At 29.1% G+C, this 57671-nt stretch carries 57 protein-coding genes, 1 riboswitch and 1 other annotated feature (2 of these 59 cut by a window edge); of the genes, 15 read left to right on the top strand and 42 right to left on the bottom strand.

Annotation, left to right across the window (positions count from 1 at the left end):
* Both H2684_RS02700 and H2684_RS02705 read left to right on the top strand, forming a co-directional pair.
* Positions 1 to 691 carry the 3' portion of a methyl-accepting chemotaxis protein gene (locus H2684_RS02700; protein ID WP_182087821.1) on the top strand. Its footprint begins 143 nt before the window's first position, so 691 of the gene's 834 nt are visible here — the last part of the coding sequence; its start codon lies beyond the left edge, outside the window; its stop codon occupies positions 689 to 691.
* A gap of 48 nt (positions 692 to 739) precedes the next feature.
* On the top strand, positions 740 to 1603 hold the full coding sequence (locus H2684_RS02705; protein WP_182087822.1) for an MBL fold metallo-hydrolase: 864 nt from the start codon (positions 740 to 742) through the stop codon (positions 1601 to 1603).
* A 65-nt stretch (positions 1604 to 1668) separates the two neighbouring features.
* Here H2684_RS02705 and H2684_RS02710 read toward each other — a convergent pair whose 3' ends face one another.
* From H2684_RS02710 to H2684_RS02730, 5 genes are all read right to left on the bottom strand, one after another.
* Positions 1669 to 2973, bottom strand: a complete 1305-nt coding sequence (locus H2684_RS02710) for an FtsX-like permease family protein (RefSeq protein WP_182087823.1) — start codon at positions 2971 to 2973, stop codon at positions 1669 to 1671.
* A 15-nt stretch (positions 2974 to 2988) separates the two neighbouring features.
* Positions 2989 to 4272, bottom strand: a complete 1284-nt coding sequence (locus H2684_RS02715) for an ABC transporter permease (RefSeq protein ID WP_182087824.1) — start codon at positions 4270 to 4272, stop codon at positions 2989 to 2991.
* A 2-nt stretch (positions 4273 to 4274) separates the two neighbouring features.
* Positions 4275 to 4940 (bottom strand): ABC transporter ATP-binding protein, encoded by a 666-nt coding sequence (locus tag H2684_RS02720; protein WP_182087825.1) that lies wholly within the window; start codon positions 4938 to 4940, stop codon positions 4275 to 4277.
* Between the two features lie 187 nt (positions 4941 to 5127).
* Positions 5128 to 7605, bottom strand: coding sequence for a glucan 1,4-alpha-glucosidase (locus tag H2684_RS12310; RefSeq protein ID WP_182087826.1), 2478 nt, complete (start codon positions 7603 to 7605; stop codon positions 5128 to 5130).
* A gap of 284 nt (positions 7606 to 7889) precedes the next feature.
* Positions 7890 to 8504, bottom strand: coding sequence for a nitroreductase family protein (locus tag H2684_RS02730; protein WP_182087827.1), 615 nt, complete (start codon positions 8502 to 8504; stop codon positions 7890 to 7892).
* Between the two features lie 236 nt (positions 8505 to 8740).
* Between H2684_RS02730 and H2684_RS02735 the strand changes: the two genes are divergently transcribed.
* Positions 8741 to 9148, top strand: coding sequence for a hypothetical protein (locus H2684_RS02735; protein ID WP_243159264.1), 408 nt, complete (start codon positions 8741 to 8743; stop codon positions 9146 to 9148).
* 35 nt (positions 9149 to 9183) lie between these two features.
* On the opposite strand, the gene dhaM is transcribed toward H2684_RS02735, so the two are convergent.
* The 8 genes from dhaM to H2684_RS02775 form a co-directional block, all read right to left on the bottom strand.
* Complete coding sequence (gene dhaM, locus H2684_RS02740; RefSeq protein WP_182087829.1) at positions 9184 to 9570, bottom strand: dihydroxyacetone kinase phosphoryl donor subunit DhaM; 387 nt, start codon at positions 9568 to 9570, stop codon at positions 9184 to 9186.
* Between the two features lie 26 nt (positions 9571 to 9596).
* The gene (gene dhaL, locus H2684_RS02745; RefSeq protein ID WP_182087830.1) at positions 9597 to 10223 is read right to left on the bottom strand and encodes a dihydroxyacetone kinase subunit DhaL; all 627 of its coding nucleotides are present in this window, start codon (positions 10221 to 10223) and stop codon (positions 9597 to 9599) included.
* Positions 10224 to 10254: 31 nt separating this feature from the next.
* Complete coding sequence (dhaK, locus tag H2684_RS02750; RefSeq protein ID WP_182087831.1) at positions 10255 to 11253, bottom strand: dihydroxyacetone kinase subunit DhaK; 999 nt, start codon at positions 11251 to 11253, stop codon at positions 10255 to 10257.
* 284 nt (positions 11254 to 11537) lie between these two features.
* On the bottom strand, positions 11538 to 12485 hold the full coding sequence (locus H2684_RS02755; protein WP_182087832.1) for an AEC family transporter: 948 nt from the start codon (positions 12483 to 12485) through the stop codon (positions 11538 to 11540).
* A 96-nt stretch (positions 12486 to 12581) separates the two neighbouring features.
* Positions 12582 to 13100, bottom strand: coding sequence for a peptidylprolyl isomerase (locus H2684_RS02760; protein WP_182087833.1), 519 nt, complete (start codon positions 13098 to 13100; stop codon positions 12582 to 12584).
* A gap of 68 nt (positions 13101 to 13168) precedes the next feature.
* On the bottom strand, positions 13169 to 14506 hold the full coding sequence (locus H2684_RS02765) for a nucleobase:cation symporter-2 family protein (RefSeq protein WP_182087834.1): 1338 nt from the start codon (positions 14504 to 14506) through the stop codon (positions 13169 to 13171).
* A gap of 84 nt (positions 14507 to 14590) precedes the next feature.
* Positions 14591 to 14692: riboswitch (purine riboswitch) on the bottom strand.
* A 161-nt stretch (positions 14693 to 14853) separates the two neighbouring features.
* The gene (locus tag H2684_RS02770) at positions 14854 to 15354 is read right to left on the bottom strand and encodes a TspO/MBR family protein (protein WP_182087835.1); all 501 of its coding nucleotides are present in this window, start codon (positions 15352 to 15354) and stop codon (positions 14854 to 14856) included.
* 77 nt (positions 15355 to 15431) lie between these two features.
* On the bottom strand, positions 15432 to 16028 hold the full coding sequence (locus H2684_RS02775; RefSeq protein ID WP_243159268.1) for a cupin domain-containing protein: 597 nt from the start codon (positions 16026 to 16028) through the stop codon (positions 15432 to 15434).
* Positions 16029 to 16268: 240 nt separating this feature from the next.
* Between H2684_RS02775 and H2684_RS02780 the strand changes: the two genes are divergently transcribed.
* Positions 16269 to 17183, top strand: a complete 915-nt coding sequence (locus H2684_RS02780; protein ID WP_182088047.1) for a tetratricopeptide repeat protein — start codon at positions 16269 to 16271, stop codon at positions 17181 to 17183.
* A 22-nt stretch (positions 17184 to 17205) separates the two neighbouring features.
* Here H2684_RS02780 and H2684_RS02785 read toward each other — a convergent pair whose 3' ends face one another.
* Together H2684_RS02785 and H2684_RS02790 are read right to left on the bottom strand one after the other, a co-directional pair.
* Positions 17206 to 18147, bottom strand: a complete 942-nt coding sequence (locus H2684_RS02785; protein ID WP_182087837.1) for a 3-hydroxyacyl-CoA dehydrogenase family protein — start codon at positions 18145 to 18147, stop codon at positions 17206 to 17208.
* 139 nt (positions 18148 to 18286) lie between these two features.
* Positions 18287 to 19621: an MATE family efflux transporter gene (locus H2684_RS02790; RefSeq protein ID WP_182087838.1), complete on the bottom strand. Its 1335-nt coding sequence runs from the start codon at positions 19619 to 19621 to the stop codon at positions 18287 to 18289.
* A 261-nt stretch (positions 19622 to 19882) separates the two neighbouring features.
* Here H2684_RS02790 and H2684_RS02795 point away from each other — a divergent pair, with 261 nt between their 5' ends.
* The 5 genes from H2684_RS02795 to H2684_RS02815 are packed head-to-tail and all read left to right on the top strand — an operon-like array spanning position 19883 to position 25878.
* The gene (locus tag H2684_RS02795) at positions 19883 to 21907 is read left to right on the top strand and encodes a BglG family transcription antiterminator (RefSeq protein WP_182087839.1); all 2025 of its coding nucleotides are present in this window, start codon (positions 19883 to 19885) and stop codon (positions 21905 to 21907) included.
* Between the two features lie 20 nt (positions 21908 to 21927).
* Positions 21928 to 22356: a PTS sugar transporter subunit IIA gene (locus tag H2684_RS02800; RefSeq protein WP_182087840.1), complete on the top strand. Its 429-nt coding sequence runs from the start codon at positions 21928 to 21930 to the stop codon at positions 22354 to 22356.
* On the top strand, positions 22350 to 23105 hold the full coding sequence (locus H2684_RS02805) for a nucleoside/nucleotide kinase family protein (RefSeq protein WP_182087841.1): 756 nt from the start codon (positions 22350 to 22352) through the stop codon (positions 23103 to 23105). The genes H2684_RS02800 and H2684_RS02805 overlap by 7 nt, the downstream gene beginning before the upstream one ends.
* Positions 23106 to 23117: 12 nt before the next feature.
* Positions 23118 to 24608, top strand: a complete 1491-nt coding sequence (locus H2684_RS02810; protein WP_182087842.1) for a PTS mannitol transporter subunit IICB — start codon at positions 23118 to 23120, stop codon at positions 24606 to 24608.
* A gap of 13 nt (positions 24609 to 24621) precedes the next feature.
* Positions 24622 to 25878 (top strand): zinc-binding dehydrogenase, encoded by a 1257-nt coding sequence (locus H2684_RS02815; RefSeq protein WP_182087843.1) that lies wholly within the window; start codon positions 24622 to 24624, stop codon positions 25876 to 25878.
* 51 nt (positions 25879 to 25929) lie between these two features.
* Here the strand turns inward: H2684_RS02815 and H2684_RS02820 are convergent, their stop codons facing one another.
* The 9 genes from H2684_RS02820 to H2684_RS02860 all read right to left on the bottom strand — a co-directional run bounded on the left by H2684_RS02820 (position 25930) and on the right by H2684_RS02860 (position 31404).
* The gene (locus H2684_RS02820) at positions 25930 to 26778 is read right to left on the bottom strand and encodes a DUF1129 family protein (protein WP_182087844.1); all 849 of its coding nucleotides are present in this window, start codon (positions 26776 to 26778) and stop codon (positions 25930 to 25932) included.
* Positions 26771 to 27109, bottom strand: a complete 339-nt coding sequence (locus tag H2684_RS02825) for a PadR family transcriptional regulator (protein ID WP_182087845.1) — start codon at positions 27107 to 27109, stop codon at positions 26771 to 26773. The genes H2684_RS02820 and H2684_RS02825 overlap by 8 nt, the downstream gene beginning before the upstream one ends.
* A gap of 116 nt (positions 27110 to 27225) precedes the next feature.
* The gene (locus H2684_RS02830; protein WP_182087846.1) at positions 27226 to 28053 is read right to left on the bottom strand and encodes an HAD family hydrolase; all 828 of its coding nucleotides are present in this window, start codon (positions 28051 to 28053) and stop codon (positions 27226 to 27228) included.
* A gap of 44 nt (positions 28054 to 28097) precedes the next feature.
* Positions 28098 to 28961, bottom strand: a complete 864-nt coding sequence (locus tag H2684_RS02835) for a GNAT family N-acetyltransferase (protein WP_182087847.1) — start codon at positions 28959 to 28961, stop codon at positions 28098 to 28100.
* Positions 28962 to 28989: 28 nt separating this feature from the next.
* On the bottom strand, positions 28990 to 29760 hold the full coding sequence (locus tag H2684_RS02840; protein ID WP_182087848.1) for a DUF2087 domain-containing protein: 771 nt from the start codon (positions 29758 to 29760) through the stop codon (positions 28990 to 28992).
* A gap of 60 nt (positions 29761 to 29820) precedes the next feature.
* On the bottom strand, positions 29821 to 30126 hold the full coding sequence (locus H2684_RS02845) for a DUF5668 domain-containing protein (protein ID WP_182087849.1): 306 nt from the start codon (positions 30124 to 30126) through the stop codon (positions 29821 to 29823).
* The gene (locus H2684_RS02850) at positions 30119 to 30580 is read right to left on the bottom strand and encodes a hypothetical protein (protein WP_243159269.1); all 462 of its coding nucleotides are present in this window, start codon (positions 30578 to 30580) and stop codon (positions 30119 to 30121) included. Before H2684_RS02850 ends, H2684_RS02845 begins: the two co-directional genes overlap by 8 nt.
* A 43-nt stretch (positions 30581 to 30623) precedes the next feature.
* Positions 30624 to 30938 carry a sigma-70 family RNA polymerase sigma factor gene (locus H2684_RS02855; RefSeq protein WP_207719363.1) on the bottom strand — a complete coding sequence of 105 codons (315 nt, stop codon included), beginning with the start codon at positions 30936 to 30938 and terminating at the stop codon, positions 30624 to 30626.
* Between the two features lie 151 nt (positions 30939 to 31089).
* On the bottom strand, positions 31090 to 31404 hold the full coding sequence (locus H2684_RS02860) for a hypothetical protein (protein ID WP_182087852.1): 315 nt from the start codon (positions 31402 to 31404) through the stop codon (positions 31090 to 31092).
* Between the two features lie 481 nt (positions 31405 to 31885).
* Between H2684_RS02860 and pdxS the strand changes: the two genes are divergently transcribed.
* From pdxS to H2684_RS02875, 3 genes are all read left to right on the top strand, one after another.
* Positions 31886 to 32767: a pyridoxal 5'-phosphate synthase lyase subunit PdxS gene (gene pdxS, locus H2684_RS02865; protein ID WP_347707514.1), complete on the top strand. Its 882-nt coding sequence runs from the start codon at positions 31886 to 31888 to the stop codon at positions 32765 to 32767.
* A gap of 1 nt (position 32768) precedes the next feature.
* The gene (gene pdxT, locus H2684_RS02870; protein WP_182087854.1) at positions 32769 to 33335 is read left to right on the top strand and encodes a pyridoxal 5'-phosphate synthase glutaminase subunit PdxT; all 567 of its coding nucleotides are present in this window, start codon (positions 32769 to 32771) and stop codon (positions 33333 to 33335) included.
* A gap of 1058 nt (positions 33336 to 34393) precedes the next feature.
* Entirely contained in the window at positions 34394 to 34855 is a 462-nt protein-coding gene (locus H2684_RS02875) for a type II toxin-antitoxin system PemK/MazF family toxin (protein ID WP_182087855.1), read from the top strand.
* A gap of 586 nt (positions 34856 to 35441) precedes the next feature.
* Here the strand turns inward: H2684_RS02875 and H2684_RS02880 are convergent.
* The 4 genes from H2684_RS02880 to H2684_RS02895 form a co-directional block, all read right to left on the bottom strand.
* A complete protein-coding gene (locus tag H2684_RS02880) occupies positions 35442 to 35864 on the bottom strand; it encodes a 23S rRNA (pseudouridine(1915)-N(3))-methyltransferase RlmH (RefSeq protein ID WP_243159265.1) in 423 nt (140 codons plus the stop codon).
* Positions 35865 to 36018: 154 nt separating this feature from the next.
* Positions 36019 to 36168: a hypothetical protein gene (locus tag H2684_RS02885; protein WP_182087856.1), complete on the bottom strand. Its 150-nt coding sequence runs from the start codon at positions 36166 to 36168 to the stop codon at positions 36019 to 36021.
* A 251-nt stretch (positions 36169 to 36419) separates the two neighbouring features.
* A complete protein-coding gene (locus H2684_RS02890; RefSeq protein ID WP_182087857.1) occupies positions 36420 to 37337 on the bottom strand; it encodes an RNase H family protein in 918 nt (305 codons plus the stop codon).
* 26 nt (positions 37338 to 37363) lie between these two features.
* On the bottom strand, positions 37364 to 37999 hold the full coding sequence (locus H2684_RS02895; RefSeq protein ID WP_182087858.1) for a hypothetical protein: 636 nt from the start codon (positions 37997 to 37999) through the stop codon (positions 37364 to 37366).
* A gap of 543 nt (positions 38000 to 38542) precedes the next feature.
* On the opposite strand from H2684_RS02895, the gene H2684_RS02900 reads away from it, so the two are divergent.
* Complete coding sequence (locus H2684_RS02900) at positions 38543 to 39652, top strand: hypothetical protein (protein ID WP_182087859.1); 1110 nt, start codon at positions 38543 to 38545, stop codon at positions 39650 to 39652.
* A gap of 191 nt (positions 39653 to 39843) precedes the next feature.
* Here H2684_RS02900 and H2684_RS02905 read toward each other — a convergent pair whose 3' ends face one another.
* The 9 genes from H2684_RS02905 to H2684_RS02945 form a co-directional block, all read right to left on the bottom strand.
* A complete protein-coding gene (locus H2684_RS02905) occupies positions 39844 to 40431 on the bottom strand; it encodes a tyrosine-type recombinase/integrase (protein ID WP_182087860.1) in 588 nt (195 codons plus the stop codon).
* 277 nt (positions 40432 to 40708) lie between these two features.
* Positions 40709 to 41992: a restriction endonuclease subunit S gene (locus tag H2684_RS02910; RefSeq protein WP_207719364.1), complete on the bottom strand. Its 1284-nt coding sequence runs from the start codon at positions 41990 to 41992 to the stop codon at positions 40709 to 40711.
* Entirely contained in the window at positions 41985 to 43415 is a 1431-nt protein-coding gene (locus H2684_RS02915) for a class I SAM-dependent DNA methyltransferase (protein ID WP_182087861.1), read from the bottom strand. The genes H2684_RS02910 and H2684_RS02915 overlap by 8 nt, the downstream gene beginning before the upstream one ends.
* Before the next feature lie 20 nt (positions 43416 to 43435).
* Positions 43436 to 45811, bottom strand: a complete 2376-nt coding sequence (locus tag H2684_RS02920; RefSeq protein WP_182087862.1) for a DEAD/DEAH box helicase family protein — start codon at positions 45809 to 45811, stop codon at positions 43436 to 43438.
* A gap of 535 nt (positions 45812 to 46346) precedes the next feature.
* On the bottom strand, positions 46347 to 48467 hold the full coding sequence (locus H2684_RS02925) for a recombinase family protein (RefSeq protein ID WP_182087863.1): 2121 nt from the start codon (positions 48465 to 48467) through the stop codon (positions 46347 to 46349).
* Between the two features lie 88 nt (positions 48468 to 48555).
* Positions 48556 to 49026, bottom strand: a complete 471-nt coding sequence (gene rlmH / locus H2684_RS02930) for a 23S rRNA (pseudouridine(1915)-N(3))-methyltransferase RlmH (protein WP_182087864.1) — start codon at positions 49024 to 49026, stop codon at positions 48556 to 48558.
* Between the two features lie 15 nt (positions 49027 to 49041).
* A complete protein-coding gene (locus H2684_RS02935; protein WP_182087865.1) occupies positions 49042 to 50223 on the bottom strand; it encodes a cation:proton antiporter in 1182 nt (393 codons plus the stop codon).
* 48 nt (positions 50224 to 50271) lie between these two features.
* Positions 50272 to 50327: a sequence feature (sodium ion sensor (DUF1646 type); this cis-regulatory element may regulate processes involved in with the transportation of sodium ions), on the bottom strand.
* A gap of 147 nt (positions 50328 to 50474) precedes the next feature.
* Positions 50475 to 50789, bottom strand: a complete 315-nt coding sequence (locus H2684_RS02940) for a hypothetical protein (RefSeq protein WP_182087866.1) — start codon at positions 50787 to 50789, stop codon at positions 50475 to 50477.
* Positions 50790 to 50906: 117 nt separating this feature from the next.
* A complete protein-coding gene (locus H2684_RS02945; RefSeq protein WP_182087867.1) occupies positions 50907 to 52157 on the bottom strand; it encodes a YibE/F family protein in 1251 nt (416 codons plus the stop codon).
* Between the two features lie 323 nt (positions 52158 to 52480).
* Here H2684_RS02945 and H2684_RS02950 point away from each other — a divergent pair, with 323 nt between their 5' ends.
* On the top strand, positions 52481 to 53218 hold the full coding sequence (locus tag H2684_RS02950; protein WP_182087868.1) for a TerC family protein: 738 nt from the start codon (positions 52481 to 52483) through the stop codon (positions 53216 to 53218).
* A 40-nt stretch (positions 53219 to 53258) separates the two neighbouring features.
* Here the strand turns inward: H2684_RS02950 and H2684_RS02955 are convergent, their stop codons facing one another.
* The 5 genes from H2684_RS02955 to H2684_RS02975 form a co-directional block, all read right to left on the bottom strand.
* Positions 53259 to 53717 (bottom strand): PadR family transcriptional regulator, encoded by a 459-nt coding sequence (locus tag H2684_RS02955; RefSeq protein WP_182087869.1) that lies wholly within the window; start codon positions 53715 to 53717, stop codon positions 53259 to 53261.
* 6 nt (positions 53718 to 53723) lie between these two features.
* Complete coding sequence (locus tag H2684_RS02960; protein WP_182087870.1) at positions 53724 to 54575, bottom strand: DegV family protein; 852 nt, start codon at positions 54573 to 54575, stop codon at positions 53724 to 53726.
* 185 nt (positions 54576 to 54760) lie between these two features.
* Positions 54761 to 55540 carry a hypothetical protein gene (locus H2684_RS02965; protein WP_182087871.1) on the bottom strand — a complete coding sequence of 260 codons (780 nt, stop codon included), beginning with the start codon at positions 55538 to 55540 and terminating at the stop codon, positions 54761 to 54763.
* On the bottom strand, positions 55540 to 56238 hold the full coding sequence (locus H2684_RS02970) for an ABC transporter ATP-binding protein (protein ID WP_182087872.1): 699 nt from the start codon (positions 56236 to 56238) through the stop codon (positions 55540 to 55542). Before H2684_RS02970 ends, H2684_RS02965 begins: the two co-directional genes overlap by 1 nt.
* Complete coding sequence (locus H2684_RS02975) at positions 56239 to 56625, bottom strand: GntR family transcriptional regulator (protein WP_182087873.1); 387 nt, start codon at positions 56623 to 56625, stop codon at positions 56239 to 56241.
* A gap of 229 nt (positions 56626 to 56854) precedes the next feature.
* On the opposite strand from H2684_RS02975, the gene H2684_RS02980 reads away from it, so the two are divergent.
* Positions 56855 to 57671 carry the 5' portion of an AI-2E family transporter gene (locus tag H2684_RS02980; protein ID WP_182087874.1) on the top strand. Its footprint extends 203 nt past the window's final position, so only the first 817 of its 1020 coding nucleotides appear in the window; its start codon is at positions 56855 to 56857; its stop codon lies off the right edge, out of view.

Below are 57671 nucleotides of genomic sequence, written 5' to 3' on the forward strand. Positions count from 1 at the left end.
AAAGATGTCTGCTAAAACTGGCGATAAAATTCCAAATGGCTGTGCAGCAGATGTATGTCTAAGAAAAAAGGAACCAATTTCTATAGAAGTACCTAAAGAAGTTTTCGGAGTACCATTAAAAACAATTGGAATTCCTATATTTGAAAACAATGAAATAGCAGGAACAATTGTAATTGGAATGAGTATAAAAAAGAAGAAACAAATATCTAAAATATCAGTAACTCTATCAAATTCAATTGAACAAATAAGTAAAAGCTTAACAAGCATATCTTCAAATTTTCAAGAACTATATAAAACAAATTCTGATATACAGCAATTCGTTGAAAAAACTAATGAAAATTCTAAGAAGACCGATGAAGTATTAAAATTTATTGAGAATGTAGCTAGTCAAACAAATTTACTTGGACTTAATGCTGCTATAGAATCAGCTAGGGCTGGTGAACAAGGAAGAGGATTTGGAGTTGTTGCAAATGAAATAAGAAAGTTATCTCAATCTAGTAGTGATTCTGTAAAAGAAATAAACAAAATGTTAAGCAATATACAAAATTCAGTTGAAGAAATAAGTAATAGATTCAGTGCTTCAAATAAAATATTTGACACTCAAACTGCTGAAGTTGAGGAAATTACTGCAACTATTCAAGAACTTAACTCAACAGCCTCAATGTTAAATGAGTACGTTTCAAAAATGTAATTAAAATTAATTTTGTGCCCTGAGCACATAGAAAGGAATGATAGTTATATGAAAATAACTACTTTAATTGAAAATATGCAGGATACTCAAAAACATTTAAAATTTGAACACGGCTTATCTATGTTTCTTGAAACTAAAGATTGCAACATTTTATTTGACACAGGTAAATCAGGCGATTTTATTAACAATGCAAAAAAATTGAATATCGATTTGAAAAGCATTGATATTTTAGTTTTAAGCCATGCACATTATGACCACTGTGGAGGTGTAAAGAGATTACTTGAGAATTATAATATAAAACCTAAGTTTATTGTAAGTGAACACTTCTTTGAAAATAGCAACAAATATCATTATTCAAATGGAACACTAAAATCTGATTTCTCAGATGGCTGTGGTTACAAGTACATAGGTATTGATTTTGATGAAGATTATATAAAAAGCAAGGGAATTGATATCCATTATGTTAAAACTAATATGTTTAAAATAAGTGATGAAGTTTTTGTATTTTCAAACTTTAATAAGACCTATGATTTTGAAAAAGTTAACAAGAACATGAAAATTAAAATAGGCAATGAATATATAGTAGATGAATTTAAAGATGAAATAGCTCTTGGAGTTAAAACTTCTAAAGGACTAGTTGTACTTCTGGGATGTAGCCATCCAGGATTTTTGAACATAATTAGTACTATTAGAAAACTGACAGGGGAAAAAATTTATGCTGTAATAGGAGGAACGCATCTTATTGAAGCAGATGAATCAAGAATAGAAAAATCTATTAAATGCTTAAACAAACTTAATATAGACATGCTAGGACTATCACATTGCACTGGAGAAAATGCCATTAATGCAATTAGTAACAATTGTAATGGATTTTTCTATAATAGAACTGGAACAAAAAAAGAAATACTATAACAAAATTATAATAATTTGGAGAGATTTATTTTTCACATAAATCTCTCCAAATTCCAAATATGATTCTATTCACATCTAAGTGAATCAACTGGATCAAGTTTCGCCGCTTTTCTAGCTGGTATTAAAGCTGCTATCATTGATACAAGAATAGTAAACAACATTGTAAGCAGTATGACTGAAACTTTAAAATCCACTATTTTCATTCCACTTTCTATTCCACCTATATTATACATTACAACTACATTATTTATAACAACTCCAAGTATTAGTGCAATTACAGCTCCAAATATTCCACCTATAAGTCCAATACTTCCAGATTGTACTGTAAACATCCTTCTTATATCTTTTCTAGATGCTCCTTGTGCCTTCATTATTCCTATAGATTTCTTCTTTTCATACACTGCCATTGTCATTGTATTTATAACACCTATAGATGCAACTAAAAGAACTATTACTCCTGATGCTATGAGTAATGCTTGAAGTATAGAAAGAAGATCATCTATTTTCTCTGCATATTCTATGGAAGAAACATCAGAATATCCCATCTTCTTAATTGCATCATCAACTTTTTTAACGTCAGAAATTGAATTAGCCTCCACTTGAACCATGTCATATCCCTTATTATTTAGATAGTTATTTTCATTCATATAGTATTTTTGTATATCTGCAGCAATTTTATCTGATGTAACAATTGTATTTCTTCCATTTTCATATACCTTATTGACTACTCCAACTATCTTTACATTTCTTACAAAAGACTGCTTTTGCTCAATTCCATATACGTTTGGAAGTGAAACCTTTATCTCCATATTTTTTCCAACAACACTCTTATAGTCTTTTATTCCCATTTTATCCAACATCATCTGCCCTACAAGTACTGAAGAATTTTCATCTTTATTCAAAGTACGTCCCTGTATAATTGTGTTATACCCATACTTTTCAACTTTTTCTTTATCTGATTTTACATCATTTTGCTCTGCACTTGTAAATATAGGATAGTTTAAGTTATTTCCTCGTACACTTACTTTCTGTGCAGTTTTATCACCTATTTTAACTTGAGATATAATAGTGTTCACAGATGCAGTAACTGTAGAAACACCTTTAATTTTACTCAGCTTAGCCAATACATTCTCATCTATTTTTTTAAACTCTGGTTTTTTAGTATTTGTCTGTGGATTTACTGTAATTACTTTCATAGTATCAATTTCTTTTAGTTTATCAGAACTTATCTGTTGAATTCCCTGCCCAAGACCTGCCATAATTATTATAAGCATTGCTCCTACTGATATACCAAGTGCAGTAAGTGCAGTACGGAGTTTCCTCTTTTTAAGATCTGAAAAAGACATTTTCACACAATCTGAAATCTTCATTTAAATCATCCTTTCCTATGAATTTAGAGCCTTTATTGGATCCATTTTAGAAGCTCGTCTAGAAGGGTATATTCCTGCAATTATTGATATTCCAATTGAAAAAGCCAATGTAGCAAAAGCAAGTGATATTGGCATGTCAAAGCTCATAGTTTCATTTATCTTTTTACTTTCAAGATACATTTTAAGACCAAATTGTACTATCTTTAAATTTAATGCGCTAAATGCAATTCCCATTATTCCACCAATAAGACCTATTAAAGCCGATTGGATAATAAATATGCTGTGTATATCAGACCTGTTTGCTCCTACAGCTTTCATTATTCCTATAGATTTTGTCCTCTCGTATATTATCATAACCATTGTATTTACAATTCCTACACTTGCAACTAAAAGAACTATAATTCCGAGAACTGAAAGTATAACCTCCAATATTTTAAATGAACTCTTTATTTTAGCAACCATATCTTGATAGCTCATATAGCTATATCCCATTTTCTTTATTTTATCAGTTATACTTTTTACATCATCTATATCTTTTGCATATATAGTTACAGAATCATATCCATGATTATTTATATAATCGTTTTGAAGATAATAATAACTTTTCACTTTAGATACAACATCAATAGATGCATATATACTATTATCATTTTCAAATTTTCTATTAAGCACTCCAACTACTTTTGCATCTATTTTAATAGGCTCCAATTTTATATTTTCATTTTCAGTCTTATTTTCAGTTATTATAATATTTTTTCCAATTACACTTTTGTAATCTTTTATCCCCATAGAATCAAGATACTTCTCTCCCAAAACTACTGAGCTTTCATCGGATTTTTTTAAATCTCTACCAAAAGCTATAGGGTTTCCTTCCTCTCTACTATAAATATTTCTATTATCATTTGAAGCATTTATAACAGTTCTATTGTTATTTTTCTTCCCATTTATTTCAATACTATTAACACTTTGACTAGAAATTGCTGTCAAAGTATCCACACCCTTTATACTGTTTAGCTCTTTTACTGTACTATCATCAATTTTTTTAAACATATCATTTACATCTATATCTATTGAATCTTCACTATATATATCAAAATACTTGTAGTTGTATACATTCACTGTACTTAACTTGGCATTGTCAATTTCCTTTAATACAAGATTTTCGCCTGATGTTCCAATACTTACCATTGTCACTACAAGCATTGTACCTACTGCAACTGCAAGAGATGTAAGTAAGGTTCTCCCTTTTCTCCTCTTTAGGCCTTGTGAAGCTAATCTAAATCCATCTTTAAACTTCATATTTATACCTCCATTACTCTACCATCTTTTATTTTTATCATTCTTTTAGCTTTCTTGGCTTCTTCCATATTATGTGTAACCATAATTATAGTATATCCTTTCTTGTTAAGGTCAATAAGAAGCTTCATTATCATATCTCCATTTTTTGAATCTAGATTTCCAGTTGGTTCATCTGCAAAAATTATCTTAGGATTATTTACAAGTGCTCTTGCAACACTAACTCTCTGTCTCTGCCCACCAGACATTTCATTTGGTTTATGTTGTATCTTGTCACCAAGTCCAACCATTTCAAGTGCTTTAATTGCTTTCATCTTCCTTTCTTTTCTAGAAACCTCTCCAAATATCAACGGCATCATAACATTCTCTAGTGCAGTCTGTGTATTTTCAAGATTAAAAGATTGAAACACAAATCCTATAGTTTCATTTCTATATTTGGACATTTCTTTATCTTTAAACTTGCTTATATCCTTTTTATCTATATAAATACTTCCGGATGTAGGTGTATCAAGTCCTCCTACGAGATGCATAAGAGTTGATTTACCAGATCCTGAAGGCCCAACTATAGCTAAAAATTCGCCATCATCTATATTTAAACTTACATTATCAAGTGCAACAACTTTTTCTTTTCCCATTGTATAGATCTTAGAAACATTTTTTACTTTTATCATATCATTACATCCATATAATTCTAGTGTACTATATATATAGTACACTAGAGTTATATTATTGTCAACTTGAATTATATAGTTAAATTTCCTATAAATATAATTTTAAAACTAAATAAATGGATAAAAGCTGTATATTTTAAAAATACTTAACTTTTACCCATTTAAATTGAAATATTTTATCTTTGATTTAGTTATTCACTACAAGATGCCAATCATTTTGATTGTTATTATCCCAATTTGACCCATTAGTAAATACAAAGTCAAACTGTGAAGCATTAGAAGGAAGCATTATGGAAGCCTCCCAAAAACCATCTGAACGTTTTTCCATGTTTACATCGTTTATATTTGTCCATCCGTTAAAACCATAATGTACTTTTAATTGTGAACTATTAGGAGCTAAATATCCTTTATAATATAATGTTATAGCATGGCCTTTTTTAAGTTTACTTTTATCATAATCTACTTCCTTACTACTGTCAGGCTTATAAGCATTTTTCACATAACGATTATAAACAATTGAAGGCATATCAGCTATTGAACCTTTGTTAGAAGAAGCAATCAAGGTCATATAGTCTCCCATTGCCCAATTAAGTGGACTCATTGATCCAGTGGCAGTTCCTGGAGTACAACCACTAGGTGCACTGTTATCCCAAACTTGTTCAGGTATCATGTATGATGAAGATGAAACACTTCTAAGAGTATTTAAATAAGAAGCAGCACTTTCACCTTTTTCTACTGCATATTCTCCTCTTTCAGCTGTAAATATAGGCCACAATCTTCCTTTACCTGTTCCATCATAGTTACTTCCATCCTCATGTTCTCCATAACCATCATGATTATATCTATACCATAAATCACCTTTTCCTTTTATGTTCTCTTTAATAGTAGAATCAATTTCTGGAAGTGAATCTTCTATATAAGGATCATCTGCTGATTTAACTCCAAGACGTACTAACTCAAGAAAACTTGGATCAACAATTGACCTTTCATCATAGGTTCCACCACCATTTCCAATTGTAATATTATGACCATCATTAGGATTTTCATCATCATCAATTCTCTCATAGTAATGACCATTTCCAAGTGAGCCAGTTGACGTAAAAGTCCACTCTTCTACCATCTGTTGCCAGTCATCCGCTGTAGCAAAATATCTTTGTGCATTTAAGTTATCATTATTTTTATTTGCAATAGTTCCTGCAGCAACTAATCCTGCAATTTCACTTGCAATTGTTGCTGGAGAATATCCTCCATTTTCTTCCCATCTCTCCTGACCTGTTTTAGGTCCATTAGATACTATATAATCAGCTGCTGGTTTTATATGATTTTCATATGTGTTAATATCAGTTCTCCCAAGTTTCCATGCAAGTAAAATAGGATCTGCAGTTTCATCCATCTGAATTCCTGGCCAATAAGGTTTCCCATTTGTCCAACAATTTTGTGGAAAATGTCCATCTGGTTGTTGAGCTTTATTAAGTAGAAAATCTAATGCTTTATTGGCAGAATCAGTATCTCCAGCTGTAATCATGGCACTAGTAAATTTATAGAGATCACGAGGCCATGTAACATGATACCCATTAGGATTACTATCTCCATTTGAATTACCCCAAGGTGTCCCAAGTCCTGCTACAATAGCTCCACTTGTTTTATCTTGTGAAGTTTTAAGAGTCATAGCTGAAACATAATACTGTTCATCAGCTTTACCATCTTGGTTGTCTAGTGAATTGCAATAATTATTCCATTCACTTATATAACTATTTTGCATATTATCTATATTATCTGTAAGTGTTGCATTTGTAGTTGACTCTGCTTCATTTGCATTTTTACCAAATCCCAATACTTCATGAAAACTTATACTATTTGACTTTGCCGCACTACTCAAATCAATCATACCCATTTGTGCAATATTGCCATTTGAAGCCGAATCATAAGTCCAGTTCATTATGTGATCAGGATTTGATTCTCCCAAAAGATCTGTCCATCCATCTGTTTTGCCAACATATCCAGTAGATACCATTCCGGAAACATATGGTATAGAACATGAAACAGCACTTGCACATCCATTACCTGTTGATACAAGCATACTCCTACCATTATATGTTGAAGTATATCCACTATTATTATCGCCTGCATTTCCTACAGCAGGATTATATAAAACGTACAAATTGTAATCATCAATATTTCCATCTAATACAGTAAAAGTTACACGTTGAACAAGTGAATTCCTATTAGGATCTGTAAAAATAATTTTTGTAAGTTTCCATTTGCCATTATCTCCTGTTGTTACAACTTTCCAAGCAAGTGAATGTTTATCAACTAAAGTTATAGTTTTATTTTTTTGCTTTTTCTCTTCAGCTACCCAAGTATGATTCTTGTCACCTACTAAAAATTGCATATCTGTAACATTATTTTTATCTGTACTTGGATAAAATACATCAGTTATAATTCCATCTGCTCCTGTAAACCATACATCTGATTTATCACTGTTAGCAGTACCCAGAAAATCCTTTGATCCTTTTGCCCAAGTTGATGAAATTCCAGGTGATCCATAAGCCTCTCCACTTGTAATAGCTCCAGCATAAACAGTAGCACTGCCTACAATAAGTGATACAGACACTATAGTAGACATTATAAGCATTGCTATAAACGATTTTTTCCTCCTTAACATATAGAAAATTCCCCCTATATTTTTATTTATAAACTTATGGATTATATCCAAAAATTTATATGCCACTGTTATAAATCGATTTCAATCAACATAGAATCACTATTTTTTCTTAATGCAATTACTTTTTACTTACATAAACACACTATAAAAATTACAACTGTGTTACCTAAATTATATAACGGAATTAACTTACAATTCAACAAAAACATGCTAAAATAGTGTCATAATAAATATGACACAAATTAAACAATTATAAATAGATAAGAAAATTATGTTTTACATGATCAATTATAAAACTTAGCAACTTCTTGAATAGTTTTTTTCCTTATACATGGAAGTTCATAACTAGGATCTCCCTTACCAACCACTAAAATCATTACTGGAGATTCACCTTCTGGTCTATTAAATATTTTTTTTAGAAACATCATTGGTGCTGGTGTATATGTTAAACTCTCATATCCTGAATTTCGAATAGCATTAATTAGAAGACCAATGGCAATGCCAACACTTTCATTAACATAATAATTCTTTTCTTTTTTTCCTTCACTATTTACTTTATAATTTTCTTTAAATATTACAATCAAGCAAGATGCCTCTGTTAAAAAAGGCTTACTCCAATTAGTCTTTAAAGGCTTTAAATCCTCTCGCCACTCATCACTAATTTTTTCTTTATAAAAAGACTCCTCAATTTTCTCAGCTTGTTCACGAATAATTCTCTTTATCTTATCATCAGTTACGACACAAAAATACCATGGTTGCTTATTTGCTCCACTTGGTGCAGTAGAAGCTGTCATTATCCAATCTTCAATAGTTGATTTATCAATGCTACATTTTAAAAATTTACGATAGCTTCTCCTTGCTTCACTTTCTTTTCTCAATTTTATTGATTCTTCTGACATGTTTTTCCTCCATACTAGTTTACTTTTTATTATGTAATTAACACTTATTTTTTTAAACTCAATAATATTATGATAGGTTAAAATGTAATTAAACTCAATATAAAAAAATAAAGTATCCAATACAGTCTAAATACTGATAACCTATTTTTATTGATTTTTTAGATTAAATATATTATTATGGACATATTGAAATATTATAAACCAATGATGGAGTGATTATTTTGTACTATATATCAATGTTACTTACCATTATCGCTAATATTTTTTATCATGTTTTTCAAAAAAGTATACCTGAAAATGCAAATCCAATTTCCTCCTTAATTCTAACATATAGTGCAGCATTAATAGGCTCAATAGTAATTTTTATTTTTTACAATAAAAATACCACTATTATTGATGCTTTCAAAGGTTTAAACTGGACAAGTTGTGCTTTAGGATTATCTCTGATTTTGTTAGAATTAGGTTTTTTACTTGTATACAGATCAGGATGGGATATAAGTTTTGGTGCTATAGTTTCAAATGTTTCAGTCACATTATTATTAGTGCCTATTGGATTATTATTTTTTAAAGAAACTATATCAATGAAAAATTTAATAGGAATTCCTGTTTGTATTATAGGATTGATATTAATTAATTGTAAATAATTCATATTGAAGCACCCAATACTGGGTGCTTCAATTTATGGCATTTTATCAAGTTTTAATTTTTCTATAGACATTTTTATGTCTTCTATATTTTTCTCCAAACTACTTTCAACTGCTGCAGTTATAGCTCCTTCTACAAATGCACAGTCAACTATTTGAACCTTATCGCCTCCACTTTCCATAAGCTCCACAGCCATTTCTGCATTCATATAGGCACTTCCAAGATCAAATAATACTATAACCCCATCTTCAGAATAAACATCCTTTATTGCAGCTGAAATTTTGTTTACATCACTACCAAGTCTACCATCTTCCGTTCCACCTGCTGCAGCTATTTTTGCATCTCCTGCCATTTGAAGTGAAAGTTCTTTTACTCCTTCTGCTACTTTTTCACTATGTGATACTAGAACTATTCCTACCATAAAAATATATACCTCCTATTACTTCCCTACTTTATGGAATCATAAACTGCTTTTAGTATAATTGAAGTTGAAGCAGCTCCTGGATCTCTGTGTCCTATGCTCCTTTCTCCAAGATAACTTGCTCTACCTTTTGTTGCAATAATTTCTTCAGTTTTCTTTGCACCTTCTTCGGCAGCTTCTGCAGCATTTTTCAATACTTCTTTATATTCTTCTCCATTTCCCAAAGATTTTTTTGAAGCTTCATAAGCTGGTATAAGTGCATCTAACATTGTCTTCTCACCTTGTTTAGCCTTACCTCTCATTACTACACCATCTATAGATGCTTTTAAAATATTTACAAAATCATTAGCATCTATACTTTCTTTTCCATTTACAGTCATTGCAGATTTCATAAATGCAGTACCATAGAGAGGTCCAGATGCGCCTCCAACATGAGATACAAGTGCCATACCTGTTTTTTTGAAAATTTCTCCTATATTCTTGCTTTCTCCCTTTTGAAGTGCTTCTTTAACATATGTAAATCCTTTACTCATGTTAATTCCATGATCTCCGTCTCCTATACTTGCATCCAGTTCTGTTAAGTATTCTTTATTTTTTTCAATTGCATCTGCAATATTATATATTATTTCAGTAACCTTTTCAGTAGATATCATAATAACCTCTCCTTAAAATTCTTTAAATGTCTTATTTTATAACTTTTAATGCAGGAGTATCTGCTTTATCATCTAACAGCCCTTTCATCTCTTCATCTAATTTTAAAATACTTATTGAAAATCCTGCCATTTCAAGTGATGTCATGTACTCTCCTACAAATGTCCTGTATATTTTAATTCCTGCGTCTTTCAATATTTCATTTACTCTCTTATTTGCAATATACAATTCCATAAGTGGAGTAGCGCCAAGTCCATTTACCATAACTGCAACTTCATCTCCAGATTTAATTTCTATGTCGTTAAGTATTTTATCTAAAAGATCATTTACTATTTCATCTGCAGTTTTTATTTTTTCCCTATGTGTTCCAGGTTCACCGTGTATTCCAATTCCAATTTCAATTTCATCTTCGGCAAGTGTAAAATTTGGTTTTCCTGCTGCTGGTACAATACAAGGACTAAGAGCCATTCCCATACTTCTAACGTTTTCAACTACCTTCTCTGCTACTCTTTTTACCTCATCTAATTCAAATCCTCTCTCTGCTGCAGCTCCGGCAATTTTATGAACAAAAACAGTACCTGCAATACCTCTTCTTCCTGTAGTAAAAGTACTATCTTCAACTGCCACATCATCATTTACTATTACAGACTCAACTTTTATGCCTTCCATTTCAGCCATATCTTTAGCCATATCAAAATTCATAACGTCGCCGCTATAATTTTTTACTACAAGCAGAACTCCTTTACCTCTGTCAACAGCTTTTATAGCTTCATATACCTGGTCAGGTGTAGGAGATGTAAAAACCTCACCTGCGACTGCTGCATCTAACATTCCACAACCTACATATCCTCCATGAGCAGGTTCATGCCCACTTCCTCCACCACTTACAAGTGCAACTTTTTCCTTACTCAAATCTTTTCTTGCAAGTACATTTACTCCATCAAGTTTTTTCAAATATTCAGGATAGGCATCTACAATTCCTATAAGCATTTCTTCCAATACATCATCAGAATTATTAATTATCTTTTTCATTTTTATTCCTCCCTAAATTAAAATATAAATCATCTTGTCATTATTACATTACAATTTATTTATGTAAAGGTTTAGATATCTTGTATTAAAAATGAGCTATTCTAAAAATATATTTTCCTATTTATATTTTCAAAGTAAATCATTACAATCTTATTTAAACAAACTTGTTTAAATTCTTCCTGTTCCCATAAAGCTTTATTTAATATAATTATATCCTATTTATTTTTGTTAATCCAGAATATTTTCAACAAATTCTATCTTATTCAATTTCTATCTTATTCAATTTATATAATAAGTCCAATATTTTTTAACAGAAAAATCCAAAATGTTAATGTAAATGCTGATAGCACTGTAGTTGCTACAACTATACTTGAACTTAAAACACCATCATTATTCATACTTTTTGCCATTATATATGAGCTTACAGTGGTAGGTGAGCCAAGCATAATAATTAATGCAACTAATTTTTGATCTTTAAATCCAAAATATACTGCCAAAGGCAAAAATATAGCAGCTTGTAAAATTAATTTAATGAAAGACGCAACTAAAGTTGGTTTTATTTTTGCAAGAGCCTTTCTTCCCTCAAAACCGGCTCCAATAGTTACAAGTGCTAAAGGAGATGCAATAACTGCAAAATTTTTAAGTGTCTTATCTATCATTTTTGGAAAATGAATATTTAATAGAGATACTATCATTCCAAGTATTATACCAATTATAATGGGATTTTTTATAATATTTACGCAAGCATGTTTTATACTACTTTTTCCTCCTATACCGTTTTTTCCTTCAAATGTAAGCACAATAACAGAATATATATTATAAAAAGGAACAGCACCTATAATCATCATAGGCGCCATACCTGTACTACCATATATATTTTGAATAAATGCAATTCCAAGTATAGCTGCACTTCCTCTAAAAGATGCTTGTACAAAAGCTCCTCTCATAAATGGATCTTTCATAAATTTTCTAGTAAAAAACCAAATTGACCAGAAGCAAATTGATGTAACTACTGCACAAAATAATATGTACTTTCCATCAAAATTCTTAACTATATTAGTTGAACCTATATCAACGCATAACAATATTGGTAAAGTGACTTTAAAGTTAAATTTATTGGATACTTCTATAAAGTTATTATTTAACATTCCTATATGTTTTAACACATATCCTACTACCATAACAAAAAATACTGGCATTGTGGCATTTAAACTGTATATTAAATTTTCCATTTTGTAATTCTCACCCTTCTAAATAATCAACATTACATGTAATTAAAAATAGCAGTATATTTAAACATTACTATACTGCTATTTCATATAATAAATTTATGCTTTTATAGGTTCATCATATTCTTTTCCAAAAGTTTCCACAGTGACAGTTTCCATTTTCTGATCTTCATAAGGCTTATCATTATAATCTGTTTTTTGTGATACTATTTCATCTACTACTTCAATTCCCTCTATAACTTTTCCAAAAGCTGCATATTGTCCATCAAGATGAGGAGCTGCATCAGTCATTATAAAAAATTGAGATCCTGCTGAGTTTGGATCCATAGTTCTTGCCATAGAAATTACTCCTCTTTCATGTTTTAGATCGTTTTTAAAATTATTAGATGAAAATTCACCTTTAATTGAATAACCTGGTCCTCCAACTCCTGTACCTTGTGGATCTCCACCTTGAATCATAAATCCAGGTATAACTCTGTGAAAAATTGTACCATTATAAAATCCACTTTTTACTAATGATATAAAATTATTAACTGTATTAGGTGCGATTTCAGGATACAATTCTATTTTTATTACCTCTTTATTTTCCATTTCAATTGTAACTATTGGATTTTTCATCTATATTCCTTCTTTCTTTCTACAAAATATCATTGACTATAATATGTGAAACATCATATTTTATTATTTTAAATCATATCCTCTTCAACTTCAACTGATTCTTCTTTTAAAATAATATTTAAAATAAGTGCTACAATAGTTCCTGTAGAAATTCCTGATGAAAAAATCATTTTTAGACTTTGTGGAAGATTCGACAATATTTCAGGTCTAAATGTAACTCCAAGTCCTAATCCTATAGAAGTTGCTATTATTAAAATATTTCTATTAGTTAATTTAACTTTACTCAAAGTTTGAATTCCAGCTGCAGCAACTGTACCAAACATTACAATCCCAACACCTCCAAGTACAACTTGTGGCATAGCATTTATAATTGCAGCAAATTTAGGGAAAAATCCTAATATAATAAGCATTATACCAGCCATCATTGTAACAAATCTACTTGCAACTTTAGTAAGAGGAATAAGTCCTACATTTTGTCCAAAAGATGTATTTGGCATAGCTCCAAACACACCGGCAATAAAGCTTCCAACTCCGTCAGAAAGTACTCCATGTGAAATTCTAACATCATCATTTTCAATACCTGATATTTCATTTATCGCTTTTAAATTTCCCACTGTACCTATTACAGAAACAAGATATGCAGGAATAAATGGCAATAAAACATTTAAATTAAATGTAACTCCCCTATTTAAAACTTTTGGGAATGTAATAACATCTGCACTTGAAATTATAGAAAAATCAACCATGCCAAATGAAATGCATATTATATAACCTACAGCCATTCCTATTAAAATTGATGCACTACTAAGTATCCCCTTTCCATAGTGATTTAAAAGCAATGTAACTAAAGTTACAGTAAGAGCAATTCCAAGGTTTCTCAAACTTCCATAATCTTGAGCTCCTGAACCTCCTGCCGCCCAGTCTATAGATACAGGCAATAATGTAAGTCCTATTAAGCATACTACTATTCCTGTAACAATTTCAGGGAATAATTTCATTATGTATTTTATAAAAAAGCTTAGTATAATTACAAGAATTGCTCCTAACATAGTTGCTCCAAATATACCAGGAAGCCCAAATTCTTTTCCAACTACTATAGCAGGAGCAACAAATGTTATATCTGTTCCCATGATGCAGGCTACTCTTGCTCCAATTGATCCTATTCCTCGTGATTGTATAAATGTAGCTATTCCAGCAACTAAAATAGCTGCACTTATTAGTGCGGTAGTTGTGGAAGAATCAAAATTTAAAGCTGATGCTATAATTATAGGTACTACTATAATTCCACCAAATGCAGCAAAAATGTGTTGAAACCCTAGCAAAATTCTAAGTGCTAAATTGGGCTTATCATTGACTCCATAATTCAATCCTATCTGAGATACTTTTTCCTCTGTGTTATTTTCCATAATATACTCCTTTTAAAATTATATAATAATTATTTCATAAAAAAATATACCTCATAAAAATGAGGTATATGTTGAAAACATGTACAAATTCAAACATTACCTCGTAGTCTGCATATTTAAGGTTAGCAGGTAGAAACTTTCGGACCATATTACCGAATATATACGAGTTTTATAAACTTAAATTTATCAATAAGATTATAACACATTTCCTTTATATTTTTTCAATATTTTTTTATTAAATATAATTTTTTATTTCATAAATTCATTTATATAATTTATTACTTTCAATATTTAGAAAATACTTAAAAGATTGTGTAAATTAATATTGCCAATAATTGAAAATTAAATTACATATTAAGTATCCATATTGCATAGTTTAATATTCCTGCAAACACCACCCAAGCAATATATGGTATCATCAAATAACCTGCAATCTGATCTACTTTTTTAAACTCAAAAGTTGTCATAACAATAAACACGAGTAAAATTAACAATTCAAAAAAAGCTAATCCATACAATTTAAGCCTAAAAAATATAATTGGCCAAATAAAATTTAATGCTAATTGAATTGCATATAAAACAAGTGATTTTTTTACATCTTCTCCTTGACTTCCTTTAACCCAGACTCTATATGCAGCTATACCCATAAGCAAAAACAATATAGTCCACACTATTGGAAATATCCATCCTGGCGGAGAAAAAAATGGCCTGTTTATTTTAATATACATACTTTCATTAGACATTCCAAAAAAACTACTTATAACTCCAACTAACTCTGCTAGTACAATACTTAATATTAATTTGCCAACATATTTCTCTCCATTTACCTTTAATATATTACATAACACACAAATCACCCCTCTAATTATTATATTTAGAGAGGTGATTTTTATTCTTTAACCAAAATATAAAAAATTATCTATATTTATTTTTTCTTTTTTTCTTCTGCCTCTGAATCCGCTTTAGTCACATGTACTGTTCCTCTTGGATGTTCAGGTGGTGCATATATACTATATAATTTAAGTGGTTTATTACCTGTATTTATAATATTATGCCATGTACCAGCTGGTATCATTATTGCTGAATCCTCATATATTTTCTTTTCAAAATCAAAGTTACATTTGCTCTTTCCCATTCTAGTAATTCCCTGTCCTTCTTCTATACGTATAAACTGATCTACATGTGGATGGATTTCTAGGCCTATATCACCGCCTACATCAATGCTCATAAGCGTAACTTGCAAGTGTTTTCCAGTCCATATAGTTGTACGGTAATTCTTATTTTCCTTAGTGGCTTTGTCAATATTAATTACAAAAGGTTCTGGCCCATAATCTTTAAGTGGCATTGGCTTATTGCTATTTTCTGATCTAGTTAAGTCAAATCTAGTATCGCACTCAGTCCCATCATTGAAAAAAGGATTATACATACTATTAAGTTGCCTCAAAAATTCTCCATAATACATTGGCATATTAATAAAGCAAGGATATGGATAGACATTATACACGTTAGTTGGATCATACATCTGATAACCACCTTCATAAGGATTTTGGCCTTTCCTGTAAATATTATACATATATTTTCTCCCTCATAGTATTATCAAATTATAATATGCTCTAAATTACTAAAACGTGATTTCTGTTATTTATCTATACAATTTGTAAGATGCTTAAAAATATGCTATTCTTGATTTACATTATAAAAGTGTAGATAATAAATTAAGAATAAAAATTTATAAGAAAAGAGTATGTCAAAAAGTATGTCTATGAAAAATAACTTAAAAATCAACAACTATTTAGAAAAAGCAGAAATAGCTTTTGAAGAAAACAAATTATTAAAAGCTTTGGACTTATACAATAAAGTTTATGAACTTTCAAATGGGAAAGATATAGATGCAATAATTAATTTGGCCTTAATATACGACTCTCTCGGAAAATCAGAAAAAGCTATTAACTTTTACAAAGAAGCTTTAAAAATAGATGAATACGAGGAAAGAGCCTACTACGGACTAGCTACAATATATAACAATAAAGGAAACTATGAAAAAGCTATAAAGCTATATAAAAAAGCAATTTATATAAATCCAAACTATTACAAAGCTTACTTTTTCCTTGCAAATGTCTATGACACATGTAATAAAAAGAAACTTGCAATAAAGACATATGAGCACCTATTAAATTTAAATCCTATGAATTTTTTGGCTGCTTTAAATTTGGGATGTATCTATGAGGAAGAGAATGAAAATTATTGTGCATACAAAATGTTTTCGAAAGCCTTAAAAATGGATCCAAATGACTATTTAGCACTTTTTAACATGGGAGTAATTTGTTATAAACTTAATATGACAAAAAAAGCAATTCATTTCTACAAAAGATCAATTAAAAAAAATAATAGCTATGAATATAGCTATTTGAATTTAGCTATAATTTATAAATACAATCATACAAAAAAAGGTATAGAAATACTATCAGATGGAATTGAAAATTGCAGTAAAGTAGACTTCCTATATTATAATAGAGGCTGTTTTTATGCTATTATAGATGAAAATGATAAAGCATGTGAGGATATAATTACAGCTTTAAAATTATATCCTCAGTTCTTAAAATACGTTTTAAATGACAATGAATTGAAAAAAGTATTAAAGCTACCTCACTTTAAAGAATTTATAAAGAATTTATAGAATCTAAAATAAATAAATTAGCTTATTGTTCTCTAGAGTCCATTTCAAGAAACTTTAAAAGAACTTCTGTACGCTCTTTTTGCTTTTTATTTAAAAGTTCAGGTGTCCAGTTATAAAATCCTCTACCACTTTTACTTCCAAGCTGACCTGATTCAACTTTTTCATGGATGATTTTTGGAGTTTCTTTATAATCACAAAGATCTTTAAAAAGATATGATGCTACATTATCAAATATATCAAGTCCTCCAAGGTCAGCACTACAAAGAGGTCCTGTAACTGGAAGTCTTCTTCCATGTCCATATTCAATTGCCTTGTCAACTTCCTCAGGCTTTGCCCATCCCTTCTCAACTATATACATAGCTTCTCTAAGGAGTGCAAGCTGAAGGCGGTTTCCTATAAATCCAGGGCACTCCTTTTCCATACGCACTCCTTTTTTTCCTATTGATTCAACCCACTTCATAGCTATATCCATAGTATCTTTAGAAGTTTTTTTACCTGGAACTACTTCTACAAGTGGAATTAACTGAGGTGGATTCCAAAAATGCGTAACAACTACCCTATCCGGATGTTTTGTATATTTTGATATATCCGTTGGACTAAGTCCTGATGTATTTGATGCAAGAATTACCTGTTTTTCACATATACTATCAAGTTGTTTAAATATTTTTTGTTTAAGATTCAAATCTTCTGCAAGGCTTTCTATTACAATATCAACATTTTCAGCTGCATCTTCAATAGTTTTTACACCTTTTATTCTGCTTAATATATCTTCACATTTTTCCTCTGTAAGCTTTCCATTTTCCTTCAATAAATTTAAACTTGACTTTATTCTATTAAATCCTCTCTTAAGACTTTCATCAGATCTTCCATACATATTTACATTAAATCCTGCGTTTGACGAAAGAAGTGCTATACCATGTCCCATAGTTCCAGTGCCTAATACTGCAATATTTTTAATACTCAATTTTCCCCAACTCCTTTACTTATAAAAATATCTAAATATATTATAATCATATAAGATTATCTACTTTTAAAATACTAAAATAAATATAGCTACCTAATAATTATATATTAATTCTTATTATAATGTAATAGCCATTATTTTAAACTGTTTTTAAAATCAAACTATTAGTTCTTTTAACTAAATACCTTCCTATAATAAAGGTTATAAGTTCTGCAAATGGAACTGTTAGCCATACTCCGTTCATTCCAATAATCATAGGGAGTACATTTATACCTAAAAATATAAACACTATTCCTCTACTTGCTGATATTATAACAGATGCCTTAGCATTTCCCATTGCTGTAAAGTAACCAGAATTAATTATATTGAATCCACAAATTAAAAATCCAAATGCATATAGCTTTGATCCCTTTACTGCTAAATTTAACACATTTTCATTTCCATTTGCAAATAATGATACTAATTGTTTTCCAAATAAAAATAAGGTTAAAAATAGTATTATTCCAATAATCAAATTTATTTTTGATGCCAATTTTAATGTATCATTTACCCTATCATACTTTTTATACCCATAATTATAACTAAGTATAGGCCCTATTCCATCTGATATTCCAAACATTATAATCGTTCCAAATTCGGATATGTAATTTATAGTTGTAAATGCTGCAACTCCAATTTCTCCAGCTATATTCATAAATGTCATATTAAATAAATATGCAGTTGTGCCTATTGCAATTGCAATAATTGCTTCAGATGACCCATTATATATAATCGGAGCTATTACTGACTTATCAAATTTACCATTAAATATATTTACTACATTCATTTTATTTAACATGGGACACATTACTACTAAAAAAGACGCTATATATGCAATTCCAGTAGCATATGCAGCTCCTCTTATTCCAAGCCCCAATTCTTTTATAAATACAAAATTTAAAGTTATATTTACAATAACGCTTAAAATCATACCTCTTAAATATAATTCTGGATTTCCCAATACCCTATCTATAAATCCAAATAAAAACATTAAAGACATTAATGGAGCAAATACAGCTATAGTTTTCACATATATTGATACACTCTCTAATAGCACTTCATTTGAACCTAACAAAACTGCAATTTCTCTATTAAATAATCTTCCAGCTAATAGTATGCATGTGGTTACTATTACAGTACAGATAACTGCTGTTCTAAATATATTTTGTGCTTCTTCTTTTTTATCTTGTCCCAAACTTCTTCCTATAAAGCTTAAAGAACCTACACTTATTATCATACTAGACCCTATTATAACTTGCATAAATGGCTGCACCATATTTACACTAGCTAGTGCATTTTCTCCTACAAAATTTCCTAAAAATATTCCATCTATTATAGTTTGTGTACCTGATATTACCATGGAAATTATTGAAGGAATTAAAAATTTAACTAATAATCTTGATATTTTTTCTGTTGCCAATATATTGTCTATCAATTCTCGTACCTCCAAATGCATAATCAAGCATATACTTACTTTTTTACGCTCCAATAGAGTATATCATAAGTTTTATAATTAGTGTTTTAATTTTTGTACAAAACTATTATAAGTCTTTATATTTATAAAATATATCTTTAGGAATAAGCATTTCAACAGAAATATAAATTTGTCAATATAAAATAATGACAATACTAATTTTGTTTTAGTTGAGAAACTACTAGAAAACATTTTATAATTAAAATAAAGGTAGGTGATATTATGAATTTCTCAGCAAGATCAATCCAAACTTTATTCCTCTTGCTTAGGTCTGCAAAACCTATCCCAGCCGGAATTCTTGCTGAAAATTTGCAAATAAGTAAAAGAACCATGTTTAGAGAATTGAGTAGTCTAAGTAAGCGTTTAACTGACTATGATCTTAAATTGGATACAAAGTCTAAAAAAGGTGTTAGCATTACAGGTAGTGAGTTTAATAAATATAAATTACTAGACCAATTAAAAGACTTAGAATATGTTGATCCACAAAATATAGAAGAAAGACGAGACAGACTTATTCTAGAACTACTAAAACAAGAAGAACCTCAAAAGATATATTATTATTCAAGTATTTTAAAGGTTAGTAATGGTACAATTAGTAATGATTTGGACAATATAGAGAAATGGTTTTCAAAAAACAATATAGCTCTTATTCGAAAATCTGGATTTGGAATTTATTTAGATTACAGAGAAGAAGACTATAGAAAAGCTTGTATGAATTATGTATATAAAAATTCAGAAGATCCACTTAAAAAGCTTTCCAATTTAATACAACCTGATATTATAAATAAAGTAATTACTTCAATAAAGCAACTAAAAAATGATAGGTTAGATGAACTAGCTGAAAGTTCTTACTTAGAAATTATAATATATTTATCTATAATGATAAATCGAACATTGGTTGGCAAAAAAAATAGAGAAATTAAGTACTTAAAATTAGAAGAAAAAAATATTAAAGATTATGAGCTTGCACTAGAATTAATTTCTCTACTTAGTAGACAATTTTCAATAAAGTGTAATACTACAGATATAATATATCTCTATATGTATATAAAATCTGCTAAATTGCAGCATATAAATGAAAGTGAGGACATTTTAGATACAGAATCTAATATTAGATCTATGATATATGAAATGATTCAAAACTATGATAGTGTTATAGCCTATCAACTTAAACAGGATACAGATCTTATACGCGGTTTAATAGCACATATAAGACCTACAATTTTTAGGTTAAAGCATGGAATTGAAATTCAAAATCCATTTCAAGATGAAATAAAAACCTTATATCCTAAAGTATATGAGAAAATTCAAAGGGTTGCAAAGATAATTGAGAAGAAATTTAACCTTAAAATTCCAGAACAAGAATTAGGCCTACTTGCAATACATTTTGGAGGAGCTGAAGTAAGGTTAAAAAATAATTATAAGTTTAAAAGGAAAGTAAATATAGGCGTTATATGTTCTAGTGGAATAGGAATTTCTACCTTGTTGTCTTCAAGAATATCTAATATTTTTAATGATAAAGTAAAAGTAAGAACTCTTTCATTTAGTGATTTATCATCTGATAAAATACAAGATATTGAAATACTAATATCTACATTTGATTTAAATACTGATAAATATAATTATATTAAAGTAAATCCAATGCTTACTGAAAAAGATGTTTTATTAATTTCAAAAGAAATTGAAAAAATATTAAAATGTGCTAAGCCAAATAAAAATGCCAAAAAGATTGATACACTAACTCAGATAGAGAGAATAAATTTAATAAGCAAAGAAATAAGTTCAATTATCAAAAATTTTGAATTATATACTATAAATTCACATATTAAATTAGATGAAATCATGCATCTTGTAAGTGAATTAATTGGAGAAAATGAAAATAGCAAAAATCATATATACAAAGATTTAAAAAATAGAGAAAAATTATCTAATCAAGTTATACCAGAATTTGGATTTACACTATTACACGCAAAGACCAAAGGAGTAAATGAATCTAAATTGTTATTGATACGACCTAAGTCTAAATATTTCAAAGATACATATTTTTCAAAATCAACTGCTGTTGTAGCTATGCTTATACCGGATAATGATCCTCGGGATACTCTTGCAATTTCAAGTATAAGTAACTCTTTATTTGAAGATGAAGTATTTTTACACAATATAAAAAATGGAAGCAAAGAAGAAATAAAACATGATATAGAAGAAGTATTAAAACAATATCTAGCAGAACAAGTAAAAAACTTATAAATAAGGAGAGATGAATATAAATGTTAAAAGAACTGTTAAAAAATAATATAACTATATTAAATGAAGTATCAGATTGGAAAGAAGCAATTAAAACCGCTGCTATTCCATTAAAGGAAGGTGGATTTATAAATGAAAATTACATTAACGCAATGTTAGAAAACGTATTAAAAAATGGTCCCTATATAGTCATTATGCCTGGCATTGCTATACCACACTCAAGGCCAGAAGATGGAGTATTAAAAACAGGAATGTCCCTTTTAAAGTTATCAAAAAGTGTAAAATTTCCAGAAAATAAAGATGTAAAATTATTAATTGTTTTAGCTGCAAATGACTCAGACAAACATTTAAAATTGATATCTGAATTAACTGAGTTACTTATGGAAGATAAATCTGTAGAAAAATTATTTTCAGCAAAATCTAAGGAAGAGGTATTTGAGTGCTTATGTTAGACAAAATTGTATCATACAAATTTTTAGTTAATTCCTTTGAAGTAAATGCAAACTATTATGAAAAAGATGTACAAGAGATATTTATAAAATTATTAAAACAATTTACCAATATGAAAAAAAATACAGATGAAAGGCTTTTAATATATTTATCAGCGCCACCAGGATGCGGCAAAAGTACTTTAGCTTCATTTTTAGAGTTTCTATCTATAAAAAGTAAAGGTATTTTTGATATACAATCAATTGGAATTGATGGCTTTCATTACCCACAAAGTTATATTAAAAGCAACAGCATAGTAATTGATGGAAAGGAGGTGAATATGTCAGAAGTCAAAGGATGCCCAGAAACCTTCGATTTAAAAAAGTTAAAATCAAAAATAAAATCTTTAAAAAATTCCAATGTTAAGTGGCCAATTTACGACAGAACCTTACACGATGTAGTAGAGGACCAGATACTTGTTAATAAAGACATTGTATTAATTGAGGGCAATTGGCTTTTATTAAATGAAAATGGCTGGATAGAATTAAAAAAATATTGTGACTATAGCATATTTATAAAAGCCGATAAAAATATGCTAAAACAAAGATTAATACAGAGAAAAATAAAAGGAGGTTTATCAGAAAAAGATGCTATAAAATTTTACGAAAGAAGTGATAGTAAAAATGTAGACAGAGTATTAAATCATAGTCTAAATGCTGATTTGCAGTTAGAACTTTTAAATAATGGAAAGTACACTATAAAAACTCATTAGGAGGTATTATAAATGGAATTTAATAAACAATTAGGAACAAATGATAAAAATTTAAATCCAGCTCAAAAAAAGAGTATGAGATCAAAAGTACAAGCTTTTGGAGGATTCTTAACCGCGATGGTTATTCCAAACATGGGTGCATTTATCGCTTGGGGATTTATAACAGCATTATTCATATCAACAGGATGGATACCTAATGCATACTTTGAAAAACTAGTATCACCTATGATAACTTATTTACTTCCATTATTACTTGCATATACAGGTGGTACGCTTGTATCAGGAGTAAGAGGTGGAGTAGCCGGTGCTGTTGGTACATTTGGATTAATAGTAGGTGCGGATATTCCTATGTTTTTAGGAGCAATGATTATGGGACCTCTTAGCGCATATATAATAAAGAAATTTGATAAATTTGTTGAGAATAAAATACCTACTGGATTTGAAATGGTTGTAAACAATTTTTCATTAGGTATAATCGGATTATTTCTTTGCCTTCTTTCTTATTCCCTAATAGGTCCAATAATACTTCAAGCAAATACAGCAATAACAATAGCTATAGAAGGTTTAATAAAAACAGGATTCCTACCAATTTTATCAATTATTAACGAACCTGCAAAAGTATTATTTTTAAATAATGTAATTGACCAAGGAATTTACTATCCACTAGGAATGCAAGCATCACTTGAAGCTGGTAAATCTATTTACTTTATGGTAGCTTCAAATCCAGGAGCAGGTTTAGGATTATTAATTGCATATTCTTTATTTGGTAAAGGTACATCTAAAGAAACAGCTCCAGGCGCAATAATAATACATTTCTTAGGTGGTATTCATGAAATATATTTTCCTTATGTATTAATGAAGCCAATATTAATTGTAAGTATGATACTTGGTAGTGCCTCTGGTATCGCAACATTTAGATTCTTCGATGCTGGTTTAGTTGCAGGGCCAAGCCCAGGATCAATATTTGCCTACTTAGCATTAACACCAAAAGGAAATTTTCTTGGAGTAATTTCTGGAGTATTTGTAGCTACATTAGTAAGTTTTCTAGTGTCATCTTTAATATTAAAATCCTCTAAAGAAACAGATGAAGGATTTGAGGAATCAGTTGAAAAATCAAAACAAATGAAAAATGAAGGAAAAGAAGTATTAAATACTGCCATATCAGAAAATGAAACAGCTAATAATGAACCTATAAAAAACAATAAACCTATAAAATTTGTTGCATTTGCTTGTGATGCCGGTCTTGGTAGCAGTGCTATGGGAGCTAGTGCATTTAGAAAAAAAGTAGAAAAAGAAAATATTCCTGTAACAGTTAAAAACTATGCTATTGAAAAAGTTCCACAAGATGCTGATGTAATTGTAACTCACAATAGTTTGTTAGAAAGAACTAAATCTGTATGGCCAGATAAACGAATAATTACTATTGAAAACTTTATGCGTGATAGTAATATAGATGAACTATTATCAGAATTACGCGAACAAAACAAAAATTTAGAAAAATAAGGAGATTATGAAAATGAAAACTAGAGCAGCAGTTTTATCAGGAAAAAATAAAATATCTATAAGAGAATTCGAATTACCAGAAATAACAGATGATGAACTGTTAGTAAAAGTAATTTCAGATAGTGCTTGTTTATCTACTTACAAAGCTTCAGTTAGAGGTGAAGATCATAAAAGAGTTCCTAACAATATATCCGAACATCCAGTAATTATTGGTCATGAATTTGCTGGAATTATAAAACAAGTTGGAAATAACTTGAAAAATAGATTTAAAGAAGGAGATCGATTCGTATTGCAACCTGCCATGGGTCTTGAATCCGGATATTCAGCAGGATACAGTTATGAATACTTCGGTGGTGATGCAACTTATTGTATAATCCCAAAGATTGCAATTGACTTAGGCTGTGTACTTCCATATAAGGGAACATACTTTGCAAATGCATCTTTATCAGAGCCTATGTCATGTATAATAGGAGCATTTCACGCCAACTATCATACAAAGCAATATATCTACAAGCATGATATGGGAATAAAAAAAGGTGGAAAAGTTGCACTTCTTGGCTGTGCTGGTCCTATGGGAATAGGTGCTATAGAATATGCCATTAATGGTTCAGTAAAGCCAAGCTTGGTTGTAGTTTTAGACATAGACGAAGAAAGATTAAATAGAGTATCTGATTTAATAAAAGTTGAAGATGTTGAAAAAAAAGGTATTAAACTAGTATATCTAAACGCTAAAAATAAAGATGCAGTCCATGAACTTATGGACTTATCAGATGGTACAGGCTATGATGATGTATTTGTATTTGCAGCTGTTGAACAACTAATAGAAACTGCTGATGACGTACTAGCTAATGATGGCTGTCTAAACTTCTTTTCTGGTCCAACTGATAATAAATTCAAAGCTAAATTTAATTTTTACAATGTTCACTATGAAGGAACTCATATAGTTGGAACATCCGGTGGTTCAACTGAGGATATGTTAGAAGCAATAGATTTATCTCAAAAGGGATTAATTAATCCATCATTTATGATAACTCATGTTGGAGGATTAAATGCAGTTCCGGAAACTATAAAGAATCTACCTAATATTCCAGGAGGTAAAAAGTTAATCTATCCTCATATTGAAATGGAATTAACAGCAATTGAAGATTTCGAAAAATTAGGTAAGAATAATGAATTTTATAGAAAACTAGCTGAAATATGTAAGAAAAATAACAATATTTGGTGTGAAGAAGCAGAAAAGTTTCTATTAAGCTCACTAGAAAATAAATAGTATTTAAAATACCCTAGATTCAGAATGGACCTAGGGTATTTTAAATTTAATCTATTCTTTGTTATCTTTCAAATTAAAATAAGTTAAAACCCAAAAAATAATTGCTCCCAAAATAGTTAATGTTATTGTAATAATTTTTCCATTACTACTCACCATCCAATTTCTAGTTAAGGGAACATTCTGACATATCCCTATAGCTCCTAAAATCCATATAAAAGGTAAAAAAGGTGACCACATATTTCCATTCCTCTTATTATGAATGAATATAAATGTAGTAGATACAATAAGCAAAATAGCTATTATAAAAATTTTCATTGTATCTTGTAACTGGATTACTAATATAGGTGGAGTAAATAGCTCAATAAATACATATAATCCAATGGCAATAGTAATAGGAAGCCACAAAAACAAAACAAAAGAAAGCTTTTTGTTAGTTACTTTTGTATAAATACTTTTGTGAACTATAATAAATACAATTTTCACAAATAGAAAACTCAATAAAGCGTTTAAAATTAGTACAATAACATTTATTCCCTTACCTTGACTACTTAATGCACTCATTAGTGTAAAAAGTGAACTAATTCCAAAAACAAGGCCTACTAGTTTTAAAGTTTCCTTCTTGCTAGATTTTCCAAGATTATGGATCAGTTCATTTGCTGCTATTTTAGGGCTTTTCCCAAAAAAATCTTCTGCAGACTCTCCATTATCTTGAGCACACATTATATCCTGTAAAATTTGCATTAATAAATTTTCTATTTCATAATCATCATAAAATAAACCTGCAGTACGAATATATACCAGTAAGTCTTCATAGTATTTCTTATTTTCACTTGTTAATTTTTCACGTAATTCATTATTTGTATTAACAAGTTCTTTAGCTAATTTATTATGTTTATTCATAAAACTCTCCCCCTTGTAGAGATATTAAATTATTAACATTAGATACTAATTCTTTCCACTGTTCAATAAAATCTTTGCAACGAGTTATTCCTTTTTGAGTTGTATAATAATACTTTCTATCTGGTCCCTCTTTTGATGATTTCATTTCACTTAAAAGGTATCCCTGCTTTTCTAATTTTTGAAGTAATGGATACACAGTACCTGCAACTATTTCTTTAAATCCATATTCTTTTAGTAATTGAACTAATTCATATCCATACACTTCATTTTTAGAAATAATTAAAAGTACACAACCTTCAAGTACACCTTTCAGAAGCTGAGTTTGTTTCAAATTATCTCTCCTCCTTTCATCTATATTGTATTACATAATAGTATAAAATTATTATATAACAATGGAGCTATTATGTAAAGCATAATAGCTCCATTGTTATTTTAATAATCCATTTCTTAAAATTTTACCTTTTCACGCAAAAACTTTGCTACTCCATCCTCTTCGTTTGATCCAATAACTTTTGTAGCTATGTTTTTCAACTCCATATATGCATTGTCAACTGCATACTTTTCATCTGCAACTTTAAAAAGTGGCAAATCATTTAAATTATCTCCAAAACAAATGAGCCTGTCCGCATTAATATACTTTTTTAGGTACAATGCTGCACTTGACTTATTTGCATTTACATTTGTAATTTCAAGCCAGAAAAAACCTTTCGAATAAATCTCCTCGGTGTAGTGACAAGAAACCTTTAAAGTGTCTCTGAAAGTTTTATATTCAAAATCAAGTATTCCTTCCCTCTCTATTGCAAATATATTTATTATATTGTAATCTTTTACCATAGAGAAATCTTTAACTTTTGTAAGCCTCTTATCCCCACTTTTTTCCCTTGAATCAAGATATATTTCCTGTCCCCTATTAAATGCACCTTTGAAAAATATTTTCTTGTTTCCGTATTTATCGACTGCAGATATAAAAGGATTTATGCCTTTCAAGTTATATGTATCAAGTATAAACTTCACAGTACTTTCATCTAAGTAGTTCTGAACAATACTTTCGCCTGAAGATATATAAGATACAAATGCTCCATTATTCAATATAACCGGAATTTTAAGTTTAAGTGGTCTTAATATATCTTTTGATGCTTCATATGATCTTGCTGTAGCTATAGTAAAATTTACTCCTGAATCAATTAAGTTGTTTATAATTTTTATTGAATTACTGCTTACAACTCGCTTTGAATTTAAAAGTGTTCCGTCTAAATCCGAAATATATAAGTCCAAATATAAGTACCTCTCTTTTCATTTATTATTTTAACACTTTAACATTAATCAACTTGAAACCATTCGCTAATTAATTCGCTTTTCTTAAACCCTCTTTTCTTGTACATGTCGTAAGCTATAGTATTTTTTGTAATAACAATCAAGCTTATTTCCTTTACTTTTTTTGACTTTAAAAAGCTAATGGCAGTTTCTAAAATCAACTTGCCATAACCTTTACCTCTAGCACTTTTAATTAATCCTAAATCAAATTCCCCAACTCCATCTTTAATATAAAACTGTAAAAAACCTATCATTTCATTATTTAATACAGTTATATAACAATTATTTTCATTATGATTTTTTATATATTCATCAATATCACTATCTATTAAAGTTGTTCCATTTGGAACTTCTTTAAACGCATCATTATAGATATTTAAGTATTCTTTCTTATTTTTCTCTGATAGCTTAACCAACTTTAATGGTGAATGTTTAACCATTACATTACCTAATGTCATTCTTATTGCTGAATATTTTTTCTCTATATTTAACATATTTAAATATCTAATTATTGTATCATCCTTTGTCCCTAAAAATATTTCCTTCCCGCCGTATTTTTTTGATATATTCCTAGACTCTTCTATTATCTCACTCAGAGTTTCCTTCTTATTATCTATACCTTCACTTATATCTATGTTAATTATATATGATACTCCCCTATTACTAGATTCTTTTAATACTATTGATGCCATTCCAGCAATAGTTTGTCCATCAACCTTTAAAATGACTCCTTTTCCAAAGTCAAACTCTAAAGATTTCATTTTCTTATCAATATCTCTAAAAGATAGTTTATTTATTTTATTTCTATTTACAAATTCAATACACTTATTTAATTCAAGTTTATTTAATTCTAAATAATTTTTAATCATAATCTTGGCTCCTCTTAATGTTTATCAGCTACTCCTTTACCCAATAACTATTGCAATCATTTGTTCTTTCAATAAATCCATACTCTATTAAAGCCCTTCTTATTGTTGCATAATCTTCATATATTCTTTTCAAAACTCTATTTATCTCTTTTTCTGAATAAATCTTTCCTATTGAAAAATTCTTAGCTATCTGTTCTAATACAATAATTTTGTTTTTTTCTTTAGAAGGATAACTCTTTAATGATCCTTTATCATCCATATAAATTTTTATTATATTTTCTTTTTCATTATCAGTTATGTTATATCTATCATCTAAAGTTGTCGCTGTTTTATGAGAATCACATATAACATCTTTTTCTAACTTACTAATTTTTTCATCAGTATTTTTTGAAAGCAAATCCATCAAAGCTAAAAATATTTTTGCCTGCTTTTCTTTTTGTCTTAACTTATAACGATGATTCCTAATTGTTGATTGAGCAACTCCAAGCTTTGCAGCAACTTCTTTGTCAGATAATCCTTGAGACATAAGAGTTAATACTTCCCTTTGTATATCTGTCAATCCTGTAAAAACAGAATTCATTCCCAATAAATATCTAATCATTGAACCATGCTTTATTTCTATATGAAACTTAGCTGTACTCTTTGCATCATAAAGTTTTGAATTCACTCCATATATACGTCCTTTTTCAAATGACTTCCCACAAATTATGCATTTGTATTCCTTGCTATTTTCTACAAAGCCATTTGTTAACTCCTCTATTGCAGCTCCCCAAAACAATTTATTTGATTGTATATCCATAAAATCCAACTCCTTTCAATATAGTTTCTATTTCCCATTTAAAAAAACTCTATCACATATCTAAAAAAATGTAGTTGTATGAGGATAATTTTGAATTACAATCTGCACTGCCGCCATTGCCATAGAAAAAAAGCTCATGATTATTACAAGAAATATTCCCCATGCATCATATCTTATCTTTTCCTGTTTATTAACTACATATGACGCAATGACTTCAATCCCAAGTAGAATAAAAACTACAGGCCACAGGGATATTATAATGTCATAATTTATATTTTTAAATACAATTCTCATTAAAAACATAATTCCAAAGACAACAAGTATAATACCTGTAGTAAGGGTACCAACTCTTCTGCCGCTATTCATTTTCATCCATCTCCTTTTTCTTTCCCATAATAAGCTTTATTCCTATTACAATTATAGCTATTCCCACAGTTAACTGCGGCGCAGTTGATATAATATTATTTAAAAAATTATATGCAATTCTACCTATATATGGTTGTATTGTATACCTTATATTTTCCCATATGCAATATACACCAAATATTACAAGTAATATTCCCAAAAATAAGTTTCTTTTTTTTATTAGTTTCAAATCCAATTTTAACAATTTATCAAGTGAAAACATATATTCATCTTCAATAAGCTCAAATTCTTCCTGTGCCATGGATTGTTTATTTATACAGTCAAAGAAGGAATAAAACCAAATCAATGGCAGTAAAAATAACAGTGGTCCTATGTGAAGCCATGAAGAAAGAAATACTATAAAGAAAAACATAGACATAAATGACAATCCCATCTTCATAAATCCCATATACATATGTCCTGCTCCAGGTAAAATTGAGAAAAATGTAGTGAGTACTTTATTTATCAAGTACAACCTTTTCCGGTGAATCAGATTTATCCCGAATATACTTGTAGTCTTCACAAGTTAAAATTTCCATATTTCTGGAAGGTTTTTTTATATAGTCCCTACACTTATTAACTGCTATTTTAGTAATCCATGCCTTAAAATTTTTTCCATCAAACTTTGATAAATTTCTATAGGCACTTAAAAAAGTCTGCTGAGCAATATCTTCCGCATCAAAATAGTTTTTTGTAAAAGATAAACAGATAGTAATGATTAAACGTTCATACTTTTTTATGCAGTTTTCAAATTGCTTGTCCTGAATAATCATCACCACCTTTTTTACACTCTCATTAATAATAACGATTCATAATTCAAAAACACTTCAAAATTGTAAAATATATTTTTCTAATTTCTCCATTATGAGAGTTTTAATAAAAATAGCCCTTAGATAATACATGTATATATTATCTAAGGGCCTGTTACACTAGATATCTAATAATCACATTAACTCCTGCTGCAGTTAAATCCTCAAACATAGCAAATACTGATAAAAGAGTAGCCCTATCAACAGTTGTTATGCTCTTATTTTCAATATCCAAAACTATAGGTGAAATTATAGCTGCACTGCAACATATAAAAATCATTGAAACTATAGTTAATATAGCATTAGATGTAAATACAAGTGTGCTGCAGCATATAGCAATAACAATATATAGAATTTCAATAACTCTATTTTTACCTATCTTAATGCTTAATTTATAAGCTTTAATTGAGCTCAAGCTAACTATTTGCATAATTACTGCCAGTATCCCAAAATATTTAATATTTATTCCACTTCTTAGGTATTACCATTGATTTAAAAATACAATAATGTACATCAAATAAACATTGACCTTTTTACGCAATTTTAACACACTCCTAAAATTACATAACAAAAAAACCTTATTCTAAAGGTTAATTTTAAAATATATTGTAATTTTACCGTGCGTTAAATAGGTCTGTACATTTACTTATCTCCTTTATGATTAAATTCTTTTCAATAATTTTATCATAATTGATTAATTTACGCCAGCTGAACTTGTACTATTGTTGAGAATATCCTACTTACTTCAGGAAAATTTTATACAGTTACTTTCTGCATTAGCTACTATCATCTTTTCTGTAATCAAACACCAAATTGTATCCATACATTTGATGAATTTCCTAGATAATGTAATACTGTTTTACAAAAATATACTTTAGCTAACTATTGTATATAATACTAAGGGGGAAAGTATAATGGATACTAGATATACTTTAAACAAAAATCTTGCTCAAATGCTAAAGGGTGGAGTTATTATGGATGTAACAACTCCTGAAGAAGCAAAAATCGCTGAAGAAGCTGGTGCTTGTGCTGTTATGGCTCTTGAAAGAGTTCCTGCTGATATCAGAAAAGAAGGCGGAGTTGCACGTGCTTCAGATCCAAAAATAATTAAAGACATTCAAAAGACTGTTTCTATTCCAGTTATGGCAAAAGTAAGAATTGGACATTTTGTTGAAGCACAGATTTTAGAAGCTCTTAATGTTGACTATATAGACGAAAGTGAAGTTTTAACACCTGCAGATCCAACTCTACACATTAATAAAAAAGCTTTCAAAGTTCCTTTTGTTTGTGGTGCTAAAAATCTAGGAGAAGCTTTAAGAAGAATTGGTGAAGGTGCTTCAATGATTAGAACTAAAGGTGAGGCTGGAACAGGTGATGTTATAGAAGCAGTTAAACATATGAGAATGATGAACTCTCAAATTAGGAGAATACAAGGTTTATCTGAAGATGAATTAATGAACGCTGCTAAAGAACTTCAAGCTCCTATTCATTTAGTTGAATATGTGCATAAATTTGGGAAACTTCCTGTTGTAAACTTTGCAGCTGGTGGTATTGCTACTCCTGCTGATGCTGCAATGATGATGCAACTTGGTTGCGATGGTGTATTTGTTGGTTCTGGAATTTTTAAATCTGGAAACCCAAGAAAAAGAGCTAGTGCTATTGTAAAAGCTGTTACAAACTTTAATGATGCAAATATACTAGCTAAAGTATCAGAAAACCTTGGAGAAGCAATGGTTGGAATCAACGTTTATTCAATAAGCGAAGAAGACAAAATGGCTAATAGGGGATATTAAAATGAAAAAAATAGGTGTTTTAGCACTTCAAGGTGCATTTAATGAACATATAGAAATGATCAAATCACTAGGCCACCGTGGTATTGAAGTAAGGAAACCAGAACAACTCAACAATCTTGATGGAATTATTTTACCTGGTGGAGAAAGTACTGCAATTGGAAAACTACTTAATGATTTTAAAATCAAAGAACCATTAATAGATAAAATCAAAAGTGGTCTACCTGTGTGGGGAACATGTGCAGGAATGATTTTGCTTGCCAAAGAACTTGATGGTGATGAAGATGCCCACCTAAAAGTTATGGATATAAAAGTGAAACGAAATGCATATGGGTCCCAACTAGATAGTTTTGTCACTAAAGGAGTTATTAAAAAAATATCTAAAAAAGAAATTCCCATGGTGTTTATTAGAGCTCCATACATTGTTGATATAGGTGAAAAAGTTGATTTACTTCATAAGGTAGATGGAAATATTGTAGCAGCATGTGAGGAAAATATGCTTGCAACATCTTTCCATCCTGAGCTAACAAATGATACAACTTTTCATGAATATTTCATCAATATGATCTAAATTTAATAAAGGTTCACTGCAAGTATTACAGTGAACCTTTTATGAAGACTCCTTTTGGCTAGAAATCCTCCTTCTATAGTAACGCTCAGAAAATGTAAGCAATAGATTCTGAGTACAAAATAACGCTAATGCTATACTATATTTATTACCTCTAACAAGATCTATAATAGCCCATTTAGCAAAAATATAAATGTAAACCAATATACAATTTTCAAACTTTTTAATTTGACATATATATTCATTTCATCATCGCTCAAACAAATTTCTCCTTCCATAAAATTATCAGTAATTTTAATTTTATCAGATTTGATTAATTTGCGCAATCTGCTGCTACTTATGATATGGTTCACCGTGTATTACCAAATACATGACTTTCTTAAATTTCAACTCAAACTTATTTAAAACTGACAAACTCAAATTCTTCAGGACTATTTTCAAATTCATTAATGATTTTAATTTCTTCTTTTTCATGCTGCACTTCTTTAATACTTCCCTACTGTTGCCTGACTTCCCGCTCTTTCTTACTCCTTAAAAAGACATAATAATTTAAAACTTTTAAAGAAGTTCTGAATCAATTTTCTTTGCTAACTTTATAATTAACTCTTTTAATAGCGGACTCATATTATTCACCTGACTGTTATACATATTATATCAATATTATATCAATATTATATCATATACTCATCCAAATGTTATTCTTTATTATAAGGATAATATTGTCTTATACAGTTCATTTCCACTTATTTTAAAACCTAATATAGTACTTATTTTGAGTAAAAATAAATGAATATAAGTTCTATCATTATTTAACTCGGAAAATAGGTTATGCTATACAATTAATAGTATTATTATCCCATGCGCCTTGTTGGCTATGTAAATAATTGTTCAGTTTACTCTATAAGCATACATTCTTTCTGTTAAATTCTATTTGATATCTTATGTCCATCAATTTCATTTTTCTGCTTGGTTATATAAGTCCTGACCATTTCAATATATTAAAAAAAAGATATTTCTGGTATAATATAAATTATTACAATAATTCTTTAGGGGGTATAACATTGGATGATAAGGCAAAAAAACTAGCAAGATGGTTTTGCGTAAAGATGTATTTACAAGAGAAACATGAAAATAATAATTTTAGAAATTGGTTTACAGTAAGAGGAGATATATATACTTGTCACTTTGGAGAAAATATCGGTGATGAAAAATGTGGACTTGGTAGGCCTGTGCTAATCGTATCTGCAGATAATATTAATAAAAAAAGTGGTAATGTAATTGTTGTCACATTAAGTAAAAATATTAAGTGGAAAGACCCTCAAACAAAACGAAACCTTAAGTATAGTACACATTATGTACTTAAAAAAAGTAAGTATCCACAGTTGGCTTGTGATTCTGTTGTTCAATGTGAGGATATTAGAGTTGTAAGCAAAGCACGACTAGGTCAATACATTTGTTCTGTTGACCTATCAACAGATATGAAACAAATTAGAAAAAGGTTAAAATCTGCTTTGCAAATATAAAATTAGTAAAATTAGAGGTTGACAATTCTTAATATGTATAATAGAATTTAGTTACAACGTAATATATATCGTTCGTCTCTAGCAATTTAAATTGCTGGTTGCTCACGAACTGATGAATCATTTTAATGTCGGGAATCTTGCTCATTCCCAGATGTAAAATTTTATATTAATTATTGAAAAAAGGACAAGTTAATAATTGTCCTTTTTTGCACATAATTTCTAGAATTCTACATATAATAGTACATAAACATATATGTTCATTTCTATGAACAAACTTCAATGACTGTCGGAGACCTTGTTCGTCTCCAGATGAATATTTTTATTTAATATCTTCTTAGTACACACTAAGAAGATATTATTTTACAATTCTCGTTATCTAATAATAAACTTCATCGTTGTTTACGAATACTTACCTCTATATTGATAATATTAATTATTTCGGTACTTATACTATACGATTTATCAATTTTATTTTTATTGGCACCTATACTGTGAGATTTATTGATTATAAATTATATCAGTTTTTGGCACTTATAGTGTATGATTTCTATTATAGTGATTTTTTTGGCACCTATTTTGTGCGATTCTATTTGTGGTAAGGAGCATTATTAATAATACGGTAAGCCCTATAAATTTGCTCATAGATAATAATCAACAATATATTAATATCAATATCCATCCGAGAAATAGATAATACACAATCTGCTTCTATATTATCAGCACCTAAAAGTATGGTAATATGACTATTCCCACTTACACCCAACTGTTCAATTTTTTCCGCTAATTGCTCTGAAGAAAGTTCCTCACCCTCTTTATTGATTTTAATTACATATGATTTAAAAGATATTTCTTTGGCTGGATTTTTAGTTTCCACATATTCCACTTTGCAGTAGGCACTTAAACGTTTAGTGTATTCCTCTAAAGCCTCTTTAACATACTTATCTCTTATTTTATCTGTGTTAATTATTTTAATTCTCATATTCTCATCCCATCTATTTTTTATTAACATTACAATTATATCATGCCCAATCTAATGAGTAAGAGAACTTTAAACTTTTACAAACTTATTCCTGTTTTTTTATGAAAAATTTAAAAAAGTAAAGAGTTGTCTTACCCATTTTTAAAAAACAAAAAATAAGGACTGTTTTATACAATCCTTAAACTTATTTGGCTAATTCTTTTAGAGCCTTTATATTTTCAGTAATCACATTATTCATAAGTTTTCTGATTTCTTCCTGTTCTTTTATTTCTACACATTTACCAGAGTCGCATGATTTCTTTGTTTGTTCAAATTCTTTTTTTTTCTCTGTCAAAAGAACACCCCTTAAGTATTTATAATAGAAACTGTTTTTAAAAGAATAGATTAGATAAAACCATTTCTATCTTAAATATTTAATTTCAAGTCTGCTTCTCTATGTTATAGGTGGGTAAAAGGTTCATTTCTCATTTATTTTTCTTTTTATATTTTCTATTAAGAAAAACGATTCTAAAATCACTTTAACTTACTATTTAAATAATTTTTGTTTCTCTATACTCTGTCAGTCAAAAAACCTTTTTCGACAACCTACTTTCTATCTGCATTTATTAAACATTTCTTAATAAATTCTTGATGGGATAAATCTGTTAGCACGCAAGGTATCCTCGGTATATTAAATAATTTTGCTGTAATTAACCGTGTTATCCCCACTACCAGTGAATACTTTCCATTTCCTAGTGGTCTTACTGCAATAGGATATGAAATCTTATGAGACTCTGCTGCAGTGCGAAATAATGTACTAAAATATAAACTGTTGCAATTTAAATGACTTTCTTCCGTAATAACTATGTCATTCGTATCGATATATACTATCTCATGCTGTCCTTCTATGTACCACTTAAAATCTGCTTTATACTTATTACTTTTCCACGGTCTTTTCATATTGAGTATTTCAATCACTTCTTTGTTTTCAGAAACGTTTACTTTCTCTTTGAATACAAAATCTTCATTATTCTCTGCTTCCATTATATATATAAAGTTTTTCTTGCAGAATTGCAGTTTTCTTGCATAATTTGCATAGCCATGTACTAATTTATTTTGTCTATCCTCTTTAGATGTTTTAGTAAAGCGTATTGTCATATCCCCAATCTTTTTAACTAGACATGATAATATAAACCATTCCCTGGCACATTTTATTACAGCCCCACCATTTTCTTTTTTCCACTGGCAAGCATCCCATATTTTATACTTTTGGCTGCTGAAAACTTCTACAATAGATATTTCATCTGTTATAATCTCTATTTTTTGATTTTCAAGACTCATATCAATATGTAATAAATACTGCAGTGCATGTATTACAGCCTGTAATTCTGCTTGTATATTTTTTTTACACCTTAAATTTGTATATCCAAGTATTTTATTTTTATCTGGGCTAATTATTAAAAAACTAATTCCTGCTTTGTTTTTCTTAAAAGAACCATCTGTATATATTTTTATTTCTCTCATATTTTCATCTTATCCTCAAATAATAGTCAGTGAATAACTGCTTTATATCCTGAATTAATATCATAAGTGTTAAAAAAATTATTAATTAGTTGATTAAAAACTAATCTTACCATATTTCCTTCTTTATCTAATTTTTCTGCATTAATTTCAAAGAAACTTTTTTCCTTATTAATTGAAAAAAACTTGCCATCTAAAATTTCATCAATAATCAGATAATTGTCCTTTTCGGAACAATTTATTATTCCATTAATATTACATAATAATTGTCTCAGCCTAAAGTCTAAATTATTAAATTGTGTTTTCATCTGATTATGATATAATTTCTGTTCATTTTCTTTTATCTTTGTAATTGTATAGTCTGAATTCAAATAGGAATTTGTCATAAAATCTTTAACACTATCGTGTAAATCTATTTTCATTAAATTCTTATATTTATCTATCCCCTGAATCCAAGAACGCATAACTTCTTTTTCTTTTTTATACACATAAAACGGAATACCTATTAATTTACAGGTTAATAACTCTATGTCACTTTTATTAGTATTTTCATTATATGTATTTTGAAAAATCCCGTTTGAATTGCAAATTAGTTTTCTTTTTTCATACGATAAATTATTAAATTCCTTTATCACACTCTGCCAATCTATTTTCTTGTAAATCATAATTTGTAGTTCCTTTCTCTTATTGAAGTATTTAATAAAATAATAACATCAATTTTGTTCAAATTCAACCATATTATAATGTATTCTTAATATATCTGTGTTTTTCTTCATATTTCTTAAAATAACATGATATAACATGATTTTTTTGTTTGTGAATAGCACATCAGAATATTTAAAGAACTCTATTATTACCAAATAAGTCACCTTCCTTAAATAAAACAGGATATTTACTATTATATACTAATATATCTACTTGATTAGAACATACTTCACCATTATGAATAAAACCACTAGAAAATTTAATATGTTCAGGAGCATATCTTCTTATAACATGACGTAATACCTACTCTTTTAATTCACCGCCTGTTGGGAAATGAGTGTCATGCAGCAAAAGTCTTATTCTATCTTTCGTCTTAGATGCCTCTGGATATTGGATGCAGTTAAAATTTTTTAAAATATTTGGCCTAAAAATTTGAATCTCAGAAGATGATATGTAAAATTACCTCCAAATCTCTAAAAAGATTAGAGAAAGGAGGTGAATACATGATATCCGTCGACACTATCCGAGCATACACATATACCAATATTAATATAAATTACCTTATAAAGAATGACTGGAGGAAATGGGTAAATAGAAAGGATGGTACTGTTTCTTATTTTAAGAAGGATAAGCATCTCCTATTTTGGTACTTTCCTCAGGGAATACTGTTGATTAAATTCAGTATTTCAAAATTTTATTATGGGACAAACGCTAAAGAATTTGACTTGGATAATGCAAATCTAATAATCAAGTTAGTAAATCGTAAAATTAAAAAACTTTTCCCCTCAAGTAGCAAGATAAATTCATTTGAAAACTGGACTTGTAATGAAATTCATCCCTTTGTTCATATACATACGGATAATATAAAAGATAAAATCGCTTACTTAGAGTGCATTAAGAAACTAAATTATCCTAGACTGAAAAAATACACGTATCCAACGGGAATACAGGCTAGAAACAAGAGTCGTTCTATTAATATTTATAGCAAATCAGATGAAATAAAATTTAGGGCTGATAATAAGCCCTCTGCAATATCAGTTGAGGATTTATCGATAAATAATATTGAAAATGTCATAAGGTTTGAATATCAACTAAAGAAGTATTCCCTAAAATATGGCTTTAAAAATAACAGAAAAGTAAAAGATGTTCTGAGAAAAAATTTCTGCAAAAATATACTTGTAGCAGTTATGAAAACCATTGGTCTTGATAATCCCTTTTTGTATAAAACAGAAACCATAAGTAAAATAAAAAAAGAATTTGGTAAAGTAAAGGCTAGAAATTTAATCGAATTCATTACTGATTTAAACGAAAACTCTGAATGTGTCATTAATACAAAATATTCCAAAAGAACAAAAAATAATTATCTAAGGATATTAAAGAAAAAGAAAATTAACCCTATATTCCTTTCAGATAAAGTAAATAAAAAAATTAATTTTACAAATTTTGAAAAACCAACTAAATCAACCTTCCAATTTTCTCTTTTAAAAATATTTTTACTAATAACTATTTTAAAATTGTGTAATGTACCTCTAAAAAATTATTATATAAAACCTATAGCATTGACCTCAGTATTTACCGCAGAAGCATATTTTCATGAAGATGGAGGTGGATAGCGTTTATATAGTCTGTATATATCATAGGGAAAATTAATCCCTATTTAAAATAACTATAACTACAACTATCACCTAAAATAACCATATAACAACCTTTAACACGTGTTAAACTCAAATTAATATACACAAATCAAGGCCATTATGTATTTTTTCAAAGTGAAATACACAATGGTCTATTTGTGCTTGTATCTTTATACCAGCATATTATGTCTTTCTAATTTTTCCAGCATAGTTTTTTGCTGTGAAGAAGTAAACTGAAAGTAGCAAAGTGTAGAGTTCACAGATTTATGGGAAAGCCAAAACTTAACTTCTTTAATATCTAAGTCGGATTCAGCAAGGTGTACCGCAATTGAATGCTTCAAACAGTGGAAATGCCATTTACTCTTATCTTTTATTTTTGCTATTTTGCAGTATCGCTTTATCAAATAGTCCAGCGTTTTCCTTGATATTGGCTTTTGTTCTTGACTTTTAAAAAGCAACTCTGCTTCTTCTTTTATTCCATATTCTTTTATATACCTATTTAAAACTTTGGTAGTTTCTTTGTCTAGGGCTATTGTATTATTCCAACTACCTTTTAGTCGCTTACAGTATAATTCTCCTTTTAATTTATTGTAGTATTCCAATTTTAATAGTCCAACTTCTGACGCTCGAAGTCCACACCGGTATGCTACTCTAAATATACACAAGTTGCGAAGTGCATGTCTATCATTAGATTTTTGTATTGTTTTAAACAGCCTTTTTAACTCATCTTGAGTAAAATATTTTATCGTAGTATCCATAAAACCCTCCTTAAACTTGGACAATATATTCATAACGTCCAACTTCAAATAATCTATAAACCTTGGTATCTCTAGGTTTACAGTATTATTACTAAAATCAAATAAAATGTTGGACATTACTCAGGAATTTATCAGCAGTACAAGCATCCATTGCTTACTTTTTATGTAATGCTTCTAAACATAATATAGCGCATGATGTCCAAGTTGTAAGGTCCTTTTTTTAATTTCTATTCTAACTACGCAAAAAGGCTTTCAGGTTAAGCCCAAAAGCCCTTTGTTATGCTTCCTTAAATGCTTCTTGTAAAACAGATTGCATTAATAATTCACTATCTTTTTTTGATTGTTCAATATTTTTTTCAAGTTCATCACATAAAGTCATTAATTGGTTTGCTTTTTCTACAATGCGTTTTTGTTCATTTAGTGGGGGTAATGGTACTATAAAATTCTTTATACATTTTATAACCAGATTTTTATTACCAATACCTTGTGTATTTTCTTCAGATTGTTTCTTTCCTAATGGAGAGTTAAGCATGTATTCAATATAGTATGGATAAAGTGTGTTATGAATTATCTTTAGTAACGCTAAACTTACAAAAATGCTAAATTCTCTTTTCGTATCTATTACTTTTGCTATTCCTGTAGTACCAACTTTAGTTAATAATACATCTCCATACTCTGGTTTGCACCTTTTTATTAATTCTTCATGCTCTTGTTGAGTAATAAATCTTGTATGATTAAAATCAATAAATCCATTACTAATATCTTTAACAGATAAAAATGGAACTCCCTTTGAAACATAGTTAGGAGTACTATGTGTACCATCTGTTATTAAAGAACATATTTCTCCTAATCTCACCCATTCCCATCCCTTTGGCAATTCATATGGAATTTCATCTTCTGTAATGGGTGGAAGAGGTTTTTGTTTTTTTATTTTCTTTTCCTTTATTAGTCGTTCTTTTTCTTCTTTTATTCTTTCTAAAAGAACACTTGCTGGTTCATCATCAGGGTCTTGTGGTACTAGTTTACCCTGTACGGCTTCTTGAAGAATGCTTTGACGGAGTTTAGTTATATAAGTCAAATTTTTTTTAAAAATCAAATTTAATTCATTAATCTTAGGTTCAACTTCTTCTATTCTTTCCCTTCCTAGTTTTTGATATTCTATACTTGGTAAAGGTATGCAATAGTTTTTAAAATTCTTCATATTTATAGCCAACTTTGAGGTTCCAGTAGCAATACTCTTAACTATAGTATCTCTATTTAATTTGAAATAATAAAAATAAAACTTCAAATCAACTTTATCTATTAAATTATCTTTAGGTGTTAAGACAAAACATAAATCACTGGCTATAAACTTTCCATTTACATAATGAGTTCTACCTAAAGAACCTGCTGCGCCCGCTGCAAAAACTAATGCTTCACAGTCATGCGAATACTCATTATGTGTTTTCCATTCTGCACTTGCAGTTATAAAATCGAATTGTCCATCAACATTTTTAGAACTTTGGACTAATCCTTTTTCAACGTTAAAAATATCTCCTATTTTAAAGAATTTACTATCCATTGTTCAATACTCCTTTTAATTCATAAAGTAAATTCTTACTCTTTTCTAAATTCTTATCTATTCTATCTATTAATTCATTAGTCGAGGGAACAAATTCTTCAGTTTGTTTATTGGAATTTTTTATATCCAAATTATAATTCCTGCCCTTTATCTCCTCTATACTAACCTTCCAAGCATATTGATTTTCTTTTCTGTTATTCCACCACTGTTTTTCAAGTTCAAACTCTTCATGTCTTATTGGTTTAGTCTTTGTATATTTTTTATATCCTTTTGGCAATGGATGCTCAAAATACCAAATTTCTTTTGTCGACTTTCCTTTTTCAAAGAATAGTAAATTAGTATTTATATCTGTATATGGAGCAAATACGCCATTAGGCAGCCTTACTATTGTATGCAGATTAAACTCCTCCAGCAATTTCTCTTTTATGGTGGTCTTTACACCTTCACCAAAAAGGAATCCATCCGGCAATACAATTGCAGCCCTTCCAGTATCTTTTAAAAGATACATTAAAAGCACCATAAAAAGGTCAGCAGTTTCCTTTGTTTGAAATTGGTGAGGAAAGTTAACCTGTATACCATCTTCCTCAATGCCACCAAAAGGTGGATTTGTTACAATAATATCTACTTTATCTATAGGTTTATAATCTCTTACATTACGAGTCAAAGAGTTATCATGTTTTATCTTGGGACTATCTATATCATGTAAAATCAAATTAGTTACGCCCAGCATGTATGGTAAAGGTTTTTTTTCAATACCCAGTATAGATTCCTGTAATGTTTTCTCATCCTCTATATTTTTTACTTGCTTTTTCAAATGTTCTAATGCACATACTAAAAATCCACCTGTACCACAAGCAAAGTCTAAAACCTTTTCTCCTAATTGTGGATTAACCATATCTACCATAAATTGGGTCACAGCCCTTGGAGTGTAGTATTCTCCTGCATTTCCTGCACTTTGCAAATCCCTTAGTATGCTCTCGTAAATATCATTAAATAAATGCCTGTCTTTTTGTGTTGTAAAATCTATTTCATTTAACTTATTGATTACTTGCCTCATTAAAGTTCCAGACTTCATATAATTATAAGAATCCTCAAAAACAGCCTTTACGATAAATGCCTTTGGATTGCTGCTTTCATCCAATTTTATTTCTTTTAACTCCTTAAAAAGTTTATTATTTACAAAATCTAAAAGTTCATCACCTGTAATACCTTCATCATTTGCAGCCCAATCCCTCCAGCGCAATCCTTCTGGAATAATTGGAGTGTAATTATCATCCATAAGTTCCCATTCTTCTTCTTTTGCATCAAACACCTTCAAAAATATCATCCAAACAAGTTGAGATATTCTTTGTGCATCTCCATCTACGCCAGCGTCTTGGCGCATAATATCTTGAACTGCTTTAATTGTTGCAGATATCGACATTTGTACTTCACCCTCCTAATCTATGCAGTATATATTTCTTTTTCTAATTCTTTAATTGCTTCTAAGTATTTTTTCTTCCCACCAAATCGTTTAACTATTTCGATAGGAGAACCAAATTTTTTAAAGTCAGGAACTTTAAGTATTTCTAAATTCTCAAGATTTTCAATCCCCTCATCAGCATACTTATCTAAAAGTGCTTCTAACACTTCTCTTGCACTTTCGCCGTATTTTGTAAAATAGTTTCTCTTCTTTACATTATTAGCCCTTTCTTTCCTTGATAAAGGTGGCATATCAAAGGCTACATGACAAATCAGGTCAAAGGGGTCCAAGTCCTTTCCTACTTCATCTTTAAGTTCTTCAATGAATACCCCTCTCTCTTCTAATTCTTTTATGATGGCTTCCTTTCTCTCCGCTTTCTTCCATTTTGTTAGAAACTCATCAAGAGTTTTAAATTCATTTTTAATATTTTTCTTAGTATAAGAAATCAATGATTCAGTTATCAGTTTGCCGTCCTTATCATAGTAATAAACTCTTTCGTGTATTACCTTTACAGGAACATCATTTACATAGTATTTGGCTGGAGTTTCATTAATATCTCCACCATCTATAATTTCAGGAGGAATACCTTCTCCACAGTCTTCTTCAGACTCATATTCGACACCTAATTCTCCTTCGCCACCTACAACATCTTCCTCTTCTTCAATAGGGATGTCTCCTTCAGTAGTCTTAACAATTACAGGGTCTCCATCAAAGTCTGGGTCAGCAAATAATTTAGTAACTCCTCTAAAATCAATGATAGTAAAATATTGTTTTCCATAATCTTCTCTTATTCTTGTACCTCTTCCTATGATTTGTTTGAATTCAATCATGCTATTTATATTAGCATCTAAAATGATAAATTCACAAGTTTGAGCATCTACCCCTGTAGTCATTAATTTGCTAGTTGTAACTAATACAGGATATTTACTCGCAGGGTCAATAAAGTTATCTAATTCAGCCTTTCCTTCTTCATTATCCCCAGTAATTCGCATAACATATTTAGGATTTTCTGTTACTAAATCTGCATTTTCATTGACAAGTGCCTGTCTCATTCTTTCGGCATGTTCAATATCTACACAGAAAAATATGGATTTTGCAAACCTTGAATTATTCTTCTTTAAGTAGTCTGATACTTTTTTAGCAACAATCTTTGTTCTGTTTTCAAGTACTAAGTTTTTATCATAATCTTTTATATTATACTCTCTGTCTTCAATTTCAAAACCGTACTTATCCCTTTTCCCTTTTTCTGGTCTATAACCTTCTACATCTCTATCTAACAATACCCTAATGACTTTGTATGGAGCAAGAAAACCATCTTCAATCCCCTGCTTTAATGAGTAAGTATAAATAGGTTTACCAAAGTATTCCATATTTGATACATCTTTTGTTTCCTTTGGAGTAGCCGTAAGTCCTATCTGAGTGGCAGGATGAAAGTATTCTAATATTTCTCTCCATGCAGAATCTTCTTTTGCACTTCCCCTATGGCACTCATCAATGATGACTAAATCAAAAAAGTCTTGTGAAAACTGCTTATATACATTTTTAAACTCCTCTGCACCTGAAATTCCTTGATATAGGGCTAAGTAAATTTCATGGGCTTTATCTATTTTTCTATTGGTGATTTTCGTCATTTTATCACCGAAATATTTAAAATCATTTGCCATAGTCTGGTCTACTAATATATTCCTGTCGGCTAAAAATAGGATTCTTTTTTTAGCCCTAGATTTCCAAAGCCTATAGATAATTTGGAAGGCTGTATAGGTTTTCCCTGTACCAGTTGCCATTACAAGTAAAATTCGATTTTGTCCTTTGGCAATTGCTTCTATAGTCCTGTTTATAGCAATTCGCTGATAATATCTTGGAGTTTTTCCATCTTGCTCAAAGTAATATTCCTGTGCAACAATTGCTTCTTCTCTCTCATTAATTCCTTTGGCTTTTTTATATCTATTCCATAATTCTTCAGGTGACGGGAACTGATTAAGTGGTATCTCTTTTTCTTTTATCCCTTTAATAGTCATCCTATCATGTTCTAAAAATGCATCTCCATTGCTTGAAAATGCAAAAGGTATATCTAATATTTCTGCATAATTTAATGCTTGCTGCATACCTGCTCCCACAGAATGTTTATTATCTTTTGCTTCTATAATAGCAAGAGGTATATTAGATTTATAATAGAGTATATAGTCCGCTCTTTTCCTCTCTCCTCTTGTAACTAATTTTTTTCTAACTATAATTCTACCATCAGTAAAAGAGACTTCTTCTCTAATTTGTCTTTCTAAATCCCATCCTGCATTTATCAAAGACGGTGTTATGTACTTGGAACATATATCCCTTTCAGATAAATCTTTCTTATTCACAATTTCACCCCGTTCCCAATGTTTCAATCATAATCATGGATGTAACATTTATTAAAATTATATCACAAATGTCCAAGAATTAGAAATTGGAATAGTATGTTGAATTGAAATTGTAAAAAGGCATTTTTATAATGCCTTTTTACAATAAATACCTTATTTAATTTTATATAGTTATTAATTCTTAATGGAGGTAATAATAGAGTAATAAATTATAAGGTATTATTTCAAGCCTTTTAATAATATTTTTACTTTATAATTTTCAGTATATAAGTCATTTTTACTATTAATCAACATTTGGAAATAATATTATAGTATATAAACTTTTTACAAGATTATAGTTTAATAACACCTTATTCTTATTTATATGAATTCTAATCAGACCTGATTAAACATTAATACCTTTTAGTTATCAATTGATTATAACTAAAAAGGTTCATTTTCTACTGCTATATATTATAGAATAATTGTAGAGTGGGCTCTCGGAGAACACTATCGATTTCAACCCTCTACTTTTAATTAAAGCATATATCATTCATTAGGTTTTAAGAACTTTTTCATGATTAGTACTTTTTAATAAATACTTAAATTTTAATTCCTCATACTTTTTATCAAAGTTTTGGATTATTTCATCAAGCGTTATATTTTCTGATACTTGCTTAGTTTCCTCTAAACATTCATCAATAAGTTCTTCTATGAACTCATCATTATTTTTATCTCTAACAGCATCTAATTCTTCTATATAACTTCTAAATTTATTGCTCATATTTACTTTTGTTATATCTTTTATATACTCTTCAGCATCACCATAATATTGTTGTAAAAGGTTTAATTCTATTCCCTTTGTTTTTTTTAGATAGTTATTAAACTCTTTAAAATCCTGAACCCCCAGAATCTTACAAATCCCTATAATACTGGAATACTGATTATATTGAATTTCTTTAATTTCTAATTTTTTTGGTCCATATCTTGCATTACTGATGGTGTTTATTACAATCCTTGAATAAACTTTTTCAAGTAGTTGTCTTTTTTGCAATAGTGATAATGAATTAAAATAGTCTTCTATATTGTCAAACTGTTCTTGTTCACGACTTTCCTTTAACAAGGCTTCTTTACGTCTTTCTGCTTGTTTGATATTATTTTGCTGTTCCGTTATTAGTTGTTGAACTTTTGCAATATCAATTTCTGCGTCATTTATCATTTTCTGAAGCCTTTTATATTTAAGGGTTCCAGAATCCTCTAATAGTTGGCGTTCAATCAAAGTATCCAACTTTGATACTAACCTAGTTTTATTTTTCTCAAGTATCTTTATTTCATCTTTAATTTTGGCAATCTCCTTATCAAAAAGCATTTGTTCATCAGTTCCGTATTTTTTGTAAATATACTGCTGATATTCTTTCACTAACATAAATGCTTCTTTAAGTAGTTTAAAAAAATCTTCTTTTATCAAGTTAAATGCCCGTTCTTCTTGCACAGAATAATAACCATCACAGTAATTTCGTCCTGCATTATAACTATTGCATTTATAATATACTTTTGCCTTACCTCTTTTACCATTAGCCAACTTTGGTGCAGGTTGTAGGGAAGATGTCATTCTTCCTCCGCATCCAGGACACCTTAAAATATTTATAAACATTTTTTTATTTGCATCATCAAACTGTTGCTTTGTAATTCCACGCATGGATTTTGCTGTATTCTGATTCATTCGAACTTTTCTTCTACTTCGCAAACGCTCTAATGTTTCTAGAAAGATATCTTCTGAAATAATCGCTTCATGATTTCCAAGTGGTAACTCATGAAAGTTAATATCATATATAGTTTTCTTTTCCCAAATTCTTACACCTTCTTCAGTACTTTTCTTTTTCCTTCGTTTTCCCCAGAAAAGTCTCCCGCAATAAATGGGATTTTCTAACATTTTTTGAACAGTTGCTGTTGCAAACTGTTTTCCTTTCCTTGTTTTATAACCATGTAAATTTAGGTGCTGGGCTACATTTTTTATACTATACTTTTCTTTAGTAAATAAATTAAAAATCAATTCTACAATAGGTTTTTCTTCTTCATTTATAATAAGCCTCTTCTTTATATCTCTTTTCTTTGTTTTAATGTTTTGATTTTCCTGAAAGTTATTCTCTTGTTTTACTGAGAAATACTCATATTTGTATCCATAGGGCGGTGGTCCTCCAAAATAATTCCCCGCTTCTACAGATTTGCTCATACCGTCAATTACCCTTTCCCTAAGTTGGTCAATAAATAACTCATTAAGCATGCTGTAAATACTTACCATAATTTTTGCATTTTGCCCATTTATGTCCCCATTAAAAGCACCATCACAGGTGTAAAGCCTTAAATTATTTTCCTTCAATAATTTGAAAATCTGAAGTGTATGGCTAATGCTTCTACTGATTCGGCTTAAATCATAGCAGCAAATCCCGTCATACTGCCCCTTTTCTAACTTTTCCAACAGTTCTTTTAATTGGTCTCTCTCTAGTATAGTTGTTCCAGATATTCCAGCATCACAAAAGAAGTCAATATCTGCATCATTATATCCTTTACTTTTCAAAAGAAAAATGCATCTCTCTTTTTGAACATCTAAGGAATAAGCATCATCAGCCGCCTGCCGTGCCGAGGAAACCCTCGTATATACTGCTATTTTACCCATAATAACATGCCTCCTTCCTGTGTTTCCATTCTGTTATTAGCATAACACATGAAAAACACGAGTGATTTGGAGTCATGTATTCAGTAAATTACGGCTCACCTCTAATTATCCTAAATCCTCTATAAATTTGCTCCAAAAGCATTACCCTAAAAAGTTGATGTGGAAATGTCATCTTGGAAAAACATAATTTATAGTCAGCTCTACATAAAATTTCCCTGGAAATTCCAAGAGAGCCTCCTATTACAAACGCTATATTGCTTTTCCCCTTAAGTCCCAAATCTCCTATGAAATCTGCAAATTCATTAGATGTAATCATATTTCCCTTTAAATCAAGTACAACTACATACATACTGTCACTTATGTGTTTTAGTATTCTTTTGCCTTCTTTATCCTTTATAATTTCTTCATCTTTTTTAGATGCAGTATCTGGTGTCTTCTCATCTTGAACTTCTATTATATTAAGCTTGCAATATCTTGAAAGTCTTTTTGAATATTCCTCTATGGCACTTTTTAAATATTTCTCCTTTAGTTTTCCTACTCCTATTATTGTGATGTTCATATTGTGTCTTCTCCATTAAATTTCCTCAATACGTTTTTCATTTTTATGTGAAAATGTCAATTTAAGCAGTATAGGAGTTACAATTGTAGTCAAAATAACAACAATCAAAGTTGGAAGAAATATTTCCTCGGATATTATTTTATCTTGAAGTCCTATGTTTGCAGTTATTATTGCAACTTCACCTCTTGAAATCATACCTGCTCCAATTTGCAGCGATTCACTTCTTGTCATCTTAAGAAGTCTTGCAACTCCACCACAGCCTAGTACTTTACCAAGCACTGCAATAACAAACATAACTATAGTAATTAAAAGCACTTCTAAATTCAATCCACTTAAATTTGCCTCAATTCCTACACTAGCAAAGAATATAAGAGATAAAAATCCAGAAGAAATTGCTGATATGTTTCTCTCTAAGTAGTCCCTATATGCAACGGATGAAAGTATAAGGCCACATATGTATGCTCCTGTAATTGCAGCTATACCTAGTGTTTCTGCTATATATGCAAATAATATAGCAAAAGCTATTGCAAATGTTAAAAGTTCCTTTCCAGGCTTTATACGAATTGTAAACTTATTTATATACTTTGGAAAATATACTACTCCAATTATTGAAAATATACAGAACAAAAGTATTTTTATAAATACATATACAATAGACATCATACCTGTACTTCCTGCATCAGAAGTCTGTGCTACCGCTAATACTATTGATATAAGCATAAGTCCAAGTATATCATCTATTACAGCAGCTCCTAAAATGTTTATACCTGATTTTGTATTCAATTTTCCAAGTTCTTTAAGTGTTTCAACTGTAATACTCACACTAGTTGCCGTAAGTATTACTCCAACAAATATATTTTCCCAAAAATTATTAAAAAACATATATGCGCTTAAAGTTCCCAATATAAGTGGAAGAAGTATTCCTCCAATTGCAATTAGTAGAGATGATAATCCTGCTTTTTTGAATTCTTCAACATTAGTTTCCAATCCTGCAAGAAACATAAGCATAATTACACCAAGATTAGCAAGTAGCTTTATGTTGTCATCATATTGTACAAGATTTAATACTACCGGTCCTAATATTACACCGGCTATTAAAGCTCCTAGCACCTCTGGCATTTTTAATTTTCTACTTATTATCCCCCCTACTTTAGTGAATATAAGTATTAGTACAATACTAAATAATGTCTTTTCCATGATACTCCTCCTAAAATTGAATAAAATAATAGAAAGCCCTCTAAAAAGGACTTCCCACCCCAAAAGTCTCAAATCTCTTGAATCAAATAATAATTTGTTCAACCGAAAATCAAATAACCATATTATTAATTTAATCAATTATAATATTTCTTTTTTAACATATTAATATAATATCATAACTAAATTTACTTTACAAATATTTTTTATAAAAAAAAGCAACCATTATATTTATAATGGCCGCTAACAATTCACTATCTACTTGATTGAAATGTATCCTTAAGTGATTCAAGAACGCTTTTTAAAGTTTTGTTTGCCAATTCTTCAATATCATCCATAATTTCTTCTTTACTCTTTATTCTATCTAGATATATATTTAATTGTCCCTCATGTAAATTTTTTACGCATTTAACTACTGAGTACTCAACATTATCTGATTTCAAAACTATTGTATCATCAGGTTTAAGATTAAAATACATTGGATTGTCAGACTTTATGCTTTCATAAGGTTCCATTACTTCTTTAGAGTCCTCATCATTAATTATATAAAAGTTTATTACAGTATCCACTTCTTTATCCTCCTATTATACTAATTTTTCATCCTAATCTATTAAAATAACTCTTTTTAGTATCAATATATTAAATTGGACAAATAAGTGTTACTTGTAAAACTTCAAATAAGATCTTTACTCTCTATCTTTTTTCCACAAAAATAAACTTTTAAATTTATCATATAGCACATCAACATCTATTTCATCTTCATTGTTTTTAGAATCATTTTTCTTTCTGCTCATAAGATATGCCGCTGCAAATGCAGTTATTGGTATTGAAAATATAAGCCCTATACTTCCAGCAAGTGCTTTAAGAATTTCAGCTGCAATTATATCTTGATTTATAGCAGTTGATATAGATGTAGTATACGAATATGAAGCTATCATTATCATAAGATACATAGCTCCACCTGCATAGGCAAGTATCAAAGTGTTAGACATACTTCCCATAATATCCTTTCCCACATTCATTCCAGACTTCACAAGTTCTTTCATTTTCATATCAGGCTTAGCAGATTTAAGTTCCTTTATAGAAGATGCAATAGATATACTTGTGTCCATAACTGCACCAAGGGCACCCATTATTATCTCAGCAAATAGTAATCCAGAAAAATTAAAATTTGCATTTTGAACAGTATATATTATAGTCTGCATTTCTTCATCTGTCAGTCCATTTACACGAATAATCGAATTTGAAAACATAGCTATTGCTCCTGCAATTATTACTCCTCCTGAAGTTCCTATAATAGCAGACAGTGTCTTATTATTTTTTCCACTTATTATAGTTAGATTTACTACAATTAAAAATATGCATATTACAGTAGATACATATACAGGATTAAAACCTTTAATTACAAGAGGTATTAAAATTTTCATTATTGCAAATCCAGTTATTCCAAGAGTTATTACTGACTTTAACCCTTTTAACCCACCAATTGCTATAAGTAAGATTACAAATACTGCTCCCAGTTCATATAAATATCTGTATCTAACAATTTCATATATGTATGCACTATTTGGATCTCCCTTTTTATAGTTATCAATATTTATAAGTACATTATCACCCACTCTTGCAAAACTCTGTGTATTGCTATTTTCATCATTTATTTTACCACTTACGGAATTCTGCACCTTTATTATTTGACCTTTCATTTTTCCGGAAGTTATCTTTACATCTACATATGAATATCTTATAGAGTTTTCACCTGAAGACTTTGATGTTTTATGTATAGCGATAACTTTTCCATGAACAGGTGAGTTTCCATCTGATGCACTATCTTTTCCTGAATCCATAACTTGAAAAAAAACAATAATTGTAATTATACCAATTAAAATAGCAACTAATTTTTTATTTATATTAAATATTTGTGTCACCTTCTCAACCATATCTATATTATTTTTACCTTTTTATCTTCTACATCATAATCATTTTTATAAATATTCTATTCAGAAATATTTTATCACATTTTACACTAAAAGTGTATGAAATAACATCTCATAATAACAAAGTCCTAAAATATAAAATAAAAAATCATAAAATAAATATTCATACAATAAATATATAGTATAAATTAAAAGAATAATATAGTCTATAAAAACTTATATAATATATAAAATAACTATATTATAAGTTATACTCTTTATATTTTTATGAATTTATGCTAATATAGTAAAGTATAGAAAATAAAATATTGATAAGGAGCTAAAACATGGAAAATCTAACTGCTTTTATAATAAGCGGACTTCAAATTACACTTTTAGATATAGTTTTAAGTGGAGATAATATAGGTGTAATTGCACTTGCCACAAGAAATTTACCAAAAAAGCATGCAAAGGCAGCATCATTAATTGGAGTAATGGCTGCAGTAATTCTAAGAATAATATTTGCATGTCTTATAACCTATATTTTAATGATAGACTGGCTTCCAATAAGGCTAGTAGGCGGAGTTATACTAATATATATAACAATTAACTTTATAAAACCAGAAAAAAAAGATGATGACGACCTAAACGTACATATGCATACTTCAAATAAATTTATAGGAGCCATATTTAGTATAGTTGCAGCAGACGCTACAATGAGCCTTGATAACGTACTTGCAATAGCTAGTTTAGCAGATGGACACACTGGTTTAATAATATTTGGGTTAATAGTAAACATTCCAATTATATTCTTTGGCAGCCAAATAGTGGCAAATCTTATGAATAAATATCCAATAGTTACTTACATAGGTGCAGCTATACTTGCACATACATCATTCAAATTAATCTTTGAAGATAGACTAACTAGAAATTTATTATCACCTATGGCTGTGAATTTAATAAGTTATGGTGCTGCACTACTCACTATAATTTACGGAATTTACATTATAAATAAGTCATCTTCTTATTCTTTAAAAGAATATCACAAATACAAAGAAAAAAGTTCAAAAAGAAAATACAGTTAAAAATAAAGGAGCTGATTAACTTTCAGCTCTTTTTTAAAATTTATTTATCTCCGTACAAATCCTTATATACTATTTTAAATACATCTAATGCTTCTTCAATTTTTTTTTTCAAAAGATTCTTTTTATGTTCAAATTCTATTTTCCCCTCATCTGTTAAAGTGTATATTTTTTGCATTTTATTATTTTTTGAATCATCCCATTTTCCAATTACCATTTTATTTTTTTCAAATTTTTTTAAAAGAGGATAAATTCCACCTGTACTAGGAATCCACTTTCCTGATGTTCTTTCTCCAATTTTATGAGCTATGTCATTTCCATTAGTAGGTTCAAGACTCAAAACATATAATACATAAAGTGGCAAAAGTCCCTTTGTAAACACTTGACCTACAGCTTTACTTTCCTTTTTTACTTTTTTTAAATCTTGTAACTTCTTTTTATATTCTTCATATAAAATTTTCTCTTCATTTTTAGTATTTTTTTCAAATTTAGAGCTAGACATGACAAATCATTCTTCCTCAAAAAGTGCTATTCCAACAAGTCCTGGGCCACTATGTGCACCTGCTACGGGACTCAAAATTCCACAAAACTTAGATTCAATTGCATTTACATGATTTTTAACTCCTTCTAAAACCCTTTTAGCATCTTCAGCTGCACAACCATCTACGACATAAACTCTACACTTTTTTGAATCCAAAATTCTATTTACTATTTGTATCATTCTAGTTATTGACTTTTTTCTTCCTCTTACTTTATCATATGTATAATACTTTCCATCTGACTGATCTATGGAAACAATTGGCTTTATATTTAAAAATTCTCCTACAGTACCAGCTACTTTACCTATTCTTCCACCTTTTTTTAAATATTCAAGAGTTCCTACTATAAAGAATACCTTTATTCTACTATTTATCTTTGGAATTTTCTTTACTATATCATCAAATTTAAATCCTCTTTCTATAAGTTTAGCACATTCTATAATTATTATACTTTCTCCAATAGAAATAGATTTTGAATCACATATATATGTTTTTATTTTAGGATGATTCTCACTTACAAGCTTTATTCCATTATAAAAGCCAGTCAACCCGCTTGAGAGAGTAACAACTATTGCATGTGTATATCCTTCCTTTTCTAATCTTGAAAAAGTACTTTCCATTTCATCTAAGGGTGGTATAGAAGACTTTGGTATTTCATTATGTAAATTATTATACACATATTCCGAAGTTATATTGACTTTATCTAAATATTCTCTATCTTTATATATTATCCTGTAATGCATTATATTTACATTGTATCTTTTTCTCATATCCTCTGGCAAGTCACTAGTAGAGTCTGTTATTAAAGCTATTTTTTCCAAAATTAATTCCTCCTAAAATGTAAATACTACTTATGTATAGTTTTCAATATTATAAATAAAATATACATTATAGTATATTATATCATTTATTAATTATATATCAATACTGATATATATCAATACTGATATATGCCACTATAAAAAAGCGAGTTCATACAATTGAACTCACTTTTTTATAACCCATCTTATAAATCTAACTTATTTTCTAATAAATAAGCAACTGCATAAAACATAATAATCAAAATAGTTACACTTAAAACTGCAGAAGATATATTTATATGAAGATTAGCATTACTGTTTATAAAAACACTATTCACTCCAGAAGATACTACATTTATATTAAATGTTTGTGGAAATATATCCTGGAATACTTTATCAATTTTTCCCTGTGCAATAACTAATATTATAAATATAATAAAACTTCCAATCTTGCCGAATTTCTTATTTTTAATAGCCACTTTACTCAAAGTTATTGCTAAATAACCTGTAAGCAAATAACTTGTATAAATAACTATTACAGACAATAATCCAAATATCATAAATTTCACGCTTGAATATTTAGAAATAAAATCTATCGTATTCCTTACCTGAAGCACTAATCCAGATGTAACATTAAGCAATTCAGCCCATAAAACCGTAATAATCGACGATACTGCAAATACCATAATAAATTGAATAAAACAGGTTATAATTTTACTTCCAAGTATCTCATATCCTCTCTTTGGTAAAGTAAACATGAGGTATCCACTATCTTCATATATATCCCTACTAAATACTTTTATATTCCATACAAAAACTATAACATATGCGGCAAAGCTTATCATCATATTTGCTATCATTATTGATTCATTTGTCCAATCATTTATTTTAAAACATAAAAATAGATTTAAAAGTATTATTGCACATGTCATTATTAGAAAGTCTTTATAGTATCCCTTAAGTTCATATTTAACAAGTTTCAACATTACTTGAACACCTCCCTATAAATTTCATCTATTGACTTATTGTGTTTTGCCCTAAGTTCTTCTGCTTCACCAGTTAATATTATATTTCCCTTTGATATAAAAGCAACATCATCAAATAATCTCTCTATATCACTTACAAGATGTGTAGTTATCAAAATAGAACTATCCTTACTGTATATATTGATTATTGCATCAAGTATTCTCTCTCTAGTTGTAGGATCTACTCCTCCAAGAGGTTCATCTAATATATATAATTTGGCATTTCTCGAAAGCACTAAAGTTAAATATAATTTTTCCTTCATACCCTTTGAAAGTTCTTTTACCTTGCTTTTCATGTCAAGGTTCATAAACTTTAGAAGTTCAATAGCCTTTTCATAGTCAAAGTCATCATACATATCTCTAAAGAAATCAAAAGCATCTTTTATTCTCATCCATTTAAAAAGATAGTCTTTATCTGGAAGATATGAAACCTGTGCCTTTGTAATAATTCCAGGCTTATTTCCATTTATAAATATTTCTCCAGAACTTTGTTTTAATATTCCTGCGGCTATTTTCAAAAAAGTAGTTTTTCCACTTCCATTAGGCCCAAGAAGTCCTACAATTCTTCCTTTCTTTACTTCAAGATCAATTCCATCTAAAGCGGTTTTATTAAAATATTTCTTTCTAATTCCTGATGCTTTAAGCAATATTTCTTCCATTTATATCTCCCCCTTATCATCGTCTATATTCTTGAGCTTTTTTCGAACTATATCAACTATTTCCAAGTTAGAAAATCCAATATTTTTCATTCCACTTATAAATTTATCTAGCACCTTACTTGCCATTTCATCTTTAAGGTTCTGCACCATTTTCATATCCTCCTTTACGAAGTTTCCCATTCCCCTTTGAGTATAGGTAATGCCTTCTCTCTCAAGTTCTTGATAAGTTCTCTGAACAGTATTTGGATTAACTTGAAACTTTGATGAAGTTTCTCTTATAGATGGCAGTTTATCACCTGGCTTTATCTCGTTTAATACTATTTTTCTCTTTATTTCATACATTAGTTGCTTATAAATAGGTATGTTAGGTTCAAATTCCATATCCATGATCACCCTCCTTTTTTAACACATGTATAGTATAATGTGCAATTACTGTACTACTACTATAGTACAGTATAATCGTATGTTAGTCAATAATTTATTTTTACAACATTTATTAAGACATTTTTAAATATCCCTTGAAATTTCAATTGATTAATTATTATAATATCATTGTAATAGAAAATTGTATTATTATTAACATAACATAATTTTACTAAAATCGAGAGGAGCTAATATGAATTTTTTTATAGACTTTTTTTCAAAAGAGTCCACTAAACGAGGATTGCTATTTATAGCTATAATAATCTTTTTTTATAAATTTCAATCCCTATTGGATCTTTTTTTGCTTACTTTTCTATTCTGTTATATAATGAACAGCCTCCAATGTCTAATATTGAGAAAATTTAAAAATGTAACTGTTTTTAAAGAAAATTTAGTCACAACAATATTATATGCTGTGTTATTTTCATCTTTAATTTTTATAATTGTAAAATACATACCTCAACTCATAAATCAAACCAAAGCAATGATAAGCTACTTTTCTGAATTTCAATTTACAGAAAACGATAATTCAGATATAGTGCAAAAATATTTAGTAAATACATTGGGAGAAATAGATATAAGAAGTTATATAGAATCAGGTTTTACTGCTTCACTTCAATTAGTTTCTGATATTGGGAAATGGAGTGTTAATGTGTTTATATCTATAATGCTCAGCCTATTTTTTCTATTAGAAAAAAGAACATTACTAGATTTTATGAAAAAATTTGAAAATAGTAAACTTTCTGGGTTATATAAATATCTTATGTTTTTTGGTAAAAATTTTTTGAATTCATTTGGAAAAGTAATACAAGCACAGATAATAATAGCTTTTGTAAATACTATTTTATCAGTTATAACACTATCTATATTAAATTTTCCACAGCTTCTAACTCTTGGAGTTATGATATTTGTTCTAAGTTTGGTACCTGTTGCAGGAGTTATAATATCATTGATTCCCCTGTCACTTATAGCTTTTAATATAGGTGGACTGACTAAAGTATTATATGTAC

The organism is Clostridium sp. cel8, assembly GCF_014050525.1.
In the GTDB taxonomy this organism is placed as follows: Bacteria; Bacillota; Clostridia; order Clostridiales; family Clostridiaceae; genus Clostridium_B.

Excerpts from the sequence above, each read along its gene's own strand:
- H2684_RS02720 (WP_182087825.1), bottom strand. The coding sequence starts at position 4,940 with ATGATAAAAGTAAAAAATGTTTCTAAGATCTATACAATGGGAAAAGAA.
- H2684_RS02835 (WP_182087847.1), bottom strand. The coding sequence starts at position 28,961 with ATGATTAAAAATTATTTAGAATTAAATAAACTTGAATTAAATAAGTGT.
- H2684_RS02905 (WP_182087860.1), bottom strand. The coding sequence starts at position 40,431 with ATGGATACTACGATAAAATATTTTACTCAAGATGAGTTAAAAAGGCTG.
- H2684_RS02795 (WP_182087839.1), top strand. The coding sequence starts at position 19,883 with ATGAATTTCTCAGCAAGATCAATCCAAACTTTATTCCTCTTGCTTAGG.
- H2684_RS02890 (WP_182087857.1), bottom strand. The coding sequence starts at position 37,337 with ATGAGAGAAATAAAAATATATACAGATGGTTCTTTTAAGAAAAACAAA.
- H2684_RS02845 (WP_182087849.1), bottom strand. The coding sequence starts at position 30,126 with ATGAATAGCGGCAGAAGAGTTGGTACCCTTACTACAGGTATTATACTT.
- H2684_RS02705 (WP_182087822.1), top strand. The coding sequence starts at position 740 with ATGAAAATAACTACTTTAATTGAAAATATGCAGGATACTCAAAAACAT.
- H2684_RS02900 (WP_182087859.1), top strand. The coding sequence starts at position 38,543 with ATGATATCCGTCGACACTATCCGAGCATACACATATACCAATATTAAT.
- H2684_RS02730 (WP_182087827.1), bottom strand. The coding sequence starts at position 8,504 with ATGTCAGAAGAATCAATAAAATTGAGAAAAGAAAGTGAAGCAAGGAGA.
- H2684_RS02895 (WP_182087858.1), bottom strand. The coding sequence starts at position 37,999 with ATGATTTACAAGAAAATAGATTGGCAGAGTGTGATAAAGGAATTTAAT.
- H2684_RS02950 (WP_182087868.1), top strand. The coding sequence starts at position 52,481 with ATGGAAAATCTAACTGCTTTTATAATAAGCGGACTTCAAATTACACTT.
- H2684_RS02855 (WP_207719363.1), bottom strand. The coding sequence starts at position 30,938 with ATGATTATTCAGGACAAGCAATTTGAAAACTGCATAAAAAAGTATGAA.
- H2684_RS02735 (WP_243159264.1), top strand. The coding sequence starts at position 8,741 with ATGTTACTTACCATTATCGCTAATATTTTTTATCATGTTTTTCAAAAA.
- H2684_RS02820 (WP_182087844.1), bottom strand. The coding sequence starts at position 26,778 with ATGAATAAACATAATAAATTAGCTAAAGAACTTGTTAATACAAATAAT.
- H2684_RS12310 (WP_182087826.1), bottom strand. The coding sequence starts at position 7,605 with ATGTTAAGGAGGAAAAAATCGTTTATAGCAATGCTTATAATGTCTACT.
- H2684_RS02765 (WP_182087834.1), bottom strand. The coding sequence starts at position 14,506 with ATGGAAAATAACACAGAGGAAAAAGTATCTCAGATAGGATTGAATTAT.
- H2684_RS02800 (WP_182087840.1), top strand. The coding sequence starts at position 21,928 with ATGTTAAAAGAACTGTTAAAAAATAATATAACTATATTAAATGAAGTA.
- H2684_RS02965 (WP_182087871.1), bottom strand. The coding sequence starts at position 55,540 with ATGTTGAAACTTGTTAAATATGAACTTAAGGGATACTATAAAGACTTT.
- H2684_RS02955 (WP_182087869.1), bottom strand. The coding sequence starts at position 53,717 with ATGTCTAGCTCTAAATTTGAAAAAAATACTAAAAATGAAGAGAAAATT.
- H2684_RS02935 (WP_182087865.1), bottom strand. The coding sequence starts at position 50,223 with ATGGAAAAGACATTATTTAGTATTGTACTAATACTTATATTCACTAAA.
- H2684_RS02760 (WP_182087833.1), bottom strand. The coding sequence starts at position 13,100 with ATGAAAAATCCAATAGTTACAATTGAAATGGAAAATAAAGAGGTAATA.
- H2684_RS02880 (WP_243159265.1), bottom strand. The coding sequence starts at position 35,864 with ATGTTAATAAAAAATAGATGGGATGAGAATATGAGAATTAAAATAATT.
- dhaM (WP_182087829.1), bottom strand. The coding sequence starts at position 9,570 with ATGGTAGGAATAGTTCTAGTATCACATAGTGAAAAAGTAGCAGAAGGA.
- H2684_RS02755 (WP_182087832.1), bottom strand. The coding sequence starts at position 12,485 with ATGGAAAATTTAATATACAGTTTAAATGCCACAATGCCAGTATTTTTT.
- H2684_RS02945 (WP_182087867.1), bottom strand. The coding sequence starts at position 52,157 with ATGGTTGAGAAGGTGACACAAATATTTAATATAAATAAAAAATTAGTT.
- H2684_RS02810 (WP_182087842.1), top strand. The coding sequence starts at position 23,118 with ATGGAATTTAATAAACAATTAGGAACAAATGATAAAAATTTAAATCCA.
- H2684_RS02915 (WP_182087861.1), bottom strand. The coding sequence starts at position 43,415 with ATGTCGATATCTGCAACAATTAAAGCAGTTCAAGATATTATGCGCCAA.
- H2684_RS02815 (WP_182087843.1), top strand. The coding sequence starts at position 24,622 with ATGAAAACTAGAGCAGCAGTTTTATCAGGAAAAAATAAAATATCTATA.
- rlmH (WP_182087864.1), bottom strand. The coding sequence starts at position 49,026 with ATGAACATCACAATAATAGGAGTAGGAAAACTAAAGGAGAAATATTTA.
- H2684_RS02710 (WP_182087823.1), bottom strand. The coding sequence starts at position 2,973 with ATGAAGATTTCAGATTGTGTGAAAATGTCTTTTTCAGATCTTAAAAAG.
- H2684_RS02805 (WP_182087841.1), top strand. The coding sequence starts at position 22,350 with ATGTTAGACAAAATTGTATCATACAAATTTTTAGTTAATTCCTTTGAA.
- H2684_RS02780 (WP_182088047.1), top strand. The coding sequence starts at position 16,269 with ATGAAAAATAACTTAAAAATCAACAACTATTTAGAAAAAGCAGAAATA.
- dhaL (WP_182087830.1), bottom strand. The coding sequence starts at position 10,223 with ATGATATCTACTGAAAAGGTTACTGAAATAATATATAATATTGCAGAT.
- H2684_RS02840 (WP_182087848.1), bottom strand. The coding sequence starts at position 29,760 with ATGGATATACAATCAAATAAATTGTTTTGGGGAGCTGCAATAGAGGAG.
- H2684_RS02715 (WP_182087824.1), bottom strand. The coding sequence starts at position 4,272 with ATGAAGTTTAAAGATGGATTTAGATTAGCTTCACAAGGCCTAAAGAGG.
- pdxT (WP_182087854.1), top strand. The coding sequence starts at position 32,769 with ATGAAAAAAATAGGTGTTTTAGCACTTCAAGGTGCATTTAATGAACAT.
- H2684_RS02775 (WP_243159268.1), bottom strand. The coding sequence starts at position 16,028 with ATGTATGATCCAACTAACGTGTATAATGTCTATCCATATCCTTGCTTT.
- dhaK (WP_182087831.1), bottom strand. The coding sequence starts at position 11,253 with ATGAAAAAGATAATTAATAATTCTGATGATGTATTGGAAGAAATGCTT.
- H2684_RS02910 (WP_207719364.1), bottom strand. The coding sequence starts at position 41,992 with ATGGATAGTAAATTCTTTAAAATAGGAGATATTTTTAACGTTGAAAAA.
- H2684_RS02850 (WP_243159269.1), bottom strand. The coding sequence starts at position 30,580 with ATGTATATGGGATTTATGAAGATGGGATTGTCATTTATGTCTATGTTT.
- H2684_RS02860 (WP_182087852.1), bottom strand. The coding sequence starts at position 31,404 with ATGCAAATAGTTAGCTTGAGCTCAATTAAAGCTTATAAATTAAGCATT.
- H2684_RS02970 (WP_182087872.1), bottom strand. The coding sequence starts at position 56,238 with ATGGAAGAAATATTGCTTAAAGCATCAGGAATTAGAAAGAAATATTTT.
- H2684_RS02975 (WP_182087873.1), bottom strand. The coding sequence starts at position 56,625 with ATGGATATGGAATTTGAACCTAACATACCTATTTATAAGCAACTAATG.
- H2684_RS02925 (WP_182087863.1), bottom strand. The coding sequence starts at position 48,467 with ATGGGTAAAATAGCAGTATATACGAGGGTTTCCTCGGCACGGCAGGCG.